This window comes from Paracoccus limosus (assembly GCF_009711185.1).
GTDB classification, from domain to species: Bacteria; Pseudomonadota; Alphaproteobacteria; order Rhodobacterales; family Rhodobacteraceae; genus Paracoccus; species Paracoccus limosus.
Genome location: NZ_WMIF01000025.1, coordinates 1 through 52,662 on the forward strand (window position 1 = coordinate 1; position 52,662 = coordinate 52,662).

Genomic DNA, 52,662 nt, shown 5'->3' on the forward strand with positions numbered 1-52,662 from the left:
CCGAAACGCAGGCCCGCGTCGGCTGCGCCAGCTGGAAAGCTACGCCGCCACGGGCCTGCTCAACCGCGCGCCAAAGGGGTCACTTTTGGGCGCCGATCGGGGGGGCCGTTTGGATGCCGATTGACAGCCGATGCCGCGGATCGTGCCCTCGCCATGCAGGGTGACCTCGAATTTCTGGCGATAAGGGTCGATGCCCCAGCGGCGAAAGGGCAGCAGGAAGTTGGGCGAAATCGTCGGCACATGCGCCCGGATGTCGGCCGGCGTGCGCGCCAGATCGGCGAAGACGCGGCCGCGCATCAGGGCCTGGGCCAGCGGACGGGTGATGTCCGGCCCGCCGATCGGCAGCACCTGCCCGGCCTCGTCATGGTAGGTCGCAAAAGCGAATGACATCGAGCGCGTCATCGTCGTGCGCGCCGGGGCCACGCAATAGACCGCCGTGAACTCCATTCCCGACAATTGCGCGCCGGCCTCGGCCGCCATCAGATAGCCGTCGCCGGTATTGTTCCATGATCCAAGCAGGCGCGAGCGAAAGGCGGTGCCGCCGGTTGCCAGCACCACCGCCCCGGCCTCAATGCGCCAAGGGGCGTGTCCCGGCAACCGGGTCCCGGCCGAGCCGCCGATGCTGCCATCGGAATGGCGCAGCAGTTCTTGCGCTGCAGCGTGGTCGATGATGGTGACGCCGATCCCTTCCAGCCGGCGGCGCAGGGCGCGCATATATTCCGGGCCGCGCAGCGCGCGATAGCGCGGCAGGCCCTGGTCATCGCGCGGAAAGGCATAGACATCGGCCAATGTCGGCAGGCTTTCCCAAGTGGTCTGCAGAATGCGCGCCATCCAGCCCGGATCGTTCAACCCACCCGACTGCGCCAGACGCCGCGCAATGGCCTCGGGCCTGTCGTCGGGGGCGACCCACCAATGCCCCGGCCCGGCGGTGGCAGTCACCCCCGAGGTGCCCAGCCATCCCTTTTCGACCAGAACGACCGAGGCCCCGGCCCGGCGCGCACCGATGGCCGCCCAAGCGCCGGCCATGCCGCCGCCGATGATCAAAACATCGGTTGCCAGATGAAAGCCGCTGCCGCTCAATGCGCCGCCCCCTGATGCACGCCCAGCCGGTCCAGCAGGGCGCGCCGAATCCGGGCGAATTCCAGGTCTGCGACATCGCGCGGCCGGCTCAGCGCGATCTCTTCATGGTGGTCGATGACCCCCTCGCGCATGACCAGCACGCGGTCGGCCAGCAGGATCGCCTCCTCGACGTCATGGGTGACCAGCAGGACGGCGCAGCCATGGCGCCGCCACAGCTCGGCCACCAGCGCCTGCGCCTTGATCCGGGTCAGGGCATCCAGCGCCGCAAAGGGCTCGTCAAGCAGCAACAGATCGGGATCGCGCACCAAGGCGCGGGCCAGCGCGGCGCGCTGCGCCGTCTGCGCCAGCAGCCCGGTCTCGCGCAGCGCCTTCGCACGCGCAAGGCCAACCTCGACGGGTTCCGTGGTGATCTTGCCGTGCAGCATGATAGGTGCCTCCATTAATCACGACAATGCTGATCGCATTTAACCAAAGCTGGCCATTCCAAACGCCGGCGGGAAAAAGGCATGGCTTTCTCAAATCCCGCAGCTTGGGGAAAAGCGGTGCGCCGGATCAGGGCTGACGGCGCCGGCGCCAATCCGAACGGCAGAGCGCCTCACCCCGCATCCGGTTGCTGCCCGCACCGGCCCGCAGAGAAAATCCTTCTCCCGCCTCCAGCAAAAAACCACGACTTTTTTTATCGTCATTCCTGACGGCGGCTGCCATGATGCGGGGCAAGGGCCTTCTGCCCGCCAAAGGGGATTTCTGATGCCGCGAACCTCTGTCGGCCCCGGCACGATGCGCAACCGCCCGCAACCGGCGGCACAAGGCAGGCGCCGGAAACACGCCGGTCAGGCGGGCGCCGCGCTTGGGACGATGCAGGTCCTGCCGGGATCTGCGGCATGATGGGGCGGGAAACGCTTTGGCCCGAACTGCCGGGATGGGTCGCGCGCGGCGGCACGCAGCCGCTGACGCAGGGCCGCATCCTGCGGCTGGTCGCATCCCGACACTGCCTGACGGCGCAGCGCGCCAGCCTTGCGCTAGTGCTTTGCGGCCATCCCCTGCGCGCCGAGGCCGGCCCGCGCACCGAATTGCACCTGAGCAGCCCTTCGGCCCGGCGCGATCTGGCATTGCGCGATGCGCCGGCCATCTTGGCCGCGCTGGACGGGCTTTATCCCGGCGCGCTGCTGTCAGCAGATCCCGAATTGCGCGGCCGGCAATTGGCAGTGATCGCGCATCTGGCCGGGGCCGACACGCATCTGGCCGAGGCGATCGAGGCCAGAAACCACCGCGATCTGGACATTGCCATCCACCTGCTGCGCGAGATGTTGCTGCGGGTCGAGCGTGATCTGGCCTCGCGCGGGGCGGCGCCACGACCGGACGCGCGGGACGCGATGATCGCGCCGCTGATCTGGCGGATGATGCAGCTGGACCGCCGGCACCGCAGCTATCTGTGTTTCGGAATGGACCGGCTGGTCGGCCTTGCCCGCCGCATGCAGACGCTCGCCGGCCCCAGGGTGTTGCCCGACGATCCGACGTCGGATGCGTTTCTTGACCGGCTTTCCCCTGACGCCGCCATCTGCCTGCCCCAGGACCGGCAGCCCGACTGGGCCCTTGCCCTCGGGCCGGCGGGCCGGGCGCATGACCCCATATCCAGAACAACAGGAAAGACCCCGATCCTGACCGCCAAGAGCACCTCTCAGCCCGCACCATCCCGCGACGGGCAGCTGGATGCCGTCGCCGAAAAGCTGCGGCTGATCCGCATGACCTCGCAGCAGCGCCGCTATCCGGGACGGGCGACGCCCAATCTACCCTCGCGCGCGGTGGTGATCCCGCTGCTGTCGAATGTCGTCAGCGCGCTTTATCCGCGCCATTACGGCCCCGCCGGACTGGACGTGCAGGCCGTGGACCTGTTCGTGGCGCAAAGGCTGCGGACCATCCGCCAGCATCTGGCCGAGCAGCTGGAGCTGGAATGGCTGCTGCACCCCGACGCCGAGCAGCTGGATTGCCGCCGCCGCGCCCGCGCCGCGGCCGAGGCCTTCATCGACGGGCTGCCGCAGATCCGCGACCTGCATGACACCGATATCGGCGCGGCCTTTCAGGGTGATCCTTCGGCGAAAAGCCTTGATGAGATCGTGCTGTGCTTTCCCGGCATCGCCGCCATCCTGCACCATCGCATCGCCCATGACCTGTATCGGCTGGGCGCGCCGATGCTGGCGCGGATCATGGCCGAACATTCGCATTCGCAGTCCGGGATCGACATTCATCCCGGAGCTAGGATCGGCCCGGCCTGCTTCATCGATCATGGCACCGGCGTGGTGATCGGCGAAACCGCCGTGATCGGCCGCAATGTGCGGATCTATCAGCAGGTCACGCTGGGCGCGAAACGTTTCGAAAGCGATGGCGCGGGTGGGCTGGTCAAGGGCCAGCCGCGCCATCCCATCGTCGGCGACGATGCCGTCATCTATGCCGGGGCAAATATCCTGGGCCGGATCGAGATCGGCAGGGGCGCGATCATCGGCGGCGGCGTCTGGCTGACCGAATCCGTCCCGCCCGGTGCGGTGGTGATGCAGGCAAAACCCAGCCTGAATACATCGGATTAGAGCCGTTTCCTTGAAGCCGGATGCAGGCGTGACATTCATTCCGGGGGGCCGCGATGGCCCGCCGCCTGATCCGGTCGGCCTGAGGTCTCTTGACCAGATGGCCGCCCGGCGTGATCCCCCCCCTTCGGTCTGGCAGATTTAACCGGCGATGGCTTTTCGCCGCGCGGATCTTGCCTTTTCTGGATGAGCCGAGGCGAATTCAGGGTCACCCGCCCCTGCGGATTCTGCGCCGTCGCGGAAAGAGAAGATTTCCTTGGCGGCGGGACCATACGCACAGACCTGCGCCATCCGCCATAGCGTATAATATCGCGATATACACCACAGCGTATATTTACACCATATGCGCTTTAGCGTATCGTGCCACCATGGCAGACTTGGCGCGCACCCCCAGACAGATCGGCACCATCATCCAGCGCACGCGCAAGAAACGCGGCTGGACCCAAAGCGATCTGGCCGCGCGGGCCGGTCTGCGGCAGGCGACGATCTCGACCATCGAGACGGCCGAAACGCCGGCCAAGCTGGACACCATCCTTGCCGTTCTGGCCGCGCTGGATCTGGAGTTCCAGATCGCCCCTCGCTCGCTGGGCGACAATGCCGATATCGAGGATCTGTTCTGATGGGCCGGCGTCCGGCCTGGCACCCCCTGCGGGTCTATCTGAACAACCGCCGCGTCGGCACGCTGACCCGCGAAAGCAATGGCGCGATCCGGTTTTCCTATCATCGCGACTGGCTGGGCTGGGAGCATGCGATCCCGGTGTCGCTGTCACTGCCGCTGCGCGAAACGCCCTGGCACGGCGCGCCGGTGCTGGCGGTGTTCGAGAACCTCTTGCCCGATTCCGACCGCATCCGCCGGCTGGTCGCCGAAAAGGTCGGCGCGCGGGGCACGGATGCCTATAGCCTGTTGTCGGTGATCGGCCGCGACTGCGTGGGCGCCCTGCAATTCATCTCGGGCGAGGATGAGGCCCCCGACAGCACCACCCGTCTGCAGGGCGAGGTGGTCGATGAAACCGCCATCGAAAAACTGCTGCTGGGTCTTGGTCAGGCGCCGCTTGGCCTGTCACGCGACGATGATTTCCGCATCTCGGTCGCCGGCGCGCAGGAAAAGACCGCCCTGCTGTGGCACGAAGGCCAGTGGAAAAAGCCGCATGGCACCACGCCGACGACCCATATCTTCAAGACGCAGATCGGCCGTCTGCCCGGCGGCATCGACCTGTCGGGCAGCGTGGAAAACGAATTCTACTGCCTGAAGCTGGCCGAAGCCTTTGGGCTGGCGGTCAACGATGCCCGCATGGCCACATTCGGCGCGACCCGCGCCCTGGTGGTCCAGCGTTTCGACCGGCTTTGGGCCCGTGACGGTCGCCTGCTGCGCCTGCCGCAAGAGGATTGCTGTCAGGCCCTGTCCGTCCCGCCCACGCTGAAATACCAAAGCGACGGCGGCCCGCGCATGGTGGATATCCTTGGGCTGCTTCAGGGCAGCGACCGCCCTGCCGAGGATCAGGACAGCTTTCTGAAGGCCCAGATCATCTTCTGGCTGATCGGCGCCACCGACGGGCACGCCAAGAACTTCAGCCTGTGGCTCAGCCCCGGCGGCCGCTACCGCATGACGCCGCTTTATGACATCGTGACCGCGCAGCCGGCCCTGAACGCCCGGCAGATCAAGCAAAAGCAGATGAAGCTGGCGATGTCGGTCGGCGACAGCCGCCATTATCGCTTTGACCAGATCCAGGGGCGGCATTTCGTGCAGACCGCCCTGCGCGGCGGCCTGTCGCGCGCCCGCGCCATCCGCCTGATCGAAGGCATCCACGAGCATCTGCCGCAGGCTCTGGAAACCGCAGCAAACAGCCTGCCGCAGGGGTTTCCCGCCGCCGTGGTCGAAAGCGTTTCAATTGCCGCCATCGCGCGCAGAAATCGCCTGCTGACACTGGAAAACTAGATTTCCGGCCACTCTGGGATTTGTGATGCCGGGGCAATCAGGGACCATCGGCCGCGAATATCTCTGCCCGCTCTGCTGCCCGTCGAATTGAACCGGGCCGCATAATGATGAATGATCCGGGCCACAGCCATTCGGCAAGGCTACAGGTTGTTTCATCATTCATTCAATGGCTTGCGAAATATCCAAAAATCCGCGCCCGTGATTCGGGTGCCATTTGTGACAGTTGATCGGTTTTCCCGGGGCAATTCGGCCCCTCAACGTCACGCCCTTGTTATCCGGCGCCATTACCGATTCGCCCGTGGCTTTTTTCCTGGCTCTCGGAGTAACCAATGCGCGCTACGGATTCGGACGGATTCACCGTCATCGGGAAACCCTGGTCGCTGGGCCGGCGCATAGCGGCCGCGGCGGTCGCCTTTGTCGGGATCGGATTTCTGGTCTTTGCCGTCGCCGGCAGCAATCCCGAAGGACGGCTGGCCGGGGCGGGCTCGACGCTGGCCAACCCCATCCTGCAAAGGGTTTCCACATCTTATCAAGGCTACCTTGCCGCTGACCGGATCGACATGACCCGGCAAGAGGGGCAAAGCGGCGACTGGACCGGCGGGGCAAGCGCCCTTGACTATGATCCGGTCGGCTCGGTCGGCGGCCTCATGCGGCTGGGCGATCCTGCGGTCACCTTCGCCGTGACCGAAGTGCCGCTGGCGCCAGACGAGCTGAGCGCACAGGGCAAGGTGCAATTCCCGCTGATCCTTGGGGCGGCGGCGCCGGTGGCCAATCTGGACCTGGCGGGCGCCGATCTGGTGCTGGACGCCAAGGTGCTGGCGACGATCTATCGCGGCGAGATCACGAACTGGTCGGACCCGGCAATCGCCGCGCTGAACCCGGCGGTAACGCTGCCCGATCAGCCGATTTCGGTGCGCCACCGGCGCGACGGATCGGGCACCACCTGGACCTTTACCGGCTATCTGGCGCAGGCGGCAAACTGGACGGGCGGACAGGCCGCGCAGGTCGCATGGCCCGTCGGCGAAGGCGCCGAAGGCAGCCGCGGCCTGATCGAGGCGGTCAAGGCGACCCCCGGCGCCATCGGCTATGCCGAGGTGGGTCAGGCCCGCCGGGCCGGGCTGGCCGTCATCCGCCTGATCGACGGCGCGGGCAATGTCGTGACGCCCTCGCCGGCCTCGATCCGCGCGGCGGCAGGCCCTGCGACCGGACAGCAGGGCGCCCCGGGCTGGCCGATGACCGCGACCGTCTATGTGGTGATGCGCAAAAGCGATCCGCAGAACGACCGGGCGCTGGCCTTCTTTCGCTATTTCTATGCCGAGGCCGGCCGTCAGGCCGATGCGCTTGGCTATGTTCCTCTGCCCGTCGAGGTCGTGACGGAAATCGAGGCCCATTGGGCCCTGACCTTCAACAAACAATCCTGACCGGGCGCGGTGCGCTCTTCGCAAAGGTGGTAACGTGGAAGTCGATCTGTTCAAGGAAATCATCGTTCCGGTGATCGGGGGGCTGGGTATCTTCCTCCTCGGTCTGGAATTCATGGCAAGCGGCATTCAGGCCCTTTCGGTCAACAAGATGCGCGAATGGCTGGCCAAGATGGCCGGCACGCCGATCAAGGGGGTGATGGCGGGCACCATCATCACCGGCGTCATCCAGTCCTCGACCGCGATGACGGTGATGACCGTCGGGCTGGTGAACGCCGGCGTTCTGGGCCTGCGATCGGCCATTTCGGTCATCATGGGCGCCAATATCGGCACGACGCTGGGCAACGGGCTGATCGCACTGCCGCTGGGGCCGCTGGGCCTGCTGTTCGGCGGCATCTTCGCGACGATCTATTGCTTTGCCAAATCGGACAAGGTCCGCAACATGTCGCTGGCGGCGATGGGTTTTGCGCTGATCTTCTACGGGCTGAACCTGATGACCGGCGGCCTGAAGCCGCTGCGCAAGATGCCCGAGGTGCTGGAGCTGATCCAGACGCTGGATGCCAGCTCATTCGGTGGCGTGATCCTGTGCGTGCTGATCGCGGCGCTGATCACGGCGCTGATCCATTCGTCCTCGGCCACCATCGGCATCGTCATGGGCCTTGGCGCCAGCGGCATCCTGTCGTGGGAAACTGCCATCGCCTTTGCCGTCGGCGCGGATCTGGGCACCACGGTCACCTCGTGGATCGCCTCGCTGAACCTGTCCAAGAACGCCAAGCGCACGGCCTATGCCCATATCGCCTTCAACTTCATCGGCGTCTCGGTGGTCCTGTTGCTGTTCTTCCCGGCGATCTGGCTGCTGAAAACGGTCATGGGGCTGTGGGGCATCGATCCGGGTGCGGCCGTCATGGTCGACGGGCATGACACCTATCCGGGCGTTCCGATCGTCATTGGCGTGTTCTCGATCGTCTTCAACATCTTCAACGTGCTGATCCTGTTCCCCTTCGTGAACACCTTCGACCGGGTGCTGTCGCGGGTCGGCCACAGCAGCGACGAGGACGAAGAGGACTATTCGATCCCCCGCTTTCTGGATCGCAAGCTGATCGCCGATTTCAACGCAGCCCTGCCCGCCGTCAGCCAAGAGGCCCAGCGTCAGCTGCAGGCGGGGGCGGTTTTCCTTGACATCGCCCGTGACAAGAAGAACGCGCCCAAGGACCCGGTCGAGCATCACGCCGCGACCGACCAGCTTGGCCGCGAGATCCGCTCCTACTCGGCGCAGCTGTTTCAGGACGGGCTGTCGCGCAACCAGCTCGACCTCGTGGCTTCGCTGATCGAAGAGGTCGACTTCACCTCGGCGCTGTCGGAATCGCTGTATCAGATCGCCCGCCGGGTCAAACGCGAGCCCTTCTCGGATGCGGCGCGCGAGGTGCTGGGATCGGGGCTGGAACGTCTGGATCAGGCGATGAACACCGTCCTGTTCCCCGATGGCGTCAATCCGCGCATGCCCGCCGGCCACAGCGTCGTGCCGGGGGTCGAGGAGCTGCGCTGGAAGGCCCTGCAAAGCAAGGATGTCGGCGCCGGCGAAAAGGGTGCGCTGATCGCCCTGCTCGGCTCGATCGAACGCGCCGAAGGGCTGATCGAGCGCATCCGCGCCGAACGCGCCTCGGTGGACCGCAGCGCGACGCTGCGCCAGCCGGCGCCGGCCCCGATCGACCGCGACCTTGGCCAGATGCCGGGCGCGGCCGTTCCGGCCGAGTGATCGCCCGATCGCCCCCTGCCGGGCAACTCCGGCAGGGACAGGACACGGGGGCCCGCGCTGCGTTGCGCGGGCCCATCCACAACAGACCGCCCCTTCGTTCCGATGAAAGGACCCTGTCATGAGCGTTGGTTTGCTGGCCCTGCTGGACGATATCGCGGCCTTGGCGAAAGTCGCCGCCGCCTCATTGGACGATATCGCCGGTCAGGCGACCAAGGCCGGCGTCAAGGCCGCCGGCGTGGTGATCGACGACACCGCGGTGACGCCGCGCTATGTCACCGGCTTTGATTCCTCTCGCGAATTGCCGATCATCTGGCGCATCGCGCTTGGCAGTCTGCGCAACAAGCTGCTGATCCTTTTGCCGGCGGCGCTGGCGCTTAGCGCGCTGCTGCCAGGGGTGATCGTGCCGCTGTTGATGCTGGGCGGCATCTACCTGTGCTACGAAGGCGTCGAAAAACTGTTCGAGGCGCTGTTTCCCGGCGCACATGGCCATGGAACGCACGAACCTGCGGGCGATGCCGCCGGGTCGGACAACATCGGCGATGCCCACGCCCTTGAGGACGAAAAGATCCGGGGCGCGATCAAGACCGATTTCATCCTGTCGGCGGAAATCATGGCCATCAGCCTTGCCGCCCTGCCCGCCGGCAATCTGCTGACGCAGGCGCTGGCCTTGGCGCTGGTGGGCATCGGCATCACCGCCGGCGTCTATGGCGTGGTGGCGTTGATCGTCAAGGCGGACGACGCCGGGCTGGCGCTGGCACGCTCGCAGCTTGCCCCGCCGGTCGGCAGCCTGCTGCGCGGGCTGGGCCGGGGTCTGGTCATGGGCATGCCCTGGCTGCTGGCCGGGCTGGCCGGGATCGGGACGGCGGCGATGATCTGGGTCGGCGGCGGCATCGTGCTGCACGGGCTGGAAAGCTTTGGCCTGCACGCCCCGGCCGAATTCATCCACCACCTGCAAGAACGCGCCGAACACAGCGTCTCGGACGGGCTTGGCGGTTTGGTCGGCTGGGCCGCCGGGGCCGCCGGATCCGGGGTCTTTGGCATCATCATCGGCGCCATTGCCATCCCCCTTGCCCATCGTCTGGCGCCCCTGACGGGCTGGCTGCAGGTCAAGCTGGCCCGCCGCCGCGCCGGCCCCGCCCGATAGGCCGAGGCGTGATCGCCGGTCGGGCCGGAAAATCGCCGCATCAGCAATCACGTCGTCGCGCTGGCATCAATCTGACGTCTCGCTGTGGCAATTCGCTGTTCTGATCCTCCTTGCCTGATTCCCAAACTGAGAGAGGGACGAGACATGACTGACGACCGCGATATCGAACAGACCGTCGACCTGGCCGCCTTTGTCGCCGAACTGCGTCGCCTTGCCGACGAACTGGAAACCAACGGCACCTTCGAGATCGAAATCGAAGGCGAAACCGTTCAGGTTCCCGCCTCGGCCATCGCCTCGATCGAATATGAGCGCGAGGATGGCCATGAAGAGCTGGAATTCCAGCTGAAATGGGGCGAGCCCGAGGAAGACGACGAGGACGAAGACGACGATCTGGACGAGGACGAGGACGAAGAGCCTCAGGACTGATCCCCCGGCGCGGCGGAAAAGACCGAGATCGACGCCCCCGCGTCGGTCTCATTTCGTTTCATGCGCTGCGCGCCCCGACAAAGGCCGGCTCAGGCCCCGGCCAGAGCCGCCACCATCCCGGCGTGATGGCGCAGGCGGACCGGGCGCAGCAGGGCCTCGCGTCTGGCCAGCGCCCGCAATCGCCTGGCATCGGGCGCGTGTTCGGCCGCCGCATCCAGCCGCCGCCAGATCGTGGCCAGCGCCGCCTCGGCCGTCAGTGCCATGAAATCATGCGCAAGCGGCGCGGGGTCCGGCATCGCCAGCACCTGTGCGCGCGCCTGCTGCCACAGCGCTGCGGCCTCGGGAACGGTCAGGAAGGCCGCAAAGGCCTCGGCCGCACCGGGCAGACGCAGCAGCCGCAACGCCAGCGTCTGGGCATGGATGCCATTCGCGCCCTCGTAGATTGCGGTGATGCGGGCGTCGCGCCAGACCTGCTCGATGCGATATTCGCGCAGATAGCCATAGCCACCCAGAATCTGGATCCCCAGATCGGCGGCCTCGATCCCGGCGCGGGTTCCGGCCCATTTGCAGACCGGGGTCAGCATTTCCACCAGCGCCGGATCGTCGCCCGCCTCAAGCGTCACCGCCGCGACATGGCTCAGCGTGCGACAGCCAAGCGCCAGCGCCTCGGCCCGGTCCAACATGCGGCGCACATCGGCATGGGCAGCGATGGGCGCGGCCCCCTCATGTCCCGGTGCGCGGCCCTGCCGGCGGGTGGCCGCATAGGTGCGGGCGATGTGGCTGGCGCGCGCGGCATGGGCCACGCCTTGCAGCGACACATCCAGCCGGGCGTGGTTCATCATGACGAACATGGCGCGCAGCCCCTCGCCCTCGCGCCCCAGCAGCTCGGCGGGGGCGCCGTCATAGAGCATCTGGCAGGTGGGCGAGGCATGCAGGCCCAGCTTTTCCTCGATCCGGGTGGTGCTGATCGGCGCGCGCGCGCCGGTATCGTCATGCGAGGGCACCAGAAACAGCGACAGCCCGCGCGTGCCGCTGCCGGCCGCGCCGGTGCGGGCCAAGACCAGATGCAGGATGCGCGGCGTCAGGTCCTGATCGCCGCCGGAAATGAAGATCTTTTCGCCCTCGACCCGCCAGCCCGCGCCATCGCGATGCGCCCGGCAGCGGATGCCGGACAGGTCCGAGCCGGCGCCCGCCTCGGTCAGCGCCATGGTCGCCAGCCAATCGCCCGAGCCTAGACGCGGCAACCAGCGCGCCTGCTGATCGCCGGTGCCAAAATGGGCGATGGTGCGGGCGGCGCCGGGCACCAGCGCGGTGATCATCTGCAAGGCATGGCTTGCGCCGGCATGGATTTCGTCCACCGCCGACAGCACCGGGCCGGGCATGGCCTGACCGCCCGCCGCCTCGGGCAGCGCCAGCGCGTGCCAGCCCTGCTCGGTGAAATCGGCATAGGCCCGCACCATGCCCGCAGGCATCCGCACCCGGCCAGCGTCCAGCGTGCAGCCCTGCCGGTCGCCGGCCTCATCGACCGGTGCAAGGACGCCCTCGGCAAAGCGGGCGAATTGCGTCACTACCTCGCGCACCAGATCATCGTCCCAGCCGGGCAGGCGCGCGGCTCCGGCGACGTTCAGCGAGAACAGGATATCTTCGACGGGGGCTTGAAACGGGATCATCGCTCTTCCTTTGACCCGGGCAGGCGGGCGGGGTTGTCGTTGGGGATTTCGGGGCGATTCTGGGTGTTCGGCCGGCAGGCCCCGGCCAGCCCGCCCGAAACATGCGTGGCGCGCCGCAACAGCGCGCCAGGACGATCAGGGCGCGCTCAGGCGGGCCGGGCGGCGGCGCGGCGGCGGATCAACAGCACCACCGTGGTCAGGCCGGCGGCCAGCGTGATCGGCACCAGACTGACCATCACCCCCGAAGGCGTGAAGCCCGCCGCGACCAGCGCCCCGGCCAGAAGCGGCCCGGCGATCGAGCCCAGCCGGCCGATGGCCACCGCCGTGCCGACCCCGGTGCCGCGGATCTCGAACGGGTAGCATTGCGGCGCAATGCCATAAAGAATGGCCTGCACGCACAGGATCGCGCCGCCGACCAGCGCGCCGCCAACCAGCATCAGCGCCAGATTGGCCGGCAGCGTCGCCAGCATCAAAAGTGCCGCGGCGGCGGCGGCAAAGCACAGCGCCACCGGACCGACGGGCCGGGCCCGGTCCAGCATGCGCCCGCCGACCAGACTGCCCAGCACGCCGCCGATATTGAACAGGATCTGCACGGTCGAGGCCTCCGAGCGTTCCAGCCCGCGCGACACCAGCAGTTGCGGCATCCAGTTCAGCAGCAGATAGACGACCAGCAGCCCCAGGAAAAACGACAGCCACAGCGCCAGCGTGGTGGCCAGCGTGCCCGGCGCAAAGACCTGCGACAGCGCACCGCTTGCCGATTTCACCTGCGCCTTGACCACCGCCAGCGGCGGCAGCAGGAAATGCACGAAGGGCACAAGGATCAACGGCAGGATGCCTCCGACCAGAAAGATCATGTGCCAGTCACCGCCGTGCAGGCCCAGCATCGACACGCCGCTGGCAATGGCGCCGCCCAGCGGGATGCCGGCATACATGATCGAGACCGCCTTGCCGCGATTGGCCGCATCGGTCGATTCTGCGGCGATATTGACGAGGTTCGGCAGCGCCCCGCCTAGACCGACCCCGGTCAGGAAGCGCATGACCAGCAATTGCTCAAAGCTCGCGGTATAGGCGGTGGCGATGGAAAAGACGCCAAAGGCCACCAGCGCGATCACCAGCCCGGTGCGGCGGCCCCAGGCGTCGGCAATGCGCCCGCCGGCCAATGCGCCAAAGATCAGCCCGAAGGTGGCCGAGGAAAAGAACAGCCCGATCTGCTGCGGGGTCAGGCCAAAGGCCGGGGCCAACTTTGGCACGGCCACGCCGGCGGCCTGCAGGTCGAAGCCCTCGATCACGGCAGCCAGAAAGGCAAGCGTCAGCGCCCGCCCCCCGCCGTGGCGGTGGTCAGTGATGGTCTGCATGTATTCCTCCCTTGGGCGGGGTCCTCTTCTCCCCCGCGAATGATGCGGCGGGGCCTAGCCCTCGCCGTCCTCTCTCCAGATGATGGCCAGCATGCGGCGCAGCTCGTCGCGCTCGGCCATGGTCAGGCCAGCCAGCATCCGCTCTTCATGCGCGCTGATCAGGCCCAGCATGCGCTGCGCCTCCTCGCGGCCCTTGGCGGTGGGGAACAGGCGCTGGATGCGGTTGTCGTCGGGATCGGCCTCGCGCAGGAACAGCCCGCGCGCTTCCAGTTCGGCCAGCACCGGCACGATATTGGCGCGCTGCATGCGCAGGATGCGACAGATCTCTGCCGAGCTGATGCCCGGTTTTTCGGTGATCGTCAGCAGCACGCTCATCGGCACGGTGCGCACGCCTGCGGCCTCCAGGGCGGCATTGGCGTTGTGCAGGTCCCAGGCCGAGGCACGTTTCAGGTGATAGCCGATCAGATCGCGCAGCGCCCGGGGCGATTCGGCCGCGCTTTCCTGAGCTTTCTTCAGCGGTTCACCGGACATGCCTGCCTCCAGAGCGGTTCTTTCGATGCTTCCGAAAATAATGCTATGCAATATAACAGTCAATCGCTATGTTTCATAGCAGTTGGCCCGGGGAACGATTCGGTTCACGATCCGGGCGGACCCTTTGGAGGGAGGAGAAGCATGAGTTTCGTCAGCATGAAGATCGCGGGCGCCGAGCGTGCCGCGTCGGATGGGCGCACATTCCGCAGGCTCAATCCGATCACCGGCGCGGTGGCCAGCGAAGCCCCCGCCGCCAGCACCGCCGATGCCGTGGCGGCCGCCGATGCCGCCGCCGCGGCCTTTACGGCATGGGCCGCCCTTGGCCCCAACGCCCGGCGCGCCGCGCTCTCGAAGGCCGCCGATGCTCTGGCGGCACGCGGCGACGCCTTCGTGGCCGCCATGACCGAGGAAACCGGCGCAACCGAGCCATGGGCACGGTTCAACGTCATGATCGCCGCCTCGATGCTGCGCGAGGCCGCCGCCCTGACCACCCAGGTCGCGGGCGAGGTCATCCCCTCGGACAAGCCCGGCTGCATCTCGATGGCGGTGCGCGAACCGGCGGGCGTCTGTCTGGGCATCGCGCCCTGGAACGCGCCGGTGATCCTGGGCGTGCGCGCGCTGGCGACACCGCTGGCCTGCGGCAATGCCGTCGTGTTCAAGGCCAGCGAAATCTGCCCGCGCACCCACGGCTTGATCGTCGAGGCGCTGGATGAGGGCGGTCTGCCCGCAGGTCTGGTCAGTCTGGTCACCAACGCGCCCGAGGACGCGGGCGAGATCGTCGGCGCGCTGATCGACCATCCGGCGATCCACCGCATCAACTTTACCGGCTCGACCAAGGTGGGCCGGATCATCGCCGAGCGTGCGGCGCGGCAGCTAAAGCCGGTGCTGCTGGAACTGGGCGGCAAGGCGCCGTTTCTGGTGCTGCGCGACGCCGATCTGGACGAGGCGGTCAAGGCCGCGATCTTTGGCGCCTTCTTCAATCAGGGCCAGATCTGCATGTCCACCGAACGCATCATCCTTGCGCCCGAGATCGCCGACGACTTCGTGGCGCGCTTTACCGCCCGCGCTGCCGGGCTGAAGGCCGGCGATCCGCGCGACGGCACCGCCCCGCTGGGCGCCGTGGTCGATGCCCATACGGTCGCCAAGGTGAGCGCGTTGATCGAGGATGCCCGCGCCAAGGGCGCCGAAATCCACTCGGCCGGCGCCGCCGAGGGCGTGCTGATGCCCGCGCAGGTCGTGGATGGCGTGACCCCCGACATGCGCATCGCCACCGAGGAAAGCTTCGGCCCGGTCGTCGCCATCTTCCGCGCCGCGGACGAAGAGGACATGATCCGCATGGCCAATGATACCGAATACGGGCTGTCTGCCGCGATCTTTACCCGCGACGTCGCACGTGGGCTGACGGTGGCGCGTCAGATCAGATCAGGCATCTGCCACATCAACGGCCCGACCGTGCATGACGAGGCGCAGATGCCCTTCGGTGGCACCAAGGCCTCGGGCTATGGCCGCTTTGGCGGCAAGGCCGGGATCGCCGAATTCACCGAACTGCGCTGGATCACCGTCGAAACCCAGCCCGGCCACTACCCGTTGTAACCCGCCTCTTGCATCGCTGCCGCAATACCCGCGCCGAACCCCTCGGCGCGGCCCGGCACCCCATACCCCGAAAGGACCCCCGAAATGGCAAACGATCACGACACCGTCGCCTATGATGTGCAAGATGGCATCGCCTGGCTGCGCTTCAACCGTCCCGACAAGCGCAACGCCATGTCCCCCACCCTGAACCGCGCCATGATGGAGGCGCTGGACGAGCTGGAATTCCGCGATGACGTCGGCGTTCTGGTGCTGACCGGCGAAGGCCCGGCATGGACGGCCGGCATGGACCTGAAGGAATATTTCCGCGAGACCGAGGCCGACGGGCTGAAGGGCACCCGCAAGGCGCAGCGCGAAAGCTATGGCTGGTGGCGCCGCTTGCGCTGGTATCAGAAGCCGACCATCGCCATGGTGAACGGCTGGTGCTTCGGCGGCGGCTATGGCCCGCTGTTCGGCTGCGATCTGGCCTTTGCCGCCGATGAGGCAAAATTCGGCCTGTCAGAAATCAACTGGGGCATCCTGCCGGGCGGCGGCGCCACCAAGGTCGCGGTCGAGCTGATGCCCTTCCGCAAGGCCATTTATCACGCCATGCTGGGCGAGCCGATCGACGGCAAGACCGCCGCCGATTGGGGGCTGGTCAATGAATCCCTGCCGCTGGCACAGCTGAAAGACCGGGTGACGCAGGTCGCAAGGATCCTGCTGGACAAGAACCCGGTCGCGCTGAAGGCCACCAAGGACGCCGTGCGCCGCGTCGGCCTGATGACCTATGACGAGGCCGAGGACTATCTGGTCCGCGCCCAGGAGGCCGCAAACAGCTACGACAGCGAGGGCCGCAAGGAAGGCATCCGCCAGTTCATCGACGAAAAATCCTACAAGCCGGGCCTCGGTGCCTATGACAAAAGCCGGCAGGGTTGAGGCCGGGCAGGGAGGAGGAAACCATGCTCGATTTCATCTCGCCGGACCCGGTCGCGCTGCACGCGCGGCTGCGGCCCGAGGCGCTGGCCGCCGTCGATCTGGCGACGGGCCGGCGCTGGCGCTATCGCGACCTTGATCGCGACGTCCAGCGCGCCGTCGCGGTCCTGACGCGGGACGGCGTCACCCGGGGCGACCGGGTGGCGGCATTGGCCCGCAACAGCGTGCATCAGGTGGTGCTGCAACAGGCGCTGATGCGCATCGGCGCGATCTTCGTGCCGCTGAACTGGCGGCTGTCGCTGCCCGAGCTGGCGCGGCTGCTGCTGGACTGCACGCCGCGCCTGCTGGTCGCCGATCAGACGCTGCCCGAGCTGCCACCGGGCTGCCGGGCGATGCCCATGGCCGCGTTCACCGCCGCCGTGGACGCCGCCGATCCCGCGCCGCCCTGCCTGCCGCATTCGGGCATGGATTGCTGCATCATCCTTTATACCTCGGGCACCTCGGGGACGCCCAAGGGGGCGATGCTGACCCCGCAATTCCTGCTGGCGACCGCAGTGAACTTCAACGTGCTGGGCGAGGTCGATACCGGGGCGGTGTTCCTGTGCGACAGTCCGATGTTCCATGTCATCGGCATCGTCACCCAGATCTGGCCGCCGCTGTTGCGGGGCGGGCGCATCCTCGTCTCGCCGGGTTTCGATGCCCTGCGGACCAATGACTGGCTGGGCGATGCCTCGTTGGGCATCACGCATTACTTCTGCGTGCCGCAAATGGCCGAGGCGCTGCGCGACGCGCCGAATTTCGCGCCGCAAGGCTGGACCTCGCTCAAGGCGCTGTTCACCGGCGGCGCGCCGAACCCGCCCGCGCATATCCGCTGGTGGCTGGATCACGACGTGCGCATGGTCGATGGCTATGGCATGACCGAAACCGGCACCACGCTTGGCATGCCGCTGAACCCCGATCTGATCCGCGAAAAGGCCGGCTCGGTCGGCCTTGCCGGGCCGCTGACCGCAGTGCGGCTGGTCGATGAAGAGGACCGCGATGTCCCCGACGGCACGCCGGGCGAAATCCTGATCTTTGGCCTGAACGTCATCCCCGACTATTGGGGCCGCCCCGAGGAACGCGGCCGCGCCTTTACCGCCGATGGCTGGATCCGCACCGGCGATATCGGCATCCGCGATCCGGACGGCTTCATCAGCATCGCCGATCGCAAGAAGGACATGTTCATTTCGGGCGGCGAAAACGTCTACCCGGTCGAGGTCGAGGCGGCGTTGGTCGAACATCCCGCCGTGCGCGAGGTCGCCGTCATCGGCATCCCCGACGAACGCTGGGGCGAGGTCGGCTGCGCCTTCATCGTCGCGACTGCGGGCAGCGCGCCGGACCATGACGATCTGACCGCGCATTGCCAGCGCCTGATCGCCCGCTACAAGGTGCCCAAGTTGTTCCGCATCGTGGACAAGCTGCCGCGCACCGGCTCGGGCAAGGTGATGAAACATCTGCTGAAACAGGCGCTGTGATTTCCGGGCTCCGGCCAGCGATGGCCGGGGCCCAGAACGGCCCGCATTCCCGGTTGCGGTCCTTTCTTCGGGCAGAATCCGCGACGCCGGCCAGGTCGTGTATACAAACACCCTCGGATCACCCGCCGAAAGTCGTATATTTTTGATTTTATCGCCGGGCTTCCGCGTTTTTGTGTATACACCCACAAGCGACGGAGGCTGTATGATTCGCGACGAACACAGATCAGGTCAGACCCAGACCGCCCGCGCCGCGATGACGCTGCGCGACATGATCATCGACGGCCGCCTGCGCCCCGGCGAGCGCTATACCGAGACCCAGCTTGCCGAGATGCTGGAAATGTCGCGCACGCCGATCCGCGCCGCCCTGCAACGCATGACCGATGAGGGGCTGCTGACCGCACAGACGGGCGGCGGCTATTTCATCCGCCAGCTGTCGCGCGACGAGATCGCGGAAACCATCGAGCTGCGCGGCATGATCGAGGGCATGTGCGCCCGCCTGCTGGCCGAACGCGGCATCGCTGCCGTAGCACTGGCCGAGCTGGTCGATCTTTTGGGCGAATTCGACCTGCTGCTGGGCGATGACGATTTCGGCTGCGCGCATCTGCCGGCCTATGAGCGGCTGAACGCGCGGTTTCACGACGCGCTGGTAGCCGCGACCGGCAGCGCGCTTCTGGCGCAAGAGGTCGCGCGCGCCAATGCCCGGCCCTTTGCCTCGGCCAGCGCGCTGGTCGGCATGTATGAAAGCGACCGCGCCGCGCGCCGGCACCTGCTGATCGGTCAGGACCACCACCGCGCCGTCGTCGACGCCATCCGCGACCGTCAGGGCGCGCGGGCCGAGGCGATCATGCGCGAACATGGGCGGCTGTCGCTGCGCAACCTGACGCGCGCCGTCGACTCCAGCCAGCTTCTGGACCGGATCCGGGGCGCCGCCCTGATCCGCCAGTCCGATGAGGAGACCGGCTGAACCACAAGTCAGCGCCGGCGAGGAGGCCGCGCGCCAGCCAGAATGGGAGGAGAATATCCATGCAAAGACGAAACCTGCTGCTGGGCGCGGTCCTGGCGGCCTCGACCGCGCTTGCCGGTCTGCCGGCTCTGGCCGAGGGCACGCCCTTCAAGGTCGGGCTGATCCTGCCGATGACCGGCCCCTTCGCCTCGACCGGGCGCCAGATCGAGGCAGCGGCCAGGCTGTATGTTGCCGAGCATGGCGACGAGGTGGCCGGCCGCAAGATCGAACTGATCGTCAAGGATGACGCCTCGGTCGCCGACAGCACCAAGCGGCTGGCCCAGGAGCTGATCGTGCGCGACAAGGTCGGCGCGCTGGCGGGCTTTGGCCTGACGCCGCTGGCCATGGCGACCGCGCCCTTGTCCACCCGCGCCAAGATGCCGACGGTGGTGATGGCGGCGGCGACCTCGTCCGTCACCGAAAGTTCGCCCTATGTAGTGCGCACCAGCTATACCACGCCGCAGGTCACCTCGAAGATCGCCGAATGGGCGGCGAAAGAGGGCATGAAACGCGTGGTGACCGTGGTTTCGGACTACGGACCCGGCATCGACGCCGAAAAGACCTTCGTCGCCACCTTCGGCGCGGCGGGTGGCGAGGTGCCCGAAACCCTGCGCTTGCCGCTGCAGAACCCCGACTTTTCGCCCTTTCTGCAAAAGGTTGCGGATGCCAAACCCGATGCGGTCTTCGTCTTCGTGCCTTCGGGGGTCGGCGCCCAGTTCATGAAGCAATTCGTCGAGCGCGGGCTGGACAAGTCGGGCATCAAGCTGCTGGCCGATGGCGGCATCACCGATGATGACATTCTGAACGGCATGGGCGATCCGGCGCTGGCCGCGATCACCGGCTTTCACTATTCGGCCGCGCATGACAGCCCGGCGAACAAGGCCTTTGTCGAGGCCTTCCAGAAGGCCAATCCCGGCATGCGACCGAATTTCATGGCCGTCGGCGGCTATGACGGCATGCATGCGATCTATGCGGCGCTGGAAAAGACCGGCGGCGACAGCGACGGCGACAAGGTGATCGCGGCGATGAAGGGCCTGAGCTGGGAAAGCCCGCGCGGCCCGGTCAGCATCGACCCCGAGACCCGCGACATCGTGCAGAACGTCTATCTGCGCCGCGTCGAGCGTCAGGGCGATCAGCTTTGGAACGTCGAGTTCGAGACCTTCGAGGCGGTCAAGGACCCCGGCAAGTAACGACCCCGGCACGTCCGGCTCGTAACCCAACCCCAAGCCACGGGGCCTGACGCACCCGCGCCGATCATCCGGCGCGGGACCGGCCCCCGCATGCCAAGGAACGCGCGAATGCTGACCATCCTGATCGACGGGATTGCCTATGGAATGCTGCTCTTTGTCATGGCCTCGGGGCTGGCCGTGACGCTGGGGCTGATGAATTTCGTCAACCTCGCCCATGGCGCCTTTGCCATGATCGGCGGCTATGTCACCGCCCTGACGATGAACCGGATGGGCCTGCCCTTTCTGGCCACGCTGCCTCTGGCCTTTCTGGTGCCGGCGCTGGTCGGGATGCTGGCCGAGCGCACGCTTTATGCCCGCATGTATCGCCGCAGCCATCTGGAGCAGGTGCTGTTTTCGATCGCCTTGGTCTTCATGGCGATGGCGGCGGCGGATTGGCTTTTGGGCTCCAGCCAGATGCTGATCACCCTGCCCGGCTGGCTGCAGGGCCGGTTCGAGATCGCCGGCATCGCCATCGGCCGCTATCGCGCCTTCCTGATCCTTGTCTGCGCCGCGCTGGTGATCGGTCTGCAGCTGCTGCTGAGCCGCACCCGCTTTGGCGCCCGGCTGCGGGCAGCGGTGGATGATCAGCGCGCCGCGCGTGGCCTCGGCATCAATGTCGGCGGCATCTTTGCGCTGACCTTTGCCACGGGCTCGGGCCTTGCCGGTCTGGGCGGGGCGCTGGGGATCGAGATCATGGGGCTGGACCCGACATTCCCGTTAAAGATCCTGGTCTATGTGCTGATCGTCGTCACCATTGGCGGCACGGCCACGCTGACCGGCCCGTTTCTTGCCGCGCTGATCATCGGCACCGCCGATGTGGCGGGGAAATACTACATCCCCGAGCTTGGCGCCTTTCTGATCTACCTGCTGATGATCGTGCTGCTGATCCTGCGCCCGCAGGGCCTCATCGCCCCCGCCCGCTAGAGGACCGACCATGACCGACACATTCCTGTCCGCCACCCCGCCCGCCCCGATCCGGCAGCGCGCCGCCCGCGACCTGACCCGCCGCGCCCGCTGGAAACCGGCCGAAATCCTGTTCTGGCTTTGCGCCGCCGCCAGCTTCTTTCTGCTGCCGGACCAACACCTGCTGCTGTCCGAGATCGTCATTCTGGGCCTGTTCGCGCTGTCTTTAGACCTGATCATCGGCTATGCCGGCGTGGTCACGCTGGGTCATGGCGCGTTTTTCGGGCTGGGCGCCTATGTCGCCGGGCTGACCTCGATCCACCTGACCGCCGAACCGCTGACCGGCCTTGCGCTGGCCGCGCTGGCTGCGGCTGCGCTGGGGCTGGCGACGGGGCCGCTGCTGCTCCTGCGGGCCTCGGACCTGACGCGGCTGATGGTGACGCTGGGCGTGGCCATGCTGCTTTACGAGGCAGCGAACAAGGCCTCGTGGCTGACCGGCGGCGCCGACGGCTTGCAGGGCGTGATGATCGACCCGCTGCTGGGCCGGTTCGAGTTCGATCTGTTCGGCACCACTGCCTATGGCTACTGCCTGATCGTGACCTTTGTCCTGACGCTGATCGCGCGGCGGATCGTCACCTCGCCCTATGGGCTGTCGCTGCGCGCCATCCGCGACAATGCGCTGCGCGCCCGCAGCATGGGCATCCCGGTCGGACCGCGCCTGCTGGCGATCTATGCCTTTTCGGCACTGATCGCGGGCATCGCCGGGGCGCTGTTGACCCAGACCACCATGTTCGTGTCGCTGGACGTGCTGGCATTCCACCGCTCGGCGGATGTGCTGCTGGTGCTGGTGCTGGGCGGCGTGGGCTATCTTTACGGCGGGCTGATCGGCGCGGTGGCCTTCAAGCTGTTGCAGGACTGGTTCTCGGCCCTCACGCCGCAATACTGGATGTTCTGGATGGGGCTGGTGCTGCTGGTCGTCGTGCTGATCGGACGCGACCGCATCCAGACCCTGCCCCGCACCCTGATGCGCCGGCTGCATGCGGAGGGCCGGGCATGAGCGCCGCCTTGCAAACCATCAATCTGGAAAAGCGCTTCGGCGGGCTGGTCGCGACCAACAAGGTCTCGCTGGTGCTGGAACACGGCGCCCGCCACGCGCTGATCGGCCCGAACGGCGCCGGCAAGACCACCTTTGTCAACCTGCTGACCGGGGTGCTGCCCACGGACGGCGGCCGGATCCTGCTGGACGGCGAGGATGTGACCGCCCGCAGCCAGATCCAGCGCGCCCGGCTGGGGCTGGGCCGGACCTTCCAGATCAACCAGCTGTTCGCGGCGATGACGCCGGTCGAAAGCATCGGTCTGGCTGTGTCCGAGCGGATGGGGGGCGGCGGCGACATCTGGCGTCGGCTGGGCAGCCGCCGCGACATCCTGAGCGAGATCGCCGAACTGGTCGAGCGCTTTCGCCTGACCGATGTCATGGACCAGCCGACCCGCGCCCTGCCCTATGGCAAGCAGCGTCTGCTGGAAATCGCGCTGGCTCTGGCGGGAAATCCGCGCGTGCTGCTGCTGGACGAACCCGCCGCCGGCGTGCCCGAGGCCGAGCGCGGCGAATTGCTGGAGACGCTGGCGGAACTGCCGCGCGACGTGTCGATCCTGCTGATCGAACACGACATGGATCTGGTCTTTTCCTTTGCAGAACGGATCACCGTTCTGGTGAACGGCACCCATTTCGCCGAGGGCAGCGTGGCCGAGATCATGGCCGACGCCCGCGTGCAGGAAGTCTATCTGGGAAGCGACGAACATGCCTGACCTGTTGGAACTGGACAATCTGCGCGCCGGCCATGGCGAGGCCGTGGTCATTCCCGACCTCAGCCTGCGTCTGGCCGAGGGCGAGGCGCTGGCCGTGCTGGGCCGCAACGGTGTCGGCAAGACCACGCTTCTGGACAGCATCATCGGTGTCACCCGCCGCTTTGGCGGCACCGTCCGGCTGGCCGGGCGCGACGTGACCCGGCTGTCGCCCGAGGCCCGCGCCCATGCCGGCATCGGCTGGGTGCCGCAGGAGCGCAACATCTTTCGCTCGCTGACGGTCGAGGAGAACCTGACCGCCATCGCCCGGCCCGGCAAATGGACGCTGGCCCGCGTCTACGAGATGTTCCCGCGTCTGGCCGAACGGCGGAGCAATATGGGCAACCAGCTGTCGGGCGGCGAACAGCAGATGCTGGCCGTCGGCCGGGCCCTGATGCTGAACCCGCGCCTGTTGCTGCTGGACGAACCGACCGAGGGGCTGGCGCCGATCATCATCGAGCAGCTTCTGGCCTCGATCCGCCGCATCATCCGCGACGAGGGCATGGCGACGATCATCGTCGAACAGCACGCCCGCAAGATCCTGAAAGTCACCGACCGCGCGGTGATCCTGGACCGGGGCGCCATCGTGCATCAGGCGGCCAGCGCCGCGCTGCTGGCCGATCCCGCGCCCCTGGAGCAGCACCTTGGCGTCATCGCCAAAGGCGCCGCCGCATGAGCCCGGATACCCCGCCGCCACCCCACACCGCATCGGGATCGCCGGAACGCCCCGGCCGCCCTGCAACGACACCCTGTGCGGGCTGAAACACCCGCCCCTACGCATCTTCTCAGGAGGACATCATGCCGGACCACACGCTTGCGCCGCTGGACGAGACGATCACCATCGACCAGCTTACGACCGCGCCCTATCCGATCTACAAGCGCCTGCGCGCCGAAGCGCCCGTGACGCGGGTGAAATCGGTCGGCCGCACGTTTCTGACCAGATACGCCGATTGCAAATACGTCAAGGATACGCCGGCGCTGTTTTCCTCGAACGATCCGAACACGCCGATGAAAAAGGCCTTTCAGGCCCATACCCTGATGCGCAAGGACGGCCCCGAACATATGGCCGAACGCATGGCCATGGCCTCGTCGCTGATGCCCAAGACCATACAGGATGTCTGGCAGCCGCTCTATCGCCAACTGGCCGGCGATTATCTGGACCGGCTGCCGAAAGGCGAGATCGTCGATCTGCACAAGGATCTGTCGGCGCCGATCGCGGCCCGGATCCTGGCCCATATCCTCGGGATCCCCGAGGCCACGGACGAAGAGATGATCTTCTGGTCGCAGGCCCTGATCGACGGCGCCGGCAATTTCGGCTGGCAGCCCGAACCCTTTGTCATCTCGGACCATGCCAATCTGGAAATGAACGCGCTGCTGGAAGATGCCGTCAAGCGGGTGCGGGCCGAGCCCGACCCTTCGGCGCTGTCGGTCATGGTCAATGCCGAAAATCCGATCCCGATGAGCCAGATCATCGCCAATATCAAGATCGCCATCGGCGGCGGCATCAACGAGCCGCGCGACGCGCTCTCGACCATTGTCTACGGCTTGCTGACCGAACCCGAGCAGCTTGAAGAACTGAAACGCAGCCAGAAATGGGGCCCGGCCTTCGAGGAAGGCGTGCGCTGGGTCGCGCCGATCCAGGCCTCGTCCCGGCTGGTCCTTGAGGATGTCGAGATCGGCGGGTTCCACATCCCCAGGGGCGACACGGTGATGACCATTCAGGCCTCGGCCAATCATGATGAGGACGTCTTTGACCATCCCGAGAAATTCGACGTGTTCAGGGCCAAGAACCCGCATCTGTCCTTTGGCTCGGGGCCGCATCACTGCGCGGGCACCCATGTCGCGCGCCGCACCGTCGGTGCCGTCATGCTGGAGATGCTGTTCGACCGTTTCCCCGACATCACCCTGCCCGACCCGGAGATCGTGCAATGGCGCGGCTTCGGCTTTCGCGGCCCGATCAACCTGCCCGTCAAACTGGGCTGACCCCAGCATCACGCAAGGAGAACCCTTATGAAAATCACCTTCATCGCCGCCGATGGCACCACGACCGAGGTCGAGGCCAAAGAAGGCGACAGCGTCATGCACACCGCCGTGCAGAACGATGTGGACGGCATCATCGGCGAATGTGGCGGCTCGATGATGTGCGCGACCTGCCATTGCTATGTCGATGAGGCATGGGCGGCGGCGGTCGGCGGGCAAGAGGACGGCGAAAGCGACCTTCTGGACTGCGCCGCATCCGAGGTGAAGCCCACCAGCCGCCTGTCCTGCCAGATCAGACTGCGCCGCGAATTGGACGGGCTGGTCATCCACCTGCCGGAATCGCAATTATAGGACGCCGCCATGGATCGCATCATCATCATCGGCACAGGTCAGGGCGGCCTGCAGATGGCCGCCAGCCTGCGGCAAGAGGGGTTTTCGGGCGAGATCCTGATGCTGGGCGAGGAACCCGGCCTGCCCTATCAGCGCCCGCCGCTCTCCAAGGCCTATATGGCGAATGGCGATGCCGGCGCGCTGGTGCTGAAACCGGCCAGCTTTTACGAACGCGCGGCGATCACGCTGCGCGACGGGGTGCGGGTGACGGCAATCGACCGCGCCACGCGCGAGGCGATCTGCGCCGACGACACCCGGCATGTCTATGATCATCTGGTGATCGCGACCGGGGCGCGCAACATGCGCCCGCCGATCCCCGGCCTGCAGGCGCCGGGCGTGCATGAGCTTCGCACCCTGACCGATGCCGCGGCCATCCGCGCGGCGCTGGCCGCCACGCGCCACGCCATCGTGGTCGGCGGCGGCTTCATCGGGCTTGAATTCGCGGCCATGGCCCGCGCCGCCGGCATCGCGGTCACGGTGATCGAGGCCGCGCCGCGCCTGATGTCGCGCGCCCTGTCCCCGCCGATGTCGGCGCATTTTCTGAAGCTGCACCGCGACATGGGCACCGAGGTCTTGCTGGACGCCAAGGCCGCGCGGGTGCTGGTGGATGGCGACGGGCATGTCTCGGGGGTGGAACTGGCCGATGGCCGGCAGGTCGCGGGCGACATGGCGCTGATCGCGACGGGCGTGCGGCCCAATATCGAACTGGCCGAGGCGGCGGGGCTGGTCTGTCAGAATGGCATCCTGGTCGATGGCACGCTTGCGACCAGCGACCCGGCGATCTCGGCGCTTGGCGATGTCGCGGCCTTTCCGGGGCCACTGGGCCAGTCTATCCGGCTTGAATCGGTGCAGGCGGCCGTCGATCACGCCCGCCATATCGCGAAACGGCTGCTGAAAGCAGAGATCGCGCCCTATGCCGCCGTGCCGTGGTTCTGGTCGGATCAGGGCAAATACAAGCTTCAGATCGCCGGCCTGCTGACCGAAGCCGATGAGATCATCCCCCTTGCCCCGCCCGATGGCGAGCCCGCAACCCTGCTGTTCCGCCATGGCCGGCTGGCGGCGGTCGAGACGATCAACGCCCCCGGCATCCACATGGCCGCGCGACGCCTGATCGGCTGCGATATCCAGACATTGCGGGCCCATGACTTCGACCTGAAGGCCGCGATCAAGGCCCATGCCTGACGACCGGATCCAAACTCGCAACTTGGGCGTAGCCGCGGTTCTGCGGCCCGTTCATCGCCGGGGGGGGCGCCCGCCTTCTCGGCGATGCACAGGTCCAGAGCGTCAAAAGCACGACCCCAGGACCAGCCACAACCTGACGCCGTCAGAAGACCGCGACAGATCCGATCGGCGCCGCAGAGCGCCCCGGACATCGCCCGGTCTGGCATCAGAATTGCCGCTTAATGCCTCTTCACCCCTCCTCGGCATAAGCGATAGCGCGAGCAAGCGGCTCTGGCGCGATCAGATCGTCCAACGACAGTGTGCCTTCAAGGAACCCCTGACGCGACAAGAAATCGATCTGCCGTTCCAACGCAGTGATCTGGCTGGCCTCCAGACCGGGGACCAGACGTTCCTCGATATCCGAACCCCAGCCGGATTCGACCAGATCCTCGGGTAGCCCGGTTTCGATGCCGATGATGCGGCGGGCCTCGGCGCGGTGGCCTTGCGCCCAATGCGCGGACTCCACCACATGCCGCACCAGCAGATCGACCAGTTCGGGGCGCTCTTCGTAAAGGTCGGCCGTGGTGGTCAGCAGCGCCGGAGTGGAGTTCGACACCCGTTTCAGCACATCCACCGGGCGCGACAGATCCACCACCCTTTCGGCACCGGTGAACCCGGCAGTCAAGGTCGCGATAGAGCCTGCGGAATAGATCAGATCGACCCTGCCTGCCAGCAAGGCGGCTGCCTCTTCGCGCTGATGGCCCAGCATGAAGCTGGAATCCCACAGCGTTTTGGCCGCATCGGTGCTGTCGGTCGCGCGTGACACATATGTTCGTTCAATGATCACATCGACCCAGTTGATGTCATCCTCGGTCAGATTGGCCTGAGCCAGCGCATGCGAGACGCCGTGCCGGACCGAGGCCTGCCAGAAATCCACCGGATCATGGATCTGGCGCGGCAGCGAAATCCGCTTGCCCCTGATATCGCTGGCCGAGGTGATCCCCGAGCCGGGCAAGGCGTAAAGCCCCTCGCCCTGGCTGGAACAGGTCAAACCAAGGATCTTGATGCGCTTGCCGCGCGAGGCCGAGACCAGCGGCGGCGTATTGCCACCCTGACGCACGAACCAGGGCTGGCTTTGCACGAAATGCGACTGGCGCACGGCGGGGTCGGTGCTGGTGGCCAGCGATTGCAGGCTGACGCCGTGTTTTGCCAGATCGGCGGTCAGATGGCCGCGCGCGCTGGCGATGCTCAGCGCATTTGGGATCGGACAGCGGGTGGTCCAGATCGTCCGGGTCATGGTGGTCCTTTCAGGCACAATTCGGGTCAGGCGGCAAAACGCGCGCGCAGGGTGGATTCGGCATAGTCGCGACGGAACAGACCGCGACGCTGCAATTCGGGGATCAGCAGGTCGCAGATCGCCTCGAACCCCCATGGGTAGCTGGGGGCCGATATGTTGAAGCCATCGGCTGCGCCGGTGGTGAACCAATGCTCCATCTCGTCGGCGACCTGTGCGGGGGTGCCGACAACGGCCGCGGTGTGGTTCAGCCCGTTCAGCCGCCGGATCGCCTCGCCCAGCGTGATGCCCGGCGTGTCGAGCAGCTGTTTCAGCATCAGGAACCGCCCCTTGCGCGAATTCACGCTTTCCACCGCCGGGAAGGGGGGCAGAGGATCGGTGTCGCGCAAACCGTCGATGTTCAGCCCCAGGGAATGGCGCAGCACATCCAGCTGATAGTCGCGCGGGATCAGCGCATCGAGCTGGTCCTTCTTTTCGCGCGCCTCGGCTTCGGTGGCAGCGACAATCGGGATCAGGCCGGGCAGAACCTTCAGGCTGGCCGGGTCGCGGCCAAAGCCTTCGGCCTCGGCCTTGATCCAGGCGTAAAAGGCGCGCGATCCGGCCAGATCGGCCTGATTGGTGAAAACCGCATCGACATTTCTGGCGGCAAAGGCGGTGCCATCACTCGACGATCCCGCCTGCACCAAGAGCGGGCGACCCTGCGGCGGACGTGGCAGGATTGCGGGCCCCTTCACACGGAACCATTCGCCCGCATGGTGGATCTCGCGCACGAATTCGGGATCGGCGATCACGCCCCTTGCCGCGCTTTTCTCGAAGGCGTCGGCATCCCAGCTGTCCCAGAGCTTCTGGGTCACCTCAAGGAATTCCGCCGCGCGGGCATAGCGCAGCTCATGCGCAAGAATGCGGTCCTGTCCAAAGTTCTGCGCCTCGGCATCGCCCGAAGAGGTGACGATGTTCCAGCCCGCGCGCCCCTTGCTCAGATGATCCAGCGTGGCCAATTGGCGCGCGGTCACGAAAGGCTCGGTGAAGGTGGTCGAGACGGTCGAGATCAGCCCGATCTGCCGCGTGACCATCGCCAAGGCCGACTGCAGCGCGGTGGTGTCCAGCCCAAAGAAGGTGGTGCGGCGGATGTCCTCCAGAAATCCGGAGGCGCTGGCGGTGAAGATCGCATCGAACCGCGCGGCCTCGGCCCGTTGGGCGAAACGGATATGATAATCCGGGTCCACCGTGTCATAGGGGTTCACCCCCGGCAGGCGGCCAGCACCCATATGTCCGCCAAAGGCGCGCAGGAAGATGTTGAGATGCATCTGGCGAGGGTTGCTCATTGTGCCGCCTCCAGCACCGGCAGGCTGGCGGACGGTGGCGTGGTGCCAAAGCGTGCGCGCAGGGTGCCCTCGGCATAGTCCCGGCGGAAGCTGCCCCGGCGTTGCAGTTCCGGCACCAGAAGCTCGGTAAAATCATCGAACCCGCCCGAGAAATGCGAGGGGTTGACGTTGAACCCGTCGCAGGCCCCTGCCTGCACCCATTCCTCCATCATATCGGCCAGTTCCGCAGGCGTGCCGCGCACGATCTTGCGCCCCGATGGCGCGACCCATTCGATCAGTTGCCGCACCGTGGGACGGTTTTGATGAATGTAATCCGCCACTCGCTGGTAATGGCCGCGATGGCCGTTGATCTGGTCAAGCGAGGGGAAGGCCGGGATCGGTGCGTCATCCGGCAACCCGGACAGATCGATCTTCAACAGCTCGCGGATGCGTTCCAGTCCGGTTTCGGGGTGGATATGGCTGTTGAGGTAGTCCTCTTTGGCGCGCGCCTCGGCCTCGGTCCGGCCGATGACCGGGATCAGGTTCGGCAGGATCTTGACCGCATCGGGGGCGCGGCCAATCCGCAGCAGCCGCTCGCGGATATTGGCGGCATAGGCCTGCCCTTCTGGCAGCGAGATCGCGCCGGCATAGATCAATTCCGACCAGCGGGCGGCGAAATCCAGACCCGCCTCGGAGGCGCCCGCCTGCGACAGCACCGGGTAATGCTGGGGTGATGCGGGCAGGATCGCCGGTCCCTTGACCTTGAACCACGGCCCCCGGTGGTCGATGGCGCGGACGCTGTCAGAGGCGACCATCCAGCCCTGTTCCTTGCCGCGCAGAAGCGCATCGGCATCATAGCTGTCCCAAAGCTGGAAGGTCACCTCCAGAAACTCACGCGCCCGATCATAGCGCGCGGCGTGATCGGGCAGCCGGTCAAGGCCAAAGTTCTGCGCCTCGTTCTCGCTGGTCGAGGTGACGATATTCCAGCCCGCGCGACCCTGGCTGATATGGTCCAGCGTCGCGAATTGCCGCGCCGCCTGCCAGGGCTCGTTGAAGGTGGTCGACAGGGTCGAGATCAACCCGATGCGGCTGGTCACGCCGGCCAGCGCCGCCAGCATCAGCAGCATGTCCATCCCGATCAGCGGGTTCATCTTTGGCTGCTGCACATGGCCCACCGCCCCCGCCATGAAGATGGCATCCAGCCGCGCGGCTTCGGCCTTGCGGGCGATGTTTTGCCAATAGGTGATGTCGGTCACCCGCCGCCGGTCGGTCTCCGGCAGCCATGGCCCGGCGGGATGGCCGCCGAAATTGTTCAGAAACAGGTTCAGGTGCATCTGTTTGCGCGGGCTGGGCATGGGCGCGATCCTTCAACCCGCCGCCAGCTGGCTGCCCAGCATTTCAGCCATGAGATGGTTCGCAGGCCCCATCAGCGCGATACCGCGCGCGTCGCGCCACAGCCGCTCGATCTCGGCGCCGCGAGTGTAGGAGAAGCTGCCGATCTGTTGCTGCACCTCGCGGCAGATCACCTCGGCGGTTTCGGAGGCAAATATCTTGGCCTCGCTCACGATGGCGGGCAGTTCCTGCGCCGGAGCATCGCCGCGCGCGGCAAGGGTCACAAAAGCGGCAATGGCATGGATCCTGGTGTCAAGCTCGGTCAGTTTGACCCGGATGGCGGAACTGCTCTCAAGGCCGCGGGCCTTTACATGCGCCTTGAAAAGCGCAAAGGCCGCGCGCGAGATGCCAAGCGCCACCGCCCCCAGCGATTGCCCGCTGCGCCACAGATTGCCCTTGATCGCGCCCGCGCCGCCGACCGCACCGAATACCGCCGTCTCGGGCACATGCGCGCCTTTCAGCTCGATCCAGCCGGTCGACGATCCGCGCATCCCTGACAGGCTGTAGCCGATCTGTTCAGGAATATGGATATGTTCGCGCTGCAACAGGAAAAAGGTCTGGCTGGGCGTGGCGGGGACGACATTTCCGGCCTCGCGCACCTCGGCGGGCAAAAGATACAGATCGGCCAGCCCCGCCCCGGTCGTATAGGTCTTCAGGCCGGTCAGCACGTAGCCGCCGGCCGGATGGGGTTCGGCAATCGTGGGACGGTTTGCCCCCGATTCCGACCATGCCGCAGCCGCAAGGAACTCACCGCTGGCCAGACGCCGCAGATAGGCCGCCTTCTGCGCCTCGGACCCCCAGCGCAGCAGATTGTCGATCACCAGCAGATGCTGGAAATAGATGATCCCGATCGAGGCATCGGCCCGGCCGATCTGTTCCAGCAGGTGGCGAATGGCCTCGGGGCTTTGGCCCTGACCGCCCAATTCCACCGGCAGGCTTGCATTCAGCACGCCGCTTTCCCGCAGTGCGGTGATCGAGGCGGGATCGGTCACGCCGGTTTCGTCCGAGCGCGGGGCAATGCGGGCCAGGGTCTCAAGCAGGGTGGCCAGCGGCTGGTCTGCGTTGGTGTCGGTCTGGGTCACGGGATCGGATCTTTCTTTGCTGGATCAGGAGATATTGTGGCAGGCAACCAGACGGCCATCGGCCTCGCGGGGCTGGGGCCGGTCGGTTGCGCAAAGGGCGCGGGCCTCGGGGCAGCGACTGCGAAAGATGCAGCCCCGCGGCACGCCGGCTTTCGGAACCTCGCCCTGCAGGATCACCCGTTCCCTGCGGCGGGCGTTCAATGAGGGCGCCGCGTCGATCAGCGCCCGGGTGTAGGGATGCAGGGGCCGGGCAAAGACATCGCGGCTGGTGCCGATCTCGACCAACTGGCCCAGATACATCACACCGACCCGGTCGCTGATATGGCGCACCACATTCAGATTGTGCGAGATGAACAGATAGGTCAGCCCCAGCCGGTCCTGCAGATCCTGCATCAGGTTGATCACCTGCGCCTGGATCGACACGTCAAGCGCCGAGACGGCCTCGTCCGCCACGATGAATTTCGGCGACAAAGCCAGCGCGCGGGCGATGCCGATGCGCTGACGCTGGCCGCCCGAAAACTCATGCGGATACCGGCTCAAGGCGCTGGCCGGCAGGCCCACGGCATCCAGAAGCTCGGCCACCTTTTCCCGGCGGGCAGGCCCGCGCGCGATGCCGTGGATGTCCAGCGGCTCTGCGATCAGATCGGCCACCCGCATCCGCGGGTCGAGCGAGGAATAAGGATCCTGAAAGATCATCTGCATCTCGCGGCGCAGATCACGCATCTGCGCGGCAGGCAGGGCAGTCAGATCCTGATGGCGATAGCGCACCTGCCCGGCGGTCGGGCGCACCAGTTGCAGAATCGCCCGCCCGGTGGTGGATTTTCCGCAGCCGCTTTCGCCGACCAGACCCAGCGTCTCGCCGGCGTGGATGTCAAAGCTGATGCCGTCGATGGCGCGGGTGGGGGCCGGGCGGGGCCCGAACAGCCGACGGCGGCCGGGGTAGTGCTTGACCAACCCCTTGATCCGCAACAGGGGTTCGGTCATGGCGAGACCTCCAGCGGGTGCCAGCATCGCAAGCCACGCGCGCCCGATGTGATCAGCGGCGGACGAGCCGCGCGGCATCGCTCGCTCGCGGTGGCGCAGCGGGGGGCAAAAGCGCAGGCTTGGGCGTCGGGCCGCATCAATGCCGCGCCGGGGATCGAATAAAGACGGCGACGGTCGCCCGTTTCCGAGGGGATCGCCTCGATCAACGCCCGGGTATAGGGGTGGCGGGGCCGGTCGATCAGATCGTCGGACGGGGCCTCCTCGACCACCGATCCCGCATACATCACGGCCACCCGGTCGCAGATTGCGGCCACCACAGCCAGATCATGGGTGATCAGCAGGATCGCGGTGCCATGTTCACGGCGCAGCCGGTCCAGCAGATGCAGAATCTGTGCCTGTGTCGTCACACCCAATGCAGTTGTCGGCTCGTCAGCGATCAACAAGGCAGGCGCGCAGATCATCGCCATGGCGATCATCGCCCGCTGGCGCATGCCGCCAGAAAGCTCATGCGGATAAGAGGTGAAGACCCGCGCGGCATCGGTCAGCCCAACCTCGGCCAGCCGGGTCAGCGCCAGTTTACGCGCAGCCCCCCGGCCAAGCGGGCGGTGCAACCGGACCGCCTCGATCAGCTGGTTGCCGATGGTATAGGCCGGGTTCAACGAGGTCATCGGGTTCTGGAACACCATGCCGATCCGGTCGCCCCGCAAGGCGCGCATCTCTGCCGCGCCAAGGCCGATCAGATCCCGCCCCTCAAGGGCAATCTGGCCGCTGCTGCGCGCGCCCGGCACCAGCCGCAAGATCGACATCGCCGTCACGCTTTTGCCGCTGCCGGATTCGCCCACCAGCCCGACGATTTCGCCCGCGCGCAGGGTCAGGTCCACGCCATCGACGGCCAGCACCTCGCCCGTCTGGCCGGGGAAATGCACCCGCAGGTTGCGAATGGTCAGCAGATCGGGCGCCAGGGCCGCAATGGGTGCAGGGCAGGACATTTCAGTGTTTCCTTCGCGGGTCGAGGATGTCGCGCAGCCCGTCGCCGAAAATGTTGAAGGCAAAGACCAAGGCCATGATGGCAAGGCCCGGAACGGTGGTCAGATGCGGGGCCACGCGCAGATATTCCCGGCCGTTGGTCAGCATCGCGCCCCAATCGGGCAGCGGCGGCTCGACCCCCAACCCCAGAAAGCTCAGCCCCGACGCGACAAGGATCGCGGTCGCCGCGCGCAGGCTGCACAGCACGATGACCAGCGGGATCGAATTTGGCAGGATATGACGGCGGATGACCTGCCAGGGCCCCGCGCCCATGCTGCGGGCGGCCTCGACATAATCTGCCCCTTTCAAGGTCAGCACTTCGGCGCGATAAAGCCGGACGAAGCCCGGAATGCCAAAGATCGCGATGGCCACCAGCATATTGGCCAGCCCCGGGCCCAGGATCGCCACCATGGCAATCGCCAGCAGGAAATTCGGAAAGGCCAGCAGGATATCGACGCCCCGCATGATCAAGGCGTCAAGCCAGCCGCCGAAATAGCCCGCGACCAGACCAAGAAACAGCCCGGCGATCAGGCTGACGACAACCGAGACCGCGGCCACCAGCAGCGCGATGCGCCCGCCCCAGATCAGCCGCGACAGCAGGTCGCGCCCGAATTCATCGGTGCCAAGAAGATGCGATCCCCCCGGCGGCAGCAGCGCCGCCTTCAGGTCCTGCGCATAGGGATCAAAGGGGCTGATCCACGGGGCAAGCAGGCTGGAGACCAGCACCACCAGCAGGATCGCGCCGCCAAGGCTGACCCTCCAGTTGCGCAGGGCCCGAAACCTCGGCAGGCGCGGCAAGGCAAAGCCCGCGATCCGCCCACGGGCCGGGTCAAGGCGCATAAGGCTCATGCCGCCCCCCTGCGCTGCCGGGGATCAAGCAGACCATAGCTGAGATCGGTCAACAAATTGACCGTGATGAAGATGACGGCGATCACCAGCACCGCGCCTTGCGTGGCGGGATAGTCGCGATACTGGATCGACTGGACCAGATAGCGCCCGATGCCATTGATCGAAAAGATCGTCTCGACGATCACCGCGCCGCCCAGCAGGATACCGGCCTCCAGCCCGATCAGCGTGACGGCAGGGATCAGCGCATTGCGCAGGGCATGGCGGCCGATCACCACAGCTTCCCTTGCGCCTTTGGCGCGCGCCGTGCGGATATAGTCCTGATGGATGATGTCCAGAAGCGAGGACCGCATCAGCCGCGCCAGCATCGCCGCCGCCCCCAGCCCCAGCGTGACCGCAGGCAGGATATAACCCCTGAGGCTGGACGTGCCCCCGGTCGGCAGCCAGCGCAGATGATAGGAAAACACCAGAACCAGCATCAGCCCCAACCAGAACAGCGGCACGGAAATCCCGGTCAGCGACAGCCCGGTCAGCAGATGATCGCGCAGGCTATCTGGCTTGATGGCCGAGATTATCCCCGCCGCCAGCCCCAGTGAGATCATGATCGCCAGCGCAAGGCCGGTCAGGATCAGGGTCCGGGGCAGCCGGGCCGCCAGCTCATCCACAACGGGGCGGTTCGAATGCAGCGACCGCCCCATCTCGCCCCGCGACAGGTTGCTCAGATAGGTGATGAATTGCGCGCCAACCGGCTGGTCCAGCCCCAGATCGGCGCGCAGGCCCGCGACCTCGGCATCGGTCGCCTCTGGCCCGGCGATCAGCCGCGCCGGATCCCCGGGCAGGACATGCGTCATGGCAAAGACCAGCACCAGCACCCCGAAAAGCGTGGGCAAGACCTGCAGCAGACGGCCGATGACATTGCCGATCATGGCGCCGCCTGTATCGCGTCGCGCAGGACCAACACGCCGTTGTGGTCGACGAACACCCCCGACAGCCCCGCAGCGGTGCCGATCGCATAGCGGATCTCGGCAAGTGGCGCCCATGGGGCGTCTTCCTTCAGCTGCTCTTGCACCTTGCGATAGATGGCCTTGCGCAGAGCGGGATCGGTCTGGCCTGCGGCCTCTTTCACCCAGTCAAAGACCTGCGGATTGTCGTAATTGGCAAAGTTCACCGTGATCCCAAGCGCCGAGAATGGCGTAAGCGAACGGTCGGCATCGCCGGTGACACTGGCCCAGCCCAGCAGATAGGCCTCATAGCCCTTGTGGGCCTCCATCACGCCCTGAAATGTGCTCCACTCATAGCGGTTGATGGTGGTATCCAGCCCGATGGCATTGAAATTCGCCTGCAGCAGCTCGCCGATCTGGCGCCCGCCGGGCAGATAGGCCTCGGGCACCGCAAGTTCCAGCTTCGAGCCTGCCGCCACGCCCGCCTCTTGCAAAAGCGCGCGGGCTTTGTCCGGGTCGTAAGGATATGTGCCCACATCTGCATGGCCCCAGGCATTGCTGGACACAAACGAGGTCGCGGGGTTCGCAACCCCGGCGAGGATGGTATTGACGACCGCGTCCCGGTCGATGGCGTAGTTCAGCGCCTGACGGACACGTTTGTCGGACAGCAGCGGTATCTTGGTATTGAAGCCCAGATATTGGATCCGGGTCGAAGGAAAGGTTTGCACCTGAACGCCGGGCGTATCCTGCAATGTGGGCAGACTCGTGGCGGGGACGTTGTTGATCACCCCGACCTCACCGGTTTCCAGCGCCAGCAGGCGGGATTCATTCTCGGGGATCTCACGCAGGATGATGTGGTCGAAGGCGGGTTTTGCGCCCCAGTAGTCGGGGTTCGCCTCCAGCGTCAGGGAATCGCCGGGCACCCAATCGGCCACACGATAGGGTCCGCTACCAACCACCGCCTTGGCTTCGTTCAGTTTCTGCGCGCCAAGGCTGCCCGGGCTCTGGATGCCACCCGACGGGATGGCGAAAAGCGCAAGCGCCGCAGCATAGGGATATTTCAGCGTAAAGACGACAGTGCGGTCACCCGCCAATGCCACACCGTCGACATAGGGCTTGTAGGCGCCGCTGCCCAAGGAGTTGTTGGCTGGATCGAGCGTCGAGTCGAACAGCGCCTTGACGGCGGCGGCGGTGATCGGGGTGCCGTCGTGGAAGGTGGCGCCGTCGCGAATGGTGAATCGCAGGCTCTTGCCATCGGGGGCGACCTCCCAAGTCTCGGCGACACCGGGGCGGAATGCGCCCTTCGCATCGCGGATCACCAGCGTGTCATAGATCAACGAACTGGCAATCGCATCCGCCGATCCGGTGACCAGCTGCTGTGCGTCCAGACGGGTTGCGATGGCGGAAAGGCCGACGGTCAGATCGCCCTCGGCCATTGCGCTGATCGGGGTCAGCGCGATGACCGATGTGGCGAACAAAGCCTTCATGAGGCTGCGTTGGTCGTTATGTTTCAAGCGCGGGCTCCCGATGCTGCCACCCAGCGGGTAGCAATTTAAACTCGACTAAACTGTGCGGGATATTAGATCGGCGATCTCGATTTCAGCAAGGAAATGGGCTGCCAATTTTTTATAGGTTTGCAGCTATATGGTTCTGTTTCTGAGCCGCTCTTGGCGCCATACGTTCTTTAACTTCGGTCTAAAAATGACCGAAGCCTCTGTGTATTTATTTGTATTTAAAATCTTATCTTGAACACCGGCGATACCTACGCCCATCGCAAACTCAGGAACGATACCCAACAGTCTCACCACCACCCACGACAGCACCCTAAGACGCGAAATCCTCGCGCGTCTCAGCGGATTCCGCATGAAATCTTTCAATTTCCATAAGTTTCGCTCTGTGCTAAGACCGATCTGTCTTGTTCGGGGATACGGGGGATGATCTTGGACGTCGCAGGCGAAGCGTCCGCGCAGGATCTGCGCGCAAATCTTGTCAGGGTGGCAGCACGCCTGTTCTATGCCGAGGGTCTGCGAACCGTGGGCGTGGACCGCGTCGCAAGCGAGGCAGGTGTGGCCAAGGCCACGCTCTACCGATACTTTGCCAACAAGGATGATCTTATCCTTGCCTGTCTGGAACAGCGTCAGGCCGATGTCATGGCATCCATGCGTGCGACGGTCGAACGGGCGCCTGCCACCGCGCTGGACCGGGTCGGGGTGCTTTTCCTTGAACTTGGCCATCTGGCGATGCAACCGGGGTTCCGGGGATGCCCGTTCCTGCTGGCGATGACGGAATACCCGCAGGATGATCGCATTGCAGAGCTGACACGGCAGCACAAACGCGCCACCCGCGCGCTGTTCGCCACGGCGATCGGTGCGGAGAAGGATCCGACAGGAAACCTCGCAGGGGTAGTTGCGATCCTTTATGAGGGGGCTTCGGTTCTGGCCTCGGTCGAGGGCAGCACCCGGCCTTTGACGCTGGCGCTGCGCAATGTCGAAAACCTGCTCCGGGCCGCTGCAATCGACTGAACGGGCCGACATATCGGGGCAATTCGTCAAGGGGTGGCACCAATGAGCCCTGGTCAGCCCCCAGCCTCTCCGATCCCGGCCCCGCGCTGTTGCCCTGCGGTGACCGGCATCATAATGATGCCGAACCGGTCACGGGAAAGGTGCGCACCGCATGGACAATCCTGGCAACACGCTGCTGGCGGAACTGGAACGGGCGCGCGTGGCCTGGCTCTATTTCGTCGGCGGGCTGACGCAGCAGGAAATCGCGGTGCAGCTGCAGATGACCCGGCTGCGCGTCAACAAGATCATCGGTCAGGTGCGCGAAGAGGGCGCCGTCCGCATCGAGGTGGCGCTGCCCCTGACCGAATGCATCGTGCTGGCCGATCAGGTCGCGGCGCGCTACGGCCTGGCCGATGTCGCCATCGTGCCCGATGTGGCCCATGGTCTTGACCAGAAGCGGGTGATCGGCGAGGTCGCGGGCAGCATGGCCGCCGCGCTGGTCGAAGGCAAGGATCTGGGCATCGGCATCGCCTCGGGCAGCACGCTCAGCTTTGCGGTGCGCGGCCTGAGCGCGCGACCGATGCCGGAAAGCTGGGTGGTGGGGCTGACCGGCGGGGTAACGCGTTCGTCCGGGACCAACACCTTCGAGGTCGCGACCAGCCTTGCCCGGGCGCTGGGGGTCGAATGCCACTATCTGACCGCGCCGATCTATTGCGCCTCGCCGCAAAGCCGCGAGACGCTGTTGATGATCGACGAGCTGACCGATGTGATGGCGCGCACCGAGATCGCCGATCTGGGCATCACCTCTTGCGGCAATCTGGCCGAGGGCGCGGCCCTGACCCAGATCCGCGTGGTCAAGGACCATCTGGACGAACTGGTCAAACGCGGCGCGGTGGGCGAGTTCCTTGGCTGCTTTCTGGACGCCTTTGGCCGGCCCATCGACCATTTCCTCAACGAGTCGATCATCGCGCTCAGCCCCGACAAGCTGAAGCTGAAGCCGATGTCGATGCTGGTCTCGGGCGGGATCGACAAGGTCCAGATCATCCGCGCCGTGCTGCGCGGCGGCTTTGTCAACCGGCTGGTCACGAATGAGGCCGTGGCCCGCGCATTGCTGGCCGGGCCGCGCTAGCGGCGGCCCGGTCCGGTCGAGACCTTACAGCGCCTCGTCCAGCGCCGCCGCCATCGCGCGCAGGATGGTAAAGGTCGAAGCCGCGCCCGCGTCGATATGACCGACCGAGCGCGCGCCAAGCTTGGCCGAGCGGCCACGCCGCGCCTCCATCGCCGCCGTGGCCTGCATGCCGCGCTCGGCACCGTCACGGGCCGCGCCGATCACCGCAACCGCACCGCCCGAGACGGCGGCCCGCGCCGCCTCGACTGCGGGCACCCAGGCGTCGATCATGGTCTTGTCGCCCGGCTCGGCTCGGCCCCGGTCGCGGATGCCCTGCAGCGCCCCCGCCAGCCAGTCCACCAGTGCCCCGGCATCCAGATTCAGCCGGTCGCTGACCGCGGCACCGGCGCGCAGGAAGGCGGTGGCGTAAAGCGGCCCCGACGAGGCGCCGACGGCATCAAGGAAAGCCTTGGCCATGCGCTTGCAGCTGGCCTCGATGGTCTCGTCAGCCGGGGCGTTGTTCAGCGCACCCTGCACCGCCTTCCAGCCGATTTCCATGGTCACGCCATGGTCACCGTCGCCGATCACCCCGTCCAGCTCGGACAGCCAGTCGCGTTCGGCGATGATCTCGTCACCGGCGCGGCGCATCATCTGGCGAAAGATCTGCGGCGTGATGGCACCGTCGGACTTCAGCGCCACGGCCGGGGCGGCGCTGGCCGCCTCGACCTGCGGCGTCTGACGGCGGTTGCTGCGCGCGCCGGCGGCCGGGCTGCCGCCTTTGACCGCGCCTTGGGTCAGCGCCACGGTATGACAAGGATGGTCCAGCAGCATGGTCAGCTCGGCATCCAGCCGGATCAGCGTGATCGAGGCCCCCGCCATTTCCAGCGAAGTGGCATATTCCCCGACCCAGGAGCGGTGCACGGCAATGCCATGCCCGTCCAGGATCTGCTTGACCCGGTTGAAGACGATATACAGCTCGACCGGCGAGGTGGCGCCAAGCCCGTTGACCAGAACCGCGACCCGGTCGCCCTGCCCTGCGCCCAGCTCGGCCAGAATCGCCTGCATCAGCGCATCGGTGATGGTATCGGCGCTGGCCAGCTTTTCGCGGCGCACGCCCGGCTCGCCATGCAGGCCCATGCCGATTTCCATCTCGTCATCGCCGATCTCGAAATTCGGCTTGCCGGTCTGGGGCAGCGAGCAGGGGCTCAGCGCGACACCCATCGACAGCGTGGCGGCATTGGCCTTTTGCGCCAAAGCCTCGACGCGGGCCAGCGGCTCGCCCAGATCGGCGGCGGCCCCGGCGATCTTGAAGACGAAGAAATCCCCGGCGATGCCGCGCCGTTCATTGCGCCGCGCGGCCGGGGCCGAGGCGACGTCATCGGCCACGGCCACATGGCGCACGGCGATGCCCTCATCGGCCAGCATCTCGGCCGCCATGGTAAAGTTCAGCACGTCGCCGGTGTAATTGCCGTAAAGCAGCACCACGCCCGCACCGCCATCCGCAGCGCGGGCCGCCTCGGCGATATGCTCGGGCGACGGCGAGGCAAAGATATTGCCCACTGCCGCCGCATCGGCCAGGCCGCGCCCGACATAGCCGGCAAAGGCGGGCTCGTGCCCCGAGCCGCCGCCGACCACGACGCCGACCTTGCCGTCGCGCGGCCCGTCCACGGCGACCACCGCCCGGCCGGTGGCGCCCTCGACCGTCAGGATGTCGGGATGCGCGCCGACCATGCCCGCGATCATTTCGCTGATGATCGTTTCGGGCGCGTTGATGAGTTTCTTGGTTTTGGTCATGCTGAAGGCTTTCCGTGGATCAGGCGGTTTCGCGGCGCAGATAGCGGCGCGACAGGGCATCGAACGAGATGGCAAGCACCACGATCAACCCCGAGACGACGCCCTGCCAATAGGGCGAAACCCCGTAAAGGACGATGATGTTTTCGATGATGGCGATGATGCCGGCGCCAAAGATCGCCCCCAGCGGCGAGCCGACGCCGCCGGTGGTCGCAACCCCGCCGATGACCGCCGCCGCGATCGGCGCCAGCACCCAAGTCTGGCCGATCGAAGGTTGGGCCGTGCCCAGCCGCGCCACCATCAAAAGCCCGGCCAGCGCCGACAGGAACCCGGCCAGCGTGAACACCATCAGCCGGATGCGATCGACCCGGATGCCCAGCATCCGCGCCGCCGCCGCATTGTTGCCGATGGCATAGATATAGCGGCCCATCGGCGTTTTCAGCGTGACGAACAGCGCCAGCGCCAGCACGGCCAGCATGATCAGGAAGGGCACGGGGATGCCAAGGAAATCGCCGCGGCCCAGAAACTGGATCGATTGCGGAATGCCGGTGATGGCGACGCCCTTGGTCAGAACAAGGATCGCCCCGCCATAGATCCCGGCCATGCCGATGGTCAGCACCAGTGAATGCAGCCCCAGCGCGGTCACCAGAAGTCCGTTCAGAAACCCCAGCGCCAGACCAAGGGCCAGCGCCAAAGCCAGCGCCGCCACCGGCGGCAGTCCGGCCTTGATCATCAGCATCCCCGAAACGACGCCGCACAGCCCGCCGATCACCCCCAGCGACAGGTCAAGTTCGCCCAGGATCATCAGCGAGGATTGCGCGACGGTGATCAGCCCGACAAAGGCCAGCCCGCGCGCGATCACCGACATATTGTAGCCAGTCAGGAAATAGGGCGAAACCAGCGCCGAGACGACAAAGATCGCCACCAGCGCCACAAAGACGCCGGCCAGCGGGTTGCGCAGGAAAATCCCCAGGATCGAGCGCCGGGGCGCGGTGCCGGGAATGTCAGACATGGGAAGCCTCCCCCTCGGGGCGGGAGCCGGGCGCCGAGGCAAAGATCGCTCCCACCAGTGTTTCCGTATCGGTCGTGGCGGCGTCGAAATCGCCGGTCAGGCGACCGCCATGCATGGTCAGGATCCGGCTGGCGCAGCGGCGCAGCTCGGTCATTTCGGACGAGATCAGGATGATGCCGACGCCGGCCTCGGCCAGCGACTTCATGATGCGATAGATCTCGGCCTTGGTGCGGATGTCGATGCCCTTGGTCGGCTCGTCAAAGATCAGGATGCGCGGCGATGTCGCCATGGCGCGGCCGATGATCGCCTTTTGCTGGTTGCCGCCCGACAGGGTCGAGATGCGCTGGCCCGGCCCCGAGGCCCGGATGCCGTAATCGGCGATCACCTGCCCGACGATGCCGCGCTCCTTGCCAAAGTCGATCCCGGCGGCGCCGGAGGTCAGCGACAGCACCGAAATGCCGATGTTCTCGCGCAGCGACAGCAGCGGAAAGATGCCATGGTGTTTGCGCTCTTCGGACAGATAGAGCATCCCGGCCTTGACCGAGGCTGCGGGATCGTTCAGCCGCCAGTCCTGCCCCATAACGCGGACCCGCCCGCCTGCGGCCTTGCGAAAACCGAAGATGGTCTGCATCAGTTCGGACCGGCCCGCGCCGACCAGCCCGGCAAAGCCCAGAATCTCGCCGCGTTTCAGTTTGAACGAGACATCGTGGAACATCGGGCCGGACAGGTTCTCGACCTGCATCAGCGTGTCGCCGGGCTCGGCATCGGGGCGGAAATGTTCGTCGATCTGCACGGCACGGCCAGACATGGCCCGGATCAGCCCCGGCTCGTCGATCCGGTCGATGCGGCCCGCTTCGACCAGCTCGCCATTGCGCAGCACGCTGTAGTCGTCGCCGATCTCGAACACTTCCTCCATCTTGTGCGAGATGAAGACGATGGCATGGTCGCGGTCCAGAAAGCTGCGGATCACCCGGAACACCCGCTCGACCTCGCGCGCGGTCAGGGCCGAGGTCGGCTCGTCAAGGATCAGAACCTTCATGTCCTTGTTGGTCGAGGCCCGCGCGATCTGCAAAAGCTGCTGGTCGGGCACCGAGATATGCCGCACCAGATCACCCGGCCGCGCTTCGATGCCAAAGCGATCCAGATAGTCCTGCGCCTCGGCCCGCAGGCGGCGGCCGTTCACCAGCCCGCCATGGCCGGTGCGGTCAAAGGGCATGAACAGGTTTTCGGCCACGCTGACATCAGGAAACAGCGACAGCTCCTGCGGCACATAGGCGATCTTGCGAAACAGATCGGGGTGTTCCAGCGGGTACTGCCCGTCGATCAGAATCGACCCGCGCGAGGCGCGGTCCGCGCCGGTCAGGATCTTGACCAGCGTCGATTTCCCGGCGCCGTTCTCGCCGGCAAGGATATGGGTGCGCCCCAGTTCCACCGACAGATCGACATTGTTGAGCGCGGTCACGCCGGGAAAATCCCGCCCGACGCCACGCACCTCCAGATAGGCCATCATTCGCCTCGCAGATCGGGGAAAGGCCGGCCCGGACGCAGGTTGCGCCGGGCCGGCAGAGGCAATCAATTGCCCAGGGTTTCCTTGGTCAGGAAGGCATTGCCGGTGTCCAGATATTGCGGGACAGGGGCGCCGGTGGCCTGCGCCCAAAGCAGCATCACCGACCAGTAGCCCTGCAGTTCCGGCTGCGAGGCGGACGAGCTGTCGGCGACGCCGTTGCGGATCATGTCCAGCATCTCGGGCAGGTTATCAAGACCGACCAGCGTGACCTTGCCCTGTTTGCCGGCCTCGACGATGGCCTGACCGATGCCGATGGGACCGGCGGCATCCGAGGCGACCCAGCCCTTGAGGTTCGGGTTGGCCTGCATGATCGCGGCAGCCTGCTGCTGCGCGGTTTCGATGCTGTCGTTGTCGATGCCCTCGGCCACGACCTTGATGCCGGGATGTTCGGCAAAGACCTGACGGTGGCAGTCGGCGCGGATGGCGTGGTTGGGCGCGGTGGGCACGCCCATCATGATCGCGACCTCGCCTTCACCGCCCAGAACCTCGACCAGCCGGCGCGAGGCGATCTTGGCCTGTTCGCAGAAATCCGAGCCGATATAGGGGATGGCCATGCCTTCGGGCGGGATCGAGTCAAAGATCGCCAGCGGAATGCCCTGCTGCTGCGCGGCCTCCAGCGAGGCGCGGTTGCCGGCGGGGTCCAGCAGGTCGATGGCAATGCCGTCGGGACGGGTCGAGATGGCGCTTTCGACGATCTGCACCTGCTGCACCACATCGGCGGTCTGCGGCGCGGAATAGACGATTTCGACATCGGCGCCGGTCTGTGCCTTCAGCGCAGCCGCCGCCATCTGGGCCCCGTCGTTCACCTTGTCGAACCAGGGATGCACCACCTTGGGCACGATCAGAAAGCGATAGGATTCCTTTTTGGCGGTGCCGGGCGCGTCCGCAGCCTGCACCGCCAACGGCAGCGCAAGCGCAATCCCCGCCAGAAGCGTGGTCAGTTTCTTCATGAATACTCCTCCAAGCACATGAGCGGCCAGCAGGCCGTCCACCTCAGCGTCGGCACCCCTCCGGTATCGCGCTTGCCTGAAGCTAATACAGATGTATTTCAGAATTTACAACTAGATTTGCGCAGGCCTGCTTCACGGCTGCGGACGCATGACGCTGGGCGTGCCTCCCTAGCGGAACCGCTGCGCAAGGCAGAGGTCGAGGAAATCGCCATAGGTCCGGACGCCCTGCCAAAGCGCGGCGGCTTCGGGGGCGGCGGCATAGACGTCGCGGGCAAGGTCGAAATCCGGCGTGGGCGGTTGCGGGATATGCGCGATCACGGCGGCGCCCTGCTCGACCCCGATGATGGCATAGCCACCCGGCGCCGCCACCGGCGAGGGCAGGGTCACATTGCGCAGGCCCTGGCAGCGGCTTTCGGCGGGGGCATGCATATGGCCGTTCACATGCAGCGTGATCCCGGTCGCAGCCAGCCGCTGCGCGGTGGCGGCCAAGGGCATGCGCTGCGCCCAACGCAGCCGCTCGGCCGGTGGCAGGATCGCGGGCGGGGCGCTGGCGACCATCGGGTAATGCGACACGGCGACGATCGCCTTGCCCGCCTGACGGGCGCGTGCGACGCAATCGCCGGTCCAGCGTTCCAGATAGGGCCGCGCGGCAAGGGCGTGATCCCATGCGCCATCGGCCTGCAAGGACCAGCGCGCCCCGCGCCGCGCAAAGATATTGGCGTCCAGCATCAGCAACCACAGACCCGGACAGGGCTCGGTCAGGTATGAGGCGTCGATCAGGCCCATGGCATCGCGGCGACGGGCGGGATCGGGATCGCGGCCAAAGGGTGTTTCCCAAAGCGACGTCCCGGCGGGCGGCATCAGGCCATGATCGCCAAGCCGCATCAAGGCCTCGGGCGTCGACAGGCCCACCTGCCGGCGCAGGCGGACGGGCTGACCCGCGCCTGCGGTCAGGCGCTTGCCAAGGCTGCGCCGCGTCGGGCCAAAGGCATCGTGATTGCCGAAGGTGGCATAGAACCGCATCCCGGCCGCCGCATGCGGCGCCACGATCCGCGCAAAGGCGTCATAGGCGCCGGGCTGGCCGTCATCGGTCAGATCGCCGGGCAGGACCACATCGCGGATGCCTCGGGCCGCGGATTGGGCGGGCGGGCGATCTTTGCCTGAAGATCTGGCTGGGCATGACAGGTCCGAAAATGGCAATGGCCGCCCGCGCCAGCGCGCGGACAGCCTTGAGGAAAGAGGTTCAGTTCGTGGCGGTGTCGATGATCTCGACCTTGTCACCGAATTGCATGTCGAGTTCGTCGGCGATGAACTCCACCGCCTCGGCCGCCGTCATGCGCCCGGTTTCGACCGCTTGCAGCCCGTTGAACAGGATCTTGTTATAGCTGCCGAATTCGGTGTGGTTGGGCACGAATTGCGCCCGGTCCATCATCTTCGAGGCCGTCGACAACACCCAATTGTCGGCATAGACCGGCATCGCCGTCTGCGCATGGCTGATCGCGGTATGATAGGAAGCGACCGCGTGCTGGTTGTTGAAATAGGGCAGCGTCGCCAGCGCGACCAGATCGGCCGCGATCTCGGGGTGCCCACCCTTGGGGTTCACCGTATACACGACAGGTTCACCGGCGCGCCGCCCTTTTCGGCAGCCGGGGCGGGGAGCCAGCCGATCTTGTCGAAATAGCCCTTGGCATCGGTCGGCCAGGTCGCGCCCTTGCCCTCGCCCAGCTGCCATGCGACCGCCCAGACGCCCTGATGAAAGACAAAGGCCTGTTCCTGCTTGAACGCGCCCTGAATCGAATCCCAGCTCATGGCGGTATTGTCCGACGGGGTCACGCCCTGACGCGCATTGCGTTCATACCAGCCAAGCGCGGCCTTCATCTGAGCCTTGGGAAAGACCAGCTTGCCGGTCTGCGGGTCAAGAAAGCGCACGCCATAGGACTGGAACACCATCAGATAGTCGATGCCGACATTGGGGCGATGCAGCATGCCATAGCGCGCGGCCCCGGCGTCGACGACCTCCTTGGACAGCGCGGTCAGATCGTCCAGCGTAAAGCTGCCGGCCTCGACCGCGGCGGGCAGGCCGTCGACAAAGGCCTCGTCCTTGCCGATCTTGCGCAGCATGTCCTTGTTGTAAAAGAACATGCGGATCTCGGCGTCTTGCGGGATGCCATAGATCTTGCCATCTGCCCCCTTGGCCGCGTCCCACAGGACCGGCAGAATGTCGTCGTAGACCCAGGGCTTGGCGGCGATCTGCGGGCCCATGTCCATGGCATAGCCGGCCTTGGCATATTGGCCGACCCATTCATGGGCAAGAACGCTGACATCCGGCCCCTGCCCTACGGCCAGCGCCTTGAGATTTTCCAGCGCCAGATCGTCCCAGCCCTTGGCGCCGCTGCTGGCCAGTTCGACCACCACGGTCTTGTCGATGCCGGCGGCGGCGAACTGAGCGTTCATCACATTGGCCGCCGCTTCAAGATTGGTCAGCCGCCCCATGCCCGAGGCCTCGGACAGGGTCGAGACGCGGATGCGGATGTCTTCGGCATGGGCAAGGCCGGTCGACAGGGCCAGGGCCGAGGTGGTGGCAAGTGCAGCAAGATAGGTCGTCATGAGGATGTCCTGAACTCGGTGATTCCTTATTTAGTTAACTTGATTAATTAACAGACTTGTGACAGCCTCGCCGGACAGGAGGACAGATGCCACGTCTCATCGGATCTTTGGGCGGCACGCAGCAGGCCGTCCTGCGCGAATTGCGACGGCGCGGCGCGGCCTCGCGGGCCGAGCTGGCGGCCGCCTGCGGCGTCACCCCCGCCGCCATGAGCGTGATCACCCGCGATCTGGTGGCCGAAAAGCTGATCTGCGAGGGTGGTCGCCGCCATGGCGGGCGCGGGGCGCCGCAGATCGACCTGACGCTGTCGGGCGCGGTGGGCGTGGCGCTGGGGGTGCATGCCACGCGCCATGTCGTGGCGCTGAGCCTGCTGGATTTCCGCGGCGAGATTCTGGCCGAGGCCCGCATTCCCGGCGATTTCTCCAGCTTTTCGCAGGTTCTGGACACCATTCTGGCGGGCATCGCCGAATTGCGCCGCAGCGCCGGGGCAAGCGCGCCGCTGATCGGCGCGGGCGTCGCCCTGCCAACGCGGTTTCAGGGCGCGACCCGGGGCCTTGATCTGGCCGATGAGGTCACTTCATGGCGGGACGCGGCCATCGTCGATACGCTGGAAGCGGCGCTTGGCTGTCCGGTGCGGGTCGAAAACGATGCCAATGCCGCCGCCATCGGCGAGCTGTCGCTGGGCAATGCGGCGGGGCATCGGGACTTTGCCTATCTTTACCTCTCAGAGGGCATCGGCGGCGCGCTGGTACTGAACGGGGCGCTGTATCGTGGGATGCGGGGCAATGCCGGCGAATTCGGGGCGCTGGTCCCGCGCGGCCAGCCGCGCCCCTCGTTCGAGGATCTTGCCGATTTCTGCCGCGCCGGCGCCCGCACGCCACCGCCCGAGGGCCGTGATCCCGCTGCTTGGGCCAGCTATCTGGACACCGAGGCCGAGGTGGTCGGGCGATGGATCGACCGCGCGGTGCCGCAGGTGGCGCGGCTGGTCTTTGTCGTGACTGCCATGATCGCCCCGGCGGCGGTCTGCATCGGCGGCACGCTGCCGCAAGCCCTGCGCGCGGCGCTGCGGGCGCGGGTCGATCCGGGCGCGACCGAGGCCACCCAAGGCGGCAGGGTCGTGCGGCCAGAACTGGTGCTGCCCGATGTCGAGGCCGCCGATGCCGTGGCCTTTGGCGCCGCCGCGCTGATCCTGCTGGGCCCGGAGGCGGGCTAGGTCGGGGGTAAGGCTGCGCGTCCATATTTTGCACCGAAATCGCATTTCCTTCAATGCCTTGCCCGGCACGACGGCCCCGCCGGACCATGGCCGAACAGCAGACCGAATCAGCGCTATCCGCCGGCCCGGCAAAAAGATTTCCGTGCTTTCCCTATGGCTTGAGAGAACGCCGCCACCGCCGCCCGGCCCAGAAGAAAATCCGGTGCGGCTTGCCGCAGGACCGGCGCGCTGAAAGGCTTTGCCTATGCCCCGCACGGGGCTTGTCCCCCGAACCCCGCCCCAGACGGGCGCGTCAACAAAGGACCTGCCATGGGCTCGCAAACCCCCAATCCGATCGATCATTCGGCGCATCCGCGCGTCAATTCCGCCGACCCGGTGCCGCCCCGGCCGCTGCCCGCGAAACCGGCGCATATCCTTGCCGATGATGACGAAGCCATCCGCATCGCACAGGAACTGGCCGCCGATTTCGCCCAAGGTGCCGCGCTGCGCGACCGCGAGGGGCTGCTGCCGCTGCGCGAGCTGGACCTGTATTCGCAAAGCGGCATCTGGTCGATCAACGTGCCGCGCGCCTATGGCGGGCCGGGCCTGTCGCATGCCACGCTGGCGCGGGTGATCTCGATCGTGGCCTCGGGCGATCCGGCGGTGGCGCAGATCGCCCAGAACCATATCGCCATCCTGAACGTGGTCGATCTGGACGGCACCGAAGAGCAAAAGCGCAGGGTCTTTGACTGGGCGCTGCAAGGGCTGCGCTTTGGTAATGCCTTTTCGGAGCTGGGCGGCAAGACCGTCACCGATTTCCAGACCCGCGTCACCTTTCAGGGCAATGACGCCATCGTCAGCGGCGAGAAATTCTACACCACCGGCGCGCTGCTGGCCCATATCGTGCCCATCGTCGCCATCGGCGAGGACGGCGCCTATCTGGTCTTTGCCGAACGCGAATTGCCCGGCCTGACCGTCACCAACAACTGGTCCAGCTTTGGCCAGCGCACCACCGCCTCGGGCAGCGTCCGGCTGGAGAACCTGCGCGTGCCGCGCGAACGCGCCGTCAAGCTGCGCGACGAGGCGGCCGCGCCCTCGGTGCAGGGGCCGGTCTCGCAGATCATTCAGGCCGCCATCGACGCAGGCATCGCCCGCAATGCCATCGACGAAACCATCCGCTTCGTGCGCACGCACAGCCGGCCCTGGGTGGACAGCGGCCGCGAGCGCGCCAGCGACGACCCCTATACCATCGCCGCCATCGGCGACCTGAAGATCCGCCTGCATGCTGCCGAGGCGCTGCTGGAGATCGCCGGCCGCGCCATCGACCGTGGCTATGCCCAGCCGACGCTGGAGAACGTGTCCGAGGCGACGATCCGCACCGGCGAGGCCAAGGTGCTGACCACCCAGATCGCCATCGACGCCACCAACAAGCTGTTCGAGCTGGCGGGCACCCGCTCGACCTTGGCAAGCCACGGGCTGGACCGGCATTGGCGCAATGCTCGCGTACATACGCTGCATGATCCGGTGCGTTGGAAGTTCTATCACGTCGGCAATTACTACCTGAACGACGCGCATCCGCCGCGCCACCCCTGGAACTGACCGCCGCGCCGGACAGAATCGCCGCCAGTCCTTTGTCCCGCCCGCTTCGGGGCAAAGGCCGGCTTGGCGATAACGCAGGGGCACGAGGTTCCGGGTGGCATTCGCGCCATTCAGCTGGCCAAAGCAGCGTGACGGCAGTCGGGGCATTCGGCTGACCAACGCATTCGTCTCGTTCATCCATCCGAAATATGCGATGGTGCCTGGCCTGATCCCGGATTGCGGCCTGACCGAGGTCCGGGCAGCGGGCAATGCTGCAGGCACCGGCTCGACGATGGCGCTGCGGAATCGCAGTCACAGACGGGAGATCGAAGACACCGTGCGACGCATCGAAAAGATCGAGACGGCGCTGGAACCGGATTTTCAGCAGCTTTTCGTCGATGCCACGGCGCTGCCGCACAAGGTCGAAGCCTTTCCGCATCTGGCGCAGGCGGTGCGCCTGCCCGAACGTCCCGCGCCTGAGGAAGTTCTCGCCGGACGCATGACCCGCCGCCGGCGCGTCTAGGCCATGGCGCGCGGTCCGCTCGCCGGTCTGTGGCTGGCGCCGCACCGGCCACTGTTCCTGCTTGCCGGGCTTTGGGCGCTGCTTGTGCCGACGGTCTGGCTGCTGCCGCCCGGCCTTGGCCCCGAGCCGCTGCTGTGGCACCGGCACGAGCTGCTCTTTGGCATGGGCGGCGCGGCGCTGGGGGGCTATCTGCTGACCGCAGTGCCGGCATGGACTGCGGGTCCTAGGATCGCGCCTGCAACGACCAAGGTCATGGTGGCGCTGTGGCTTGCCGGTCGGGTGGCCTTTGCCTGTGGCGCGGCGCTGCCCCTTGGCGGTCTGATCGGCGCGGTCTATTTTCTGGCCCTTGCCGGCATTCTGAGCGCGCAGGTCTTGCGCGCCGGGGTCTGGCAGCGGCTGCCGCTGGCGCTGGCGCCGCTGGTTCCGGGCTGGGCGCAGATGCACGACCTGCCGGGCGAGGGCATAGTGCTGTTCTTTGCGCTGCTCATCGGCCTGATCGGCGGGCGCGCCATCGCAGCCTTTACCCGTCATGCGCTGGCGAGCCACGCCAAGGCGCCCGAGGTTGCCGATCCGCCGTGGCTGGCCGGCGGCGCGACGCTGGCGCTGGTTCTGGCCATGGCGGCGCAGGCCGAGGCGCCACGACTGGCCGGACCGCTGCTGATCGCCTCGGGGCTGATGCAGTTGGCCCGGATGGTCGCTTGGCGCAGTTGGCGGGCGGTGGGCTATCCGGCGCTGCTGCTTTTGCATCTGGCCTGGCTGTGGCTGCCGGTGGGGCTGGTGCTTGCGGGCGCGGCCCGGCTGCCCGGCACCGGGGTCGCCCCCGCAACGGCGCTGCACGCCATCACCATGGGCGCCATGGGGTCGATGATGCTGGCGATCATGGCGCGGGCGGGGATGGTCCGACAAGGGACGCGGCTGCTGGTATCTCCGGCGTTGGCCCTTGGCTGCGGGCTGGTGCATCTGTCGGTGCTGCCGCGGCTGCTGATGGGCTGGTCCGGTGCGGATCCGGTCCTGCTGCGGCTGGCCGCGCTGATCTGGATGGCGGGATGGGCGCTGTTCCTATGGCAATTCCGGCGCGCCTTGCAGGGCCCGGTGCCCCGACCGGTGCTAAGCGCCCGCAGCCGGGCCTGAGAGGGTTATGGCGAGGGAAAAATGGCGAGTTCCTATGATATTTGCGCCGGATGGGCGTGAAAAATTCCAGAGGCCAAAGGAAATTCGGAGAGGTCCGTCCACTCAAGGGCATATAACCCACCATTCATTGCGATTTTTCTATTACTGCAATCGAGGCGGAAGGCATCACGCAGGATTCTCGCTACAAGCAAACGCTTGCCTGCGCAGATAGCGAATAATCCAGTCGCGTTACACTCACTGCCATGAACCAATATGGGATTCTCCGCCCGATATCGGGCCATGCAGAAAATGGCGAATTCCAGTTCGCAAACACGGAAAACTGTATGCCGACCCCGCGGATGATCGGCATGGCCTGCCCCCTCGCCCGGCAAGCGGCCAGCCGCTCCGCGATGGAGGGTCGACGTCGCCTCCGCCCCCTACATCGGCCAAAAGCCACGGCCAAAAGGCAAATTCATCCAATTTGCCTGCCCGGATTTCAGCAGCCACCTGCCCCGGCGCAAATGAAATCATCTTCCATAACATCAAATCATTATGCGTCCTCATTCTATATGATCATCCAGATATGGAATCATACATTCGAATTCAAATCCATTTATTGACGAATTCATACTATGCGGTTTACTTCCATCATTCAGACTCCCGGTCATACCCCGAGAGCCGAAATAACCAAAGCGACGACCAAGGTTAAAGACCGCAATGCAATCTGGCTCGCAACGCCCATCGGACGTGCTGTTCTGCTCATTTCATACGCCGGACGATTATTATAGCCAATCTGCCGAAAACCTGCGCAGCTCGCTGAACCGGCTGGGTATCGCGCATGAAATATCCAAGATTGCCAAGGCTCCCGGCGAGGAATGGCTGGAGCTGTGCCGCAAGAAAATCCCATTCCTGCATTCAGTTTGCGAACGGCACCCGAACCGCAGGATCTTCTGGATCGACGTGGATTGCGACCTCGACTACCTGCCGGATTTCGTGGCGAATTTCTCGGCCGACATCATCGGGTTCCAGCGCGGCTTTGGCCATCCCATGCGCATCGGCTACGCCAACAGCGCCCGGTTCTGGGAGCCCTGCTTCTGGGGCATCAACACCACGCCGGCGGCGCGCAGCTATATCCGCGACGCGCATCTGGCCTGCGAGACGATGACGCTGCGTGCGACGGATGACTATTTCTTCGAAGAAGCGTGGCGCAAGAATGCCGATCAGCTGACCTTTCAGGTCATCCCCTCGGCCATGCTGCTGGGCCGCGCCGACCTGCCCGATTGCGGGCGGCGGCCGTTCTTTTATTTCGGTGTCAATCGGCATCCAAACGGCCCCCCCGATCGGCGCCCAAAAGTGACCCCTTTGGCGCGCGGTTGAGCAGGCCCGTGGCGGCGTAGCTTTCCAGCTGGCGCAGCCGACGCGGGCCTGCGTTTCGGA

General features: G+C 66.2%; 47 protein-coding genes. 26 read left to right on the top strand and 21 right to left on the bottom strand.

What is annotated here, in order from left to right; all coding sequences use genetic code 11:
* Positions 1–39 precede the first annotated feature (39 nt).
* Together GL279_RS15060 and GL279_RS15065 are read right to left on the bottom strand one after the other, a co-directional pair.
* Positions 40–1,080, bottom strand: a complete 1,041-nt coding sequence (locus tag GL279_RS15060; RefSeq protein WP_211371327.1) for an FAD-dependent oxidoreductase — start codon at positions 1,078–1,080, stop codon at positions 40–42.
* The gene (locus GL279_RS15065; RefSeq protein ID WP_246175338.1) at positions 1,077–1,505 is read right to left on the bottom strand and encodes a hypothetical protein; all 429 of its coding nucleotides are present in this window, start codon (positions 1,503–1,505) and stop codon (positions 1,077–1,079) included. Before GL279_RS15065 ends, GL279_RS15060 begins: the two co-directional genes overlap by 4 nt.
* 456 nt (positions 1,506–1,961) lie before the next feature.
* On the opposite strand from GL279_RS15065, the gene GL279_RS19460 reads away from it, so the two are divergent.
* The 7 genes from GL279_RS19460 (at position 1,962) to GL279_RS15100 (ending at position 10,339) form a co-directional block, all read left to right on the top strand.
* Entirely contained in the window at positions 1,962–3,662 is a 1,701-nt protein-coding gene (locus GL279_RS19460; protein ID WP_246175339.1) for an LbetaH domain-containing protein, read from the top strand.
* A gap of 365 nt (positions 3,663–4,027) precedes the next feature.
* Positions 4,028–4,279 (top strand): helix-turn-helix domain-containing protein, encoded by a 252-nt coding sequence (locus GL279_RS15075; protein WP_155065457.1) that lies wholly within the window; start codon positions 4,028–4,030, stop codon positions 4,277–4,279.
* Positions 4,279–5,595, top strand: coding sequence for a type II toxin-antitoxin system HipA family toxin (locus GL279_RS15080; protein WP_155065458.1), 1,317 nt, complete (start codon positions 4,279–4,281; stop codon positions 5,593–5,595). Before GL279_RS15075 ends, GL279_RS15080 begins: the two co-directional genes overlap by 1 nt.
* A gap of 329 nt (positions 5,596–5,924) precedes the next feature.
* Positions 5,925–7,016, top strand: coding sequence for an extracellular solute-binding protein (locus GL279_RS15085; protein ID WP_155065460.1), 1,092 nt, complete (start codon positions 5,925–5,927; stop codon positions 7,014–7,016).
* 34 nt (positions 7,017–7,050) lie between these two features.
* Entirely contained in the window at positions 7,051–8,769 is a 1,719-nt protein-coding gene (locus GL279_RS15090) for a Na/Pi cotransporter family protein (RefSeq protein WP_343039825.1), read from the top strand.
* 118 nt (positions 8,770–8,887) lie between these two features.
* On the top strand, positions 8,888–9,913 hold the full coding sequence (locus GL279_RS15095; protein WP_155065461.1) for a DUF808 domain-containing protein: 1,026 nt from the start codon (positions 8,888–8,890) through the stop codon (positions 9,911–9,913).
* A gap of 144 nt (positions 9,914–10,057) precedes the next feature.
* Complete coding sequence (locus GL279_RS15100; protein ID WP_155065463.1) at positions 10,058–10,339, top strand: amphi-Trp domain-containing protein; 282 nt, start codon at positions 10,058–10,060, stop codon at positions 10,337–10,339.
* Between the two features lie 89 nt (positions 10,340–10,428).
* Here the strand turns inward: GL279_RS15100 and GL279_RS15105 are convergent, their stop codons facing one another.
* The 3 genes from GL279_RS15105 to GL279_RS15115 all read right to left on the bottom strand — a co-directional run bounded on the left by GL279_RS15105 (position 10,429) and on the right by GL279_RS15115 (position 13,895).
* On the bottom strand, positions 10,429–12,009 hold the full coding sequence (locus tag GL279_RS15105; RefSeq protein WP_155065465.1) for an acyl-CoA dehydrogenase family protein: 1,581 nt from the start codon (positions 12,007–12,009) through the stop codon (positions 10,429–10,431).
* Between the two features lie 146 nt (positions 12,010–12,155).
* A complete protein-coding gene (gene mhpT / locus GL279_RS15110) occupies positions 12,156–13,364 on the bottom strand; it encodes a 3-(3-hydroxy-phenyl)propionate transporter MhpT (RefSeq protein WP_155065467.1) in 1,209 nt (402 codons plus the stop codon).
* A 54-nt stretch (positions 13,365–13,418) separates the two neighbouring features.
* Positions 13,419–13,895: a MarR family winged helix-turn-helix transcriptional regulator gene (locus tag GL279_RS15115; protein ID WP_155065468.1), complete on the bottom strand. Its 477-nt coding sequence runs from the start codon at positions 13,893–13,895 to the stop codon at positions 13,419–13,421.
* Between the two features lie 141 nt (positions 13,896–14,036).
* On the opposite strand from GL279_RS15115, the gene GL279_RS15120 reads away from it, so the two are divergent.
* The 12 genes from GL279_RS15120 (at position 14,037) to GL279_RS15175 (ending at position 26,440) form a co-directional block, all read left to right on the top strand.
* Positions 14,037–15,488 (top strand): aldehyde dehydrogenase, encoded by a 1,452-nt coding sequence (locus tag GL279_RS15120; protein WP_155065469.1) that lies wholly within the window; start codon positions 14,037–14,039, stop codon positions 15,486–15,488.
* 84 nt (positions 15,489–15,572) lie between these two features.
* On the top strand, positions 15,573–16,400 hold the full coding sequence (locus tag GL279_RS15125; RefSeq protein WP_155065470.1) for a p-hydroxycinnamoyl CoA hydratase/lyase: 828 nt from the start codon (positions 15,573–15,575) through the stop codon (positions 16,398–16,400).
* A 23-nt stretch (positions 16,401–16,423) separates the two neighbouring features.
* Complete coding sequence (locus tag GL279_RS15130; RefSeq protein WP_155065471.1) at positions 16,424–17,911, top strand: AMP-binding protein; 1,488 nt, start codon at positions 16,424–16,426, stop codon at positions 17,909–17,911.
* Positions 17,912–18,113: 202 nt separating this feature from the next.
* Complete coding sequence (locus GL279_RS15135; RefSeq protein ID WP_155065472.1) at positions 18,114–18,875, top strand: GntR family transcriptional regulator; 762 nt, start codon at positions 18,114–18,116, stop codon at positions 18,873–18,875.
* A gap of 59 nt (positions 18,876–18,934) precedes the next feature.
* Entirely contained in the window at positions 18,935–20,104 is a 1,170-nt protein-coding gene (locus GL279_RS15140; RefSeq protein ID WP_155065473.1) for an ABC transporter substrate-binding protein, read from the top strand.
* A 108-nt stretch (positions 20,105–20,212) separates the two neighbouring features.
* Positions 20,213–21,067, top strand: a complete 855-nt coding sequence (locus tag GL279_RS15145) for a branched-chain amino acid ABC transporter permease (RefSeq protein WP_155065474.1) — start codon at positions 20,213–20,215, stop codon at positions 21,065–21,067.
* 10 nt (positions 21,068–21,077) lie between these two features.
* Positions 21,078–22,103, top strand: coding sequence for a branched-chain amino acid ABC transporter permease (locus GL279_RS15150; protein WP_155065475.1), 1,026 nt, complete (start codon positions 21,078–21,080; stop codon positions 22,101–22,103).
* On the top strand, positions 22,100–22,852 hold the full coding sequence (locus GL279_RS15155; protein WP_155065476.1) for an ABC transporter ATP-binding protein: 753 nt from the start codon (positions 22,100–22,102) through the stop codon (positions 22,850–22,852). The genes GL279_RS15150 and GL279_RS15155 overlap by 4 nt, the downstream gene beginning before the upstream one ends.
* Entirely contained in the window at positions 22,845–23,564 is a 720-nt protein-coding gene (locus tag GL279_RS15160; protein ID WP_155065477.1) for an ABC transporter ATP-binding protein, read from the top strand. Before GL279_RS15155 ends, GL279_RS15160 begins: the two co-directional genes overlap by 8 nt.
* 122 nt (positions 23,565–23,686) lie before the next feature.
* A complete protein-coding gene (locus GL279_RS15165; RefSeq protein WP_155065478.1) occupies positions 23,687–24,871 on the top strand; it encodes a cytochrome P450 in 1,185 nt (394 codons plus the stop codon).
* A gap of 27 nt (positions 24,872–24,898) precedes the next feature.
* Positions 24,899–25,219 (top strand): 2Fe-2S iron-sulfur cluster-binding protein, encoded by a 321-nt coding sequence (locus tag GL279_RS15170; protein ID WP_155065479.1) that lies wholly within the window; start codon positions 24,899–24,901, stop codon positions 25,217–25,219.
* Positions 25,220–25,228: 9 nt separating this feature from the next.
* The gene (locus GL279_RS15175) at positions 25,229–26,440 is read left to right on the top strand and encodes an NAD(P)/FAD-dependent oxidoreductase (protein ID WP_155065480.1); all 1,212 of its coding nucleotides are present in this window, start codon (positions 25,229–25,231) and stop codon (positions 26,438–26,440) included.
* Positions 26,441–26,669: 229 nt separating this feature from the next.
* Here GL279_RS15175 and GL279_RS15180 read toward each other — a convergent pair whose 3' ends face one another.
* From GL279_RS15180 to GL279_RS15220, 9 genes are read right to left on the bottom strand one after another with little or no spacing between them, the layout of a single operon-like run.
* Positions 26,670–27,716 (bottom strand): ABC transporter substrate-binding protein, encoded by a 1,047-nt coding sequence (locus tag GL279_RS15180; RefSeq protein WP_155065481.1) that lies wholly within the window; start codon positions 27,714–27,716, stop codon positions 26,670–26,672.
* Between the two features lie 26 nt (positions 27,717–27,742).
* Positions 27,743–29,038 carry an LLM class flavin-dependent oxidoreductase gene (locus GL279_RS15185; protein ID WP_155065482.1) on the bottom strand — a complete coding sequence of 432 codons (1,296 nt, stop codon included), beginning with the start codon at positions 29,036–29,038 and terminating at the stop codon, positions 27,743–27,745.
* Complete coding sequence (locus tag GL279_RS15190; protein ID WP_155065483.1) at positions 29,035–30,372, bottom strand: LLM class flavin-dependent oxidoreductase; 1,338 nt, start codon at positions 30,370–30,372, stop codon at positions 29,035–29,037. Before GL279_RS15190 ends, GL279_RS15185 begins: the two co-directional genes overlap by 4 nt.
* 12 nt (positions 30,373–30,384) lie before the next feature.
* Positions 30,385–31,491 carry an acyl-CoA dehydrogenase family protein gene (locus tag GL279_RS15195; RefSeq protein ID WP_155065484.1) on the bottom strand — a complete coding sequence of 369 codons (1,107 nt, stop codon included), beginning with the start codon at positions 31,489–31,491 and terminating at the stop codon, positions 30,385–30,387.
* Positions 31,492–31,515: 24 nt separating this feature from the next.
* Positions 31,516–32,475: an ABC transporter ATP-binding protein gene (locus GL279_RS15200; RefSeq protein WP_155065485.1), complete on the bottom strand. Its 960-nt coding sequence runs from the start codon at positions 32,473–32,475 to the stop codon at positions 31,516–31,518.
* Complete coding sequence (locus GL279_RS15205) at positions 32,472–33,464, bottom strand: ABC transporter ATP-binding protein (RefSeq protein WP_155065486.1); 993 nt, start codon at positions 33,462–33,464, stop codon at positions 32,472–32,474. The genes GL279_RS15200 and GL279_RS15205 overlap by 4 nt, the downstream gene beginning before the upstream one ends.
* Position 33,465: 1 nt before the next feature.
* Positions 33,466–34,350, bottom strand: a complete 885-nt coding sequence (locus GL279_RS15210; protein WP_155065487.1) for an ABC transporter permease — start codon at positions 34,348–34,350, stop codon at positions 33,466–33,468.
* Positions 34,347–35,273, bottom strand: coding sequence for an ABC transporter permease (locus GL279_RS15215; RefSeq protein WP_155065488.1), 927 nt, complete (start codon positions 35,271–35,273; stop codon positions 34,347–34,349). The genes GL279_RS15210 and GL279_RS15215 overlap by 4 nt, the downstream gene beginning before the upstream one ends.
* Positions 35,270–36,802: an ABC transporter substrate-binding protein gene (locus GL279_RS15220; RefSeq protein WP_155065489.1), complete on the bottom strand. Its 1,533-nt coding sequence runs from the start codon at positions 36,800–36,802 to the stop codon at positions 35,270–35,272. Before GL279_RS15220 ends, GL279_RS15215 begins: the two co-directional genes overlap by 4 nt.
* A 480-nt stretch (positions 36,803–37,282) precedes the next feature.
* Between GL279_RS15220 and GL279_RS15225 the strand changes: the two genes are divergently transcribed.
* Positions 37,283–37,810 (top strand): TetR family transcriptional regulator, encoded by a 528-nt coding sequence (locus tag GL279_RS15225; RefSeq protein WP_170293995.1) that lies wholly within the window; start codon positions 37,283–37,285, stop codon positions 37,808–37,810.
* 151 nt (positions 37,811–37,961) lie between these two features.
* On the top strand, positions 37,962–38,918 hold the full coding sequence (locus tag GL279_RS15230; RefSeq protein ID WP_155065491.1) for a sugar-binding transcriptional regulator: 957 nt from the start codon (positions 37,962–37,964) through the stop codon (positions 38,916–38,918).
* A gap of 24 nt (positions 38,919–38,942) precedes the next feature.
* Here GL279_RS15230 and dhaL read toward each other — a convergent pair whose 3' ends face one another.
* The 7 genes from dhaL to GL279_RS15260 all read right to left on the bottom strand — a co-directional run bounded on the left by dhaL (position 38,943) and on the right by GL279_RS15260 (position 46,824).
* A complete protein-coding gene (gene dhaL / locus GL279_RS15235) occupies positions 38,943–40,691 on the bottom strand; it encodes a dihydroxyacetone kinase subunit DhaL (protein ID WP_155065492.1) in 1,749 nt (582 codons plus the stop codon).
* A gap of 19 nt (positions 40,692–40,710) precedes the next feature.
* Complete coding sequence (locus GL279_RS15240) at positions 40,711–41,700, bottom strand: ABC transporter permease (RefSeq protein ID WP_155065493.1); 990 nt, start codon at positions 41,698–41,700, stop codon at positions 40,711–40,713.
* A complete protein-coding gene (locus GL279_RS15245) occupies positions 41,693–43,210 on the bottom strand; it encodes a sugar ABC transporter ATP-binding protein (protein ID WP_211371328.1) in 1,518 nt (505 codons plus the stop codon). Before GL279_RS15245 ends, GL279_RS15240 begins: the two co-directional genes overlap by 8 nt.
* 62 nt (positions 43,211–43,272) lie before the next feature.
* Positions 43,273–44,217 (bottom strand): substrate-binding domain-containing protein, encoded by a 945-nt coding sequence (locus GL279_RS15250; RefSeq protein WP_155065495.1) that lies wholly within the window; start codon positions 44,215–44,217, stop codon positions 43,273–43,275.
* 168 nt (positions 44,218–44,385) lie between these two features.
* A complete protein-coding gene (locus GL279_RS15255) occupies positions 44,386–45,330 on the bottom strand; it encodes a metallophosphoesterase (protein ID WP_170293996.1) in 945 nt (314 codons plus the stop codon).
* A gap of 130 nt (positions 45,331–45,460) precedes the next feature.
* Positions 45,461–45,829 (bottom strand): hypothetical protein, encoded by a 369-nt coding sequence (locus tag GL279_RS19275; protein ID WP_211371329.1) that lies wholly within the window; start codon positions 45,827–45,829, stop codon positions 45,461–45,463.
* Positions 45,817–46,824 (bottom strand): ABC transporter substrate-binding protein, encoded by a 1,008-nt coding sequence (locus GL279_RS15260; RefSeq protein ID WP_211371330.1) that lies wholly within the window; start codon positions 46,822–46,824, stop codon positions 45,817–45,819. Before GL279_RS15260 ends, GL279_RS19275 begins: the two co-directional genes overlap by 13 nt.
* An 86-nt stretch (positions 46,825–46,910) precedes the next feature.
* Between GL279_RS15260 and GL279_RS15265 the strand changes: the two genes are divergently transcribed.
* The 5 genes from GL279_RS15265 (at position 46,911) to GL279_RS15285 (ending at position 52,602) form a co-directional block, all read left to right on the top strand.
* Entirely contained in the window at positions 46,911–48,035 is a 1,125-nt protein-coding gene (locus GL279_RS15265; protein WP_155065497.1) for an ROK family protein, read from the top strand.
* 309 nt (positions 48,036–48,344) lie between these two features.
* Positions 48,345–49,613: an SfnB family sulfur acquisition oxidoreductase gene (locus GL279_RS15270; protein ID WP_155065498.1), complete on the top strand. Its 1,269-nt coding sequence runs from the start codon at positions 48,345–48,347 to the stop codon at positions 49,611–49,613.
* A gap of 94 nt (positions 49,614–49,707) precedes the next feature.
* Positions 49,708–50,115 (top strand): ASKHA domain-containing protein, encoded by a 408-nt coding sequence (locus GL279_RS15275; RefSeq protein ID WP_343039826.1) that lies wholly within the window; start codon positions 49,708–49,710, stop codon positions 50,113–50,115.
* A 3-nt stretch (positions 50,116–50,118) separates the two neighbouring features.
* Positions 50,119–51,246 (top strand): NnrS family protein, encoded by a 1,128-nt coding sequence (locus tag GL279_RS15280; protein ID WP_155065499.1) that lies wholly within the window; start codon positions 50,119–50,121, stop codon positions 51,244–51,246.
* 696 nt (positions 51,247–51,942) lie between these two features.
* On the top strand, positions 51,943–52,602 hold the full coding sequence (locus tag GL279_RS15285) for a hypothetical protein (RefSeq protein WP_155065500.1): 660 nt from the start codon (positions 51,943–51,945) through the stop codon (positions 52,600–52,602).
* The last annotated feature ends 60 nt before the right edge of the window (positions 52,603–52,662 follow it).

Coding starts and splice junctions, on each gene's coding strand:
- GL279_RS15065 (WP_246175338.1), bottom strand. CDS start 1,505: ATGCTGCACGGCAAGATCACCACGGAACCCGTCGAGGTTGGCCTTGCG.
- GL279_RS19460 (WP_246175339.1), top strand. CDS start 1,962: ATGATGGGGCGGGAAACGCTTTGGCCCGAACTGCCGGGATGGGTCGCG.
- GL279_RS15075 (WP_155065457.1), top strand. CDS start 4,028: ATGGCAGACTTGGCGCGCACCCCCAGACAGATCGGCACCATCATCCAG.
- GL279_RS15080 (WP_155065458.1), top strand. CDS start 4,279: ATGGGCCGGCGTCCGGCCTGGCACCCCCTGCGGGTCTATCTGAACAAC.
- GL279_RS15085 (WP_155065460.1), top strand. CDS start 5,925: ATGCGCGCTACGGATTCGGACGGATTCACCGTCATCGGGAAACCCTGG.
- GL279_RS15095 (WP_155065461.1), top strand. CDS start 8,888: ATGAGCGTTGGTTTGCTGGCCCTGCTGGACGATATCGCGGCCTTGGCG.
- GL279_RS15100 (WP_155065463.1), top strand. CDS start 10,058: ATGACTGACGACCGCGATATCGAACAGACCGTCGACCTGGCCGCCTTT.
- GL279_RS15105 (WP_155065465.1), bottom strand. CDS start 12,009: ATGATCCCGTTTCAAGCCCCCGTCGAAGATATCCTGTTCTCGCTGAAC.
- mhpT (WP_155065467.1), bottom strand. CDS start 13,364: ATGCAGACCATCACTGACCACCGCCACGGCGGGGGGCGGGCGCTGACG.
- GL279_RS15115 (WP_155065468.1), bottom strand. CDS start 13,895: ATGTCCGGTGAACCGCTGAAGAAAGCTCAGGAAAGCGCGGCCGAATCG.
- GL279_RS15120 (WP_155065469.1), top strand. CDS start 14,037: ATGAGTTTCGTCAGCATGAAGATCGCGGGCGCCGAGCGTGCCGCGTCG.
- GL279_RS15125 (WP_155065470.1), top strand. CDS start 15,573: ATGGCAAACGATCACGACACCGTCGCCTATGATGTGCAAGATGGCATC.
- GL279_RS15130 (WP_155065471.1), top strand. CDS start 16,424: ATGCTCGATTTCATCTCGCCGGACCCGGTCGCGCTGCACGCGCGGCTG.
- GL279_RS15135 (WP_155065472.1), top strand. CDS start 18,114: ATGATTCGCGACGAACACAGATCAGGTCAGACCCAGACCGCCCGCGCC.
- GL279_RS15140 (WP_155065473.1), top strand. CDS start 18,935: ATGCAAAGACGAAACCTGCTGCTGGGCGCGGTCCTGGCGGCCTCGACC.
- GL279_RS15145 (WP_155065474.1), top strand. CDS start 20,213: ATGCTGACCATCCTGATCGACGGGATTGCCTATGGAATGCTGCTCTTT.
- GL279_RS15150 (WP_155065475.1), top strand. CDS start 21,078: ATGACCGACACATTCCTGTCCGCCACCCCGCCCGCCCCGATCCGGCAG.
- GL279_RS15155 (WP_155065476.1), top strand. CDS start 22,100: ATGAGCGCCGCCTTGCAAACCATCAATCTGGAAAAGCGCTTCGGCGGG.
- GL279_RS15160 (WP_155065477.1), top strand. CDS start 22,845: ATGCCTGACCTGTTGGAACTGGACAATCTGCGCGCCGGCCATGGCGAG.
- GL279_RS15165 (WP_155065478.1), top strand. CDS start 23,687: ATGCCGGACCACACGCTTGCGCCGCTGGACGAGACGATCACCATCGAC.
- GL279_RS15170 (WP_155065479.1), top strand. CDS start 24,899: ATGAAAATCACCTTCATCGCCGCCGATGGCACCACGACCGAGGTCGAG.
- GL279_RS15175 (WP_155065480.1), top strand. CDS start 25,229: ATGGATCGCATCATCATCATCGGCACAGGTCAGGGCGGCCTGCAGATG.
- GL279_RS15180 (WP_155065481.1), bottom strand. CDS start 27,716: ATGACCCGGACGATCTGGACCACCCGCTGTCCGATCCCAAATGCGCTG.
- GL279_RS15185 (WP_155065482.1), bottom strand. CDS start 29,038: ATGAGCAACCCTCGCCAGATGCATCTCAACATCTTCCTGCGCGCCTTT.
- GL279_RS15190 (WP_155065483.1), bottom strand. CDS start 30,372: ATGCCCAGCCCGCGCAAACAGATGCACCTGAACCTGTTTCTGAACAAT.
- GL279_RS15200 (WP_155065485.1), bottom strand. CDS start 32,475: ATGACCGAACCCCTGTTGCGGATCAAGGGGTTGGTCAAGCACTACCCC.
- GL279_RS15205 (WP_155065486.1), bottom strand. CDS start 33,464: ATGTCCTGCCCTGCACCCATTGCGGCCCTGGCGCCCGATCTGCTGACC.
- GL279_RS15210 (WP_155065487.1), bottom strand. CDS start 34,350: ATGAGCCTTATGCGCCTTGACCCGGCCCGTGGGCGGATCGCGGGCTTT.
- GL279_RS15215 (WP_155065488.1), bottom strand. CDS start 35,273: ATGATCGGCAATGTCATCGGCCGTCTGCTGCAGGTCTTGCCCACGCTT.
- GL279_RS15230 (WP_155065491.1), top strand. CDS start 37,962: ATGGACAATCCTGGCAACACGCTGCTGGCGGAACTGGAACGGGCGCGC.
- dhaL (WP_155065492.1), bottom strand. CDS start 40,691: ATGACCAAAACCAAGAAACTCATCAACGCGCCCGAAACGATCATCAGC.
- GL279_RS15240 (WP_155065493.1), bottom strand. CDS start 41,700: ATGTCTGACATTCCCGGCACCGCGCCCCGGCGCTCGATCCTGGGGATT.
- GL279_RS15245 (WP_211371328.1), bottom strand. CDS start 43,210: ATGATGGCCTATCTGGAGGTGCGTGGCGTCGGGCGGGATTTTCCCGGC.
- GL279_RS15250 (WP_155065495.1), bottom strand. CDS start 44,217: ATGAAGAAACTGACCACGCTTCTGGCGGGGATTGCGCTTGCGCTGCCG.
- GL279_RS15260 (WP_211371330.1), bottom strand. CDS start 46,824: ATGACGACCTATCTTGCTGCACTTGCCACCACCTCGGCCCTGGCCCTG.
- GL279_RS15265 (WP_155065497.1), top strand. CDS start 46,911: ATGCCACGTCTCATCGGATCTTTGGGCGGCACGCAGCAGGCCGTCCTG.
- GL279_RS15270 (WP_155065498.1), top strand. CDS start 48,345: ATGGGCTCGCAAACCCCCAATCCGATCGATCATTCGGCGCATCCGCGC.
- GL279_RS15280 (WP_155065499.1), top strand. CDS start 50,119: ATGGCGCGCGGTCCGCTCGCCGGTCTGTGGCTGGCGCCGCACCGGCCA.
- GL279_RS15285 (WP_155065500.1), top strand. CDS start 51,943: ATGCAATCTGGCTCGCAACGCCCATCGGACGTGCTGTTCTGCTCATTT.